Here is a 57,671-nt window from a genome sequence, read left to right on the forward strand (position 1 = left end):
TAAAAAAATGCGAGCGTCACTAAAATAGTGACGCTCGCATTTTTATAGTATTATTTTTCAACAATGATTAATTGTTGCTTGCCTGATTGACTGGCATTTTCTAACCCAACTTCTTCAATTATTTCAATTAACTGTTTATCGTTGCGTGGAATAACTAAAAACTTCGTAAAACCTAGTCTATCTGGTGTCTCGGTTTCATAATACTCTGTTTCAATTTGTGCATCATCCCCCACAATAATCCAAACATCCTTAGCTATGTGACGTCTTTTTCCCATCACATGCAAAACACCTTCACGAATATGGAGTTCGCTACCATCAACTGTTTCAATATATTTCATAATGGGCACCCTGTTTTCCAAAAAATATTCTGAGTAGACAATACACTACTTAAATACCTGCTTATTAACGACTCGCAAATGATCATCCAACGTATAAATAATAGGTTTAGCATTTGGTACATCAATTTGATCCAATTGATCATCAGCAACCTGATCCAAGTATTTAATTAAGACACGTAGGCTGCTACCATGGGCAACAATCATTTCATTTCTACCTGCTTGCAAACGTGGCACAATGTTCAAATCCCAATAATTTTTAACTCTTACAAAGGTCATTTTTAAGCTTTCAGACAACGGTACATCTATACCAATGCGATCATAAATCGGTTGATGATCTCTAACCGACAATTGTGGTGGTATATCTTGATAACCGCGGCGCCACTGCTCAACCTGTTGTTTGCCAAACCGACGACGCGCTTCATCTTTATCAATACCTGCTAAAGCACCATAATGACGTTCATTCAATTGCCACGCTTTAAAAATTGGCATCCAGTTGATTGCTAACACATCACAAACTATGTATGCAGTGGTAATCGTTCGCTTTAACAATGATGTGTGCACATCATCGATCTGAATATGCTCTTTATTTAATATTTCACCAGCTTCTTTCGCTTGTGCACGTCCTTTATCTGTAAGTGCTGCGTCGGTCCAGCCAGTAAAAGTATTGTCTTTATTCGCAGTACTCTCACCGTGACGCATCAGGATTAATTTAACCATGTTCAGTCTCCTTAATTTATTGTGCAATTTATAAAAAAGCTTCGATTATTTCGATGGTAAAACATTACCATAATGACTCCATTATAAACGCAACTTACCATTTGTTAAATATGTAACATGCTTTTTAAATTTGTTTTTTGCTACCAAAGTTGTAAGATGAATGCGTGTTGATATTTTATTTATACAACAATGTTTTTGAAAGGAAGTTGGATTTTCATGGAAAGCCAAGTTGTTAGTAAACAAACAAAATATGCCATTAGTGCCGTTGCCTTATTGTCGTTTCTGGGTATTTTAATAGAGACCTCATTAAATGTTGCCTTACCATCTCTTACTCGTGAATTTTCAATATCATTAGGAACAATGCAATGGGTTACCTCAGGCTACCTTTTAATGGTAACCATTATTATGAGTACGACTGGTTTCTTGACTAAGAAGTTTTCTGCCCGCACCTTATTTACAGTTGCCATTATTTTTAATCTAATTGGAACCATTTTTTGCCTACTTGCCAGTGCTTTTCCGGTACTGCTGTTAGGTCGCTTATTACAAGCTATCTCAACTGGAATCTCTACACCACTCATGTATCATCTGGTGTTAACATTAATTCCGCAAAGCAAGCGTGGCGTATATATTGGCTTTGCAGCTATGATTATTTCCTTGGCACCAGCACTTGGCCCTACCTATGGTGGTACATTGACAGCATTTTGGTCTTGGCGAGGTATTTTTATTATTGCGCTATTTTTACTAATAGTTACTGCTTTACTCGGTGAAACCTATATTCGCTTACCGGCCAAAAATACCAACCAAAAATTCGATTGGTTGGGCGTTATCTTGCTAACCATTATGTTTGTTAGTCTGAGTCTAGCATTTGCGGACGCTGCTAATGCTGGGTTCCAAAGTTTGAAATTTGTTTCACTCTTGCTCGCTTTTATTATTTTTGCAAGTTTACTACTTCTTCATCTAAAAAAATCTGAAAATAAAATTTTAAATTTCAGCATTTTGCGTCAGCCAGTAATTAGACTACGCTTAATCAATTTTTTTGTACTGCAATTTATTAACATTGGTATTTCAATCGTTATTCCAATATTCACTGAAGAAAATCTACACTTAAGTGCTTTTTCAGCTGGATTGATTTTATTACCCGGTTCATTATTAGGGGCCGCTGTCTCACCCTATGCTGGTAAACTTTTTGATAGACATGGTAGTTATGTCCCACTGATTAGCTCAAGCATCCTGCTTCTGATTGGTACCAGTCTGTTCTTTGTGACGACCTCAGTTGCAACTGCATTCAGTATCACCACTATCTACATTCTATTACGGGTTGGCTTCAACTTAGGATTCAGCACTTCAATGTCCGATGCTAGTATGCATATCGAATCGGAACTAAATGCCGATTTAAATTCACTATTCAATACCTTTCAACAATTTGCCGGTTCTTTTGGAACAAATGTCTTGGCTGCCGTCATTTCTGTTAAACAACTCGAACATGGTTCAAAGGCGCTGTTAACTGTTCAAGGTACAAAAATAGATTATGCCCTGCTAGTGATTCTAGCTTTGATCAGTTTGGGTACCGTCTTGCTTAGTCGAAAATACAAGACACGGTAACCCGATCAAAATGATAAGTTTGTAAACCCAATGTAAATTTTAACTAAAAGCACGACAACTACTTTGCTTCTCACAAGGAAATTGCCGTGCTTTTAGAATTATTTCTTAAATACTTGTTCACCATCACTTAAAACATACCAAGATTTATATTCAACATCATCTGTTGCAAAAGATTTATGTTCCAAATAATCTTTCGCTTTCAGTACTAGTGGGGATGCATTTTGTTCATTTAAATCGTTTAGGCTGACCAACACAGCACCTAAAGAATCTTGCCCATCAAATTGTGCGACTGTCTCTAATATCTCACCCTCATACTCGCTAACTTTATAAAAGACCGTAATGTGCTGATTCATTTCATAATCTAAATAATGCCATGGGTATCTAAAACTCGTGGTCCCTAACTGATTGACTTTCCTAACCTTCAGACCAGTCTCCTCTTTGATCTCACGGATGATTGCATCCTTTAAAAATTCACCATCTTCCAAACTACCCCCAGGTAAATCAAACCGATTGATATACGGTCCACCATTTTTCTTAATGACAACTAACGCATTGTCAATCGTGATAATACCATACACACCAAAAGCTCGATGAAATTTATCTCTACTCATATATCTCTCCCCACTTTTCTTAAAAATAATATACTTTTGATAGTCTTTAGTACTACTATAAAGCTTATTTAATGTTTTTTTTGGAAAAATACGTTATTTTAAGTTTAAGACAAAAATTTATCACTATAGGAGATGAATAGCTAACTTTTTATGACTACAGACACAATAGATACAAACAAACCAAAACTGAATAAACGAATTTTGTGGGCTGATTATGCCAAATGCTTTGGAATTATCGCTGTTGTGACAGGACATGCAATTAATGATGTTGCTGGTAAAGGACTAGATGTTACTTATAATGCCATTTACTGGTGGCATATGCCTTTATTTTTTATGATTGGTGGCTTCTTCCTTAAAAAAATTAGTCATGATTTCAAAGGTTGGTCTTATTTGCTGGGTCATCGTATTAAACCTTTAGTAATTGCCTATTTTTTAAATGGGGCAATTTTAATTATTCTAAGTCATTTTTTTAGACAGCAATCCTGGGCGTATACATTTTCATACTTTGGGCGCCTAATCTATGGTGGCAGTACCCTAGATGATTATCTGAGTGTATTTTGGTACATGACTACTTATATGCTTGCCATTTTTATGACGACCCTATTGATATCCTTTATTAAAAAAATTTGGTTACAATTTGCCATTGCTATTGGTTCATTTGCACTAGGGGTTGCTCTACAAAACGTCACGTTCTTTGGCAGCACTGATTTTCCTTGGGATGCACAGATTTCTTTACTAGCCGTTTTTTGGATGCTACTTGGCTACTATACATTTAAAATATTTCCAAAAATCAATTGGCGTGCCAAACAAGTTTTTGCTGGTATTGGCGTATTATTCTTTGTTAGCCTACTATACTTGTATGCAACTGGTAACCTTGACTTTGTTCTTTGGCTAAAATCTTCTAATATTCATAATGGACTACAAGCCTTTATTATTCCACCAATTCTATGTTTAGTTGTATTTATCATTTGTGAAGGTCTTGAACGACTCGGTAATTTTGCACCACTAACTTTTATTGGTAAAAATACAGACATCATTATGTTTTATCATCGGGCAGCTTTTGATTTAACCACTTTGTCCGTCTTTACAAATAACTGGTATTTTAGAATTATTATTGGACTGACGGCACCAATTTTACTAGCTTGGTTACTTCGCAAGTTTAAGGACACTGAATTTTATTTTAAGTGGCAACAACGTGCTGAAGAAAAGAAAGCTGACCGTGTCAAAATCGGTTTACCTGTCACGATTGGCTTATCTGCTCTGGGCGTCGTGTGGGCATTTTCTTCTTATCAACAACAATCACAAACTTCTAAGAACTATATCATGTCAACTACGCCGACCATTTTTATGCACGGTTGGTCAAGTAGTTTGCGTGCTGAACAATCTTTCATCAAGATTGGTACAGAACAAAATATTGTGACTGAAGAAATGGTCATTCATGTTACCCGCGATAATAAGCTACAAGTACAAGGTCGATTAACTGGTAATAACGACAATCCAGTTATTCTGGTACAGTTTGATAATAATCGCGTTGGTGAAGTACGTTATGCACAGGGACTTCATCGCATCGTTGCTTACCTAAAGAATAGGTACAACATCAAAAACTTCAATGTTGTTGGTCATTCAATGGGTGCCTATGCATGGGTATATTACAGTATGTATTGGGGTGCTGATCCAAACCTACCAAGACTTAATAAAATGGTTGTTTTAGCAGGTCCTTATAATGGTATTTTAGACAAGGGTCATGCAAATCAACCAACAAGTGGTAATTTAGCTAATCTTTGGGATGATGCACCTCATGAAAATTCACTAAATAAGGCTGGTCGCCCCAAGATTATTCATGAAGAATATCAAACATTACTTGCACGCAAACCTAATTTTCCGACAAACACCCGTGTTCTAAATATCTATGGTGATTTGAAGGATGGTACTGCTTCTGACGGATTGGTAACCATTCAATCAGTTAAATCATTACGATACCTAGTCTCTGATAGAGCGCGTTCATATCAGGAGTTCGAAGTTAAAGGCGAAGGTGGTCAACACAGTCGATTACATATTAATAATCCTGTCGTCAACGACAAATTAACCGATTATTTATGGGGTAAGTAATCCTTGCCTATTTATGGATAAAAAAAGATGATGAACTGGTTATTCTACTAGCTCATCATCTTTTTTAATTTCTCAAATGTTTGGCAGACTTAATCACCCCGCATGACGCCAATCTCGATCCATTAACATACGTGCGACAATTAGTCCTAATGGCAGACATAGCACAATCATCATTGCTGAAACAAACCACTGTGCACCATTTGAAATATTACCAACACCAATGTAATACATTGCGCGATACATATATAAACCAGGCACCATAATAACAATTGCGGGCACCGTTAGTGAAATACGTGGGTATGCCATTCGTTTATGAAATAATGACGCTAATATACCGGCTGTTAACGCGCCAATAAAGGCTGCTGCAGCTGCTGGCAATGGTGTCAAGTCAACTAATTCCAAACGAAGTGTATTGGCGACTGCGCCAATCAACCCAGCCGTTGCTGCCATTTTAACTGGACTATTAAACATTACGGAGAAGCCAAAGACACCACAAAAACTTGCTGGAATTCTAAATAAACATATCAACCAAGGTCCCAGTCCTAACGGCAAAAAGCTATCTGGTTTTAAATCACTAGCCAATGCAACTAACCAACCAACTAGGGTTGCAATGACTATGATTGATATAGCATGTATCAAACGCTCAATGCCAGACCGCATATCTGATTTCGCTAAGTCTAAACCACTTGTAATAAATGGAAAACCTGGAATAGCAAATAGCATCGCCCCAATATAACCAGCCTCATGCGCAACATTGATATGGAAAAGTAATTCTAATCCTCTTGAAAAAATTAGATAGGTCAAGCAAGCTACAGCCACCCCAGCAGCTAAACCAGCAAACATGGTCAAATGTTTGCCATTCATTTTAGCACGGGTATAATTACCCAGACCTGCACCAAAAAAAGTACACAACATCTCTACTGGACCACCACCCAATAAAAACACGAAGGAACAACAAGCCAATGCAGCAGCTAATCCCAGTAAGATGGGCGTGTAATTCCCTTTTTTGGCATCAATTCGATCTAATAACCGATGAACATCTTTTAACTTTAAAAAGGCTCCTTCATTTTGAAACATGGTGACAAATTGCTGCATATTTGTCAGTTTATCAGTATTCACACCACTTGATTTTAATGATAACGACTCTGTATAGCTATTCACATCATCGAAACAAGTATACGAAATTGAAATTAATCCAATATCTGCTGAACAATACACTTTTAAAATACGTGCCATTGTATTCATTGCTTCACGTACTCGCCAGGCACCAGTACCGCAAGACAACATAATCAAACCTACCCGGCCAACAATAATTGTTTTTTCCTTTAAAGAGGCATTAACTACTAAATTATTAGCCTCTTTATCGGCAAGTTCTCTCCAAGGAATTTGCATATGATTTGCTACAAGCCCATCATTTGTTTCTACCATTTTTTAAAACCTTCTTTGCTGTACATCACTTTTTCAATACTTTTCATTGTAACATAGCTCCTTTACATCAACTGTATTTCTTAATCGTTTCATACTGAATGTAATTATTTGCAATAAAAAAAATGAACATCTACAATATAGGTGGAGATAGTGATGTAATTATCAATCTCACAATGACACAGTTTAGGAGGAAGTTATTATGGCAAACGAGTTATCAAACCGATTTAATGGTATGTTTCATGATTGGGATCACTTCTTTAATGATTTTAATCATCTAATGCCAGCATTTAGTGCTGAAAATCAGCAGTTGAAGAGTGATGTTGTAGACCTAGATGATCATTACGAAGTATCAATTGATGTTCCTGGAATTAATAAACAAGACATTAATTTGAATTACCAGAATGATACGCTAACAGTTACTGCTACAAGACACACTTCTAACACTGAAAAGGATGACAAGGGTAATGTGATCACTCGTGAACGTACGGCAGGACGTTTACAACGTAGTTACTATTTACCAGCTGTTGAGCTCGATAAAATAAAGGCACAAGTCAATGATGGTGTCTTAAAGATAACACTACCAAAGTCAGAAACTAGTCATAACCAACGAATTACGATTGACTAGTACTACACTATTAAATTAAAGAAGCTGATGCATATAATACATGCACCAGCTTCTTTAATTTTATCTACCAATCAATTTTTCCAGTGAGGCAAGATAGCCATATTGTTCATTAATCTTAGCCAATAATTCATCATCATGCGTATGGGCTACACCATCAAACAGGATTTCTTGGTACAAGTTTAAGTATGGTAAAGCGGCTTCTTTTGCAATGACTAATTCTTTTTCTAAATCATAGGCCACTTTTCGGAAAGTGACTTCAGCCAAACCAGTATCATCAATTGTCAGAATCGCGTATTGTGCTCGTCGATCAGCATTCAAACGACCATGCTTAAAAAATGGTTGACCAACCGATCCTGGATTGATCACCAATTGATCTTGACTACTGTAACGTAACATTTGATGATGAACATGACCATACACTGCAATATCAATAGTGTTGTCTGAAAACAATTCATCAAAATGAGTTGTATCTGCGTCTGCTAGTAGCGCTGGTCCAGAATTGAGTGTATTTAGATTATGTGACAAATTAATTGTTAGTCCATTAACCTTTTTAATTGCATGAATTGGCAATGACGCTAACTTTTGCTGATAATTGCTTTTTATGTGATCAGCAACATATTGTCCAAGTACACCAATATAAACATCAGATGGATCATCGAGATGATTGCCAACGATGTTCCGCTGCACATTTAAAAAGCAATCATCCCAGTTCCCTCTAATATAGACTGATGTATCGATAGATTCTAATAACTCAAATAGTTCATTGGTCGCAGGTCCTGGCATAACAAGGTCACCCAAAAACCAGCAATCATCAACTGCTTGCTTAGATAAATCAGCTACCACTGCTTTGAGTGCCGTCACATTACCATGAATATCTGACAATATTGCAATTCTCTTCTTCATCTCTCATTACCCTTTTCCAACTTTATTTCTTTAACGGTCCTTTGGCTGCCTGTTTCAGACCTTGATTGATTGTTTCAGCGTAAATAACATCTCCTGAGTGTCGGCCTGCGAAATGAACACCATCAGTACCATCAAAAACTTCTGGATGTTGTTGCGCCATCTTTTGCCAATCGGCAATGGTTATGTAATTATACTTTTGCGGTAAAGTTCGTTCAAAGTCTGCTAATTTTGATGAGTTCCACGTGGCGTCTGCTCGACGATCGTAAGGTGTCACTAAAATTAACCGATGTCCAGGTGCTAAATCAGTAATTAATTTTTCTAACTGTTCCTGACTACCAGGTAGCGCATTAGTTCCAATACAGATAACTACATTCTGTCGCAAAATTTTATTTGATTGCGCCCGCATCATAACTTGGTATGCTAGATCCATTGTCCGATCACCAGCAGCATCAACTGTACTATCCGCAACATTCTTTTGCAAATAATCACGTGTGCCTAATGTAACACTGTCCCCAATTATAGAAACACCTTTCGGAATTGTCGCAATCTTTTTATCTTCTGCTTTCTGTGCCTTTGCTTGTTTTTGTTGTTTAATGGATGCTGCAACAATATCTCGCGTCGTATTTAAGTTATCGCGAGCTTGGTAAAGACTCCCCACCCATAACCGTTGTTCCAAACTTGTTAAATTTGGTGCCGAGTGAATTGTATATCCTGTAACGCCTAACAAAACGATGGCTATTAGTACTAACGCCGACTTTAGTTTAGGAATTACTGTCGTTCGTTTAATGGCATGCGGTTGTTTGCCCGCTAATATTGGTTCAATAATATAGTAAGAAATCGCTGAACATGGTACCCCAATACCAATGGTTAAAATAACTGCCCAAAATACACTCGTTATTTGTGAAAAAATAACAAATAATGGCCAATGGTACAAATACATACTATAACTAATATCTGCAATAAAGGTTGCCCACTTAGGTTCACTAATGCTTGATGTCAACTGATGTAATGTGCGTGCTTTGACAATAGTAAAAGCTGCAACAATACTTGCAAATAAAATTCCCCCTAAATAAGTCAGTTGGCTATCAAATTTTAGTAAATAGCCAAGAATACCTAGAACAATAAATGCACCGAATAATGTACTTATCGTTGGTAGCAATGTTGCCTGTTGTAGCTTCTTATTAAATCGTCTAGGAACTGACTGAATACCAGTAAATGTCGCTGTTAATGATCCGACGAAAAACGGAAAACAGTGTGTCAAACTTGAAAAATAAATGGCAGAATAATCAGTTAAATTAAAACTACGTATGCCCATCATCACAACACTGATAATAATCACTAGCAATGATAATACTGAAAGTCTAAATCGAAAGGATTTCAAAGCTTCGCCTTGACTTAAGGAAGAACGTTGTAGTTTTCTCGCAATTAGCGCAACTACTAACCCCCATAAAATATAAAAATGCATTTCAACTGCTAACGACCAGGTATGAACAAATAAATGAGGAATAAATTTACTTTCGTAACTACCACCAGTCGCAATTTCAAAATAATTTGTCGTAAACCCAATCGCTGCCGCAACCTGTTTCCCCAATCCCGTAATGTAATCCGAACTTACAAAATATGTAAATGGTATTACTACCAAAACCGAGAGTATTAATGGTGGCACAATGCGGTTAAAACGACGTTGATAAAACTTTATCAATTTAAATTGACGTGACTTTGAAAATTCATCGATCATCAACGCCGTAATCAAAAATCCTGAGAAAGTAAAAAATATATCGACACCAATGAAGCCACCCGTGTAGGCATTGGAAAAGAAATGATAGGACAATACCGCTAATAAACCAGCGATTCTTATGAAGCTAAACCACTTAATGCGCATTGATCAATTCCCCCTTTTTAAAGGTTGCTTGATAACTTTGTTTGTTCACTTTTAAAATACCGTGCCCATCAGGTAAATTTTTGTTAAACTTGCCATCAAATTCCCAATGATCGTGTGAAATGAATTTCCCATTGCCACTAAATTCCCCATTAACAAAATGCCCAACATAACGATCATGATTTTTAAAGTTTACTGTTCCTGACCCATTAAATTTATGTTTAAACAAGCCGCCCTGATAAACAATCCCCCCGTTGTCTAATGTCAATTGCTGATGACGCTGTTGCTTGTCAGGGGTCAAACTATATACTGCTGCAATTAACAAAATAACAACAACTATGACTTGTATGATGTTTCTTGTTTTCATAAATACTCCTTAAGCGCACCGTCACTTTATGTTAATAATAAGACACATCATGTAGCTTGCATAGTCATTTTGAATTTTACCTAAGAATTATTTAAAAAATATTCATTCAATAACACATTTTATTGCTACTAAATTAATTAAAGAATGCCTAAAAAAAGCAATAATTATTATCTCTGAAAAGACAACAATTATTGCTTTCTATTTATTAAGATGTTTGACTAATCAAACAGTCTATTAGTAGATTTCCCACCACTTCTTCTTAGAAGACTTTCCAATTCCAGGGTTGAAACTGTTTGTTGGGTCGTTCTTCTTGTAGTGTTCAATCAATGCAGGAGCTGCTTCATACAAGTGACCAACGTTGTGCTCAGCTGGATAAATGGCACCACGCTTGTCAAGCAACTTCAACATTTCCTTCTTTAATTCGTGACCATCCACACCTGGCTTCAAAATGTAGTCTTGGTGCATAACGTGATCAAGGAAGTGACCGTAGTACAACTTGTACTCAATCTTATCTTCAATTTCCTTTGGTAGGTGCTCGAACCAGTCATCATCATTACGACGTAGCGCAATATCAAGTGGCAAGATATCAATTGAATCTTGCTTCAATTCTTGGTAACGAATTGCAACAGAAGCCGTTACGTAACGGTGCAATGATGCCTTATTCGTTTCATCAGCGTTAGCCTCGAAGAAGTCACCCTCTTCTTCTTTGAAGAATTCAGTCAAGTATGCACGTGCTTCATCAATACCTGCACCTGACATCTTCAATTGCACATAGTGCTCAAAGCGGTTAGCATAATCTTCGATACGCTTTGGCAATTGGTTAGGGAACAAGTGCCCTGCCTTTTGCAAGAAACGATCTGGGAAGTATGGCTTAAAGAATGGCACATGCCCTAGAATACGTTCTGCAGATGCTTTCATACCGAACATTGTTGGCAACATGCTTGTTCCCAACTTATCGATGACCATCAATGAATCCTTACCGTACAATTTTGCCAAATCATAAGCTTCCTTATGCATGTACTCACCTGATACAGGCAAGTTCTTAAATTCAGACAAAATGTGACGACGCATCTTTTCCAAGACGGCTGGTGAATTTGTTCCAATGTAGAATACTTGTGATTCACCTTCTGATGGATAAGTATCCAAACGAACAGCAAATGTGGCAACCTTTCCAGCAGCACCTGATGCTTCATATAATCCCTTAGGATCAGCATTGTAACGTGTGGGTAAGTCTGAATCTACATCACGAACACGCTTCTCGTAATCACGGTTGTGTCCAACACGCTCATCAGAATTTGGTACATTATTCAAATCGAAACGACGATTTGCAAGGTTATCCAAAATTTCTTCTGGTGTTTCACCAAGGTCAATACCCAAGTGATTTACCAAATGTAGTTCATCATTTTCATCAATACGTGCATACAATGCCAATTCAGTATAAGCTGGTCCACGTTGAATCAACGCACCACCTGAATTGTTGTTAATCCCACCAATAACTGATGCACCCAATGTTGATGAACCGATAACTGAATGTGGCTCACGATTTAATGGTTGTAATGACTTTTCCAAATTAAACAAGGTTGTTCCTGGGAAGGCAATGACTTGCTTTCCTTGGTTAATTAGTTGTAGATCTTTAATACGGCTACCCTTCACAATAACTGCATCACGATCATAACCTTCTGTTGGCGTTGATCCCTCAGTCAAACTAGTATTTGAAGCTTGCATGATGATAATAATATTATCTCTATGCAAAACCTTCAAAACTTTCCACATTTCAACAAGGGTTCCAGGCATAACAACCGCTAGTGCCTCTCCGTAACCTGAACGATATCCTTTACGATAACGTAATGACTTAGCCGCGTTAGTCACAACATGGTGACTACCAACAATGGCCTTTAAATCCTCCACTGTAGACATAAAACTAACCTACCTCCTAAAGTTGTACAATCTATACTCTAATATACCACTTTTCTGCGCTTTTAAAACGATAAAATTATGAAATTCAGCAACCCATAATTGTACTATTTTTCACAATCAAAGGTCAATACCTTCTGACGTTTATTTTTGAGATTGTCATTTAAAATAACAAAGTCCACTTTAACATATATTGTAAACGCTTCCAATAGTTTTTTGTATAAAAAAGTGTGACATGCTTTGACATGCCACACAATCTATTTTTTAACTATTCACAACATTTTGTGGATCATTCTTTAAATAACCCTGAATATTTGCCACGACAATGTCCAATAGTCGTTGTCTAGTTTCTAACGGTGCCCACGCAATATGTGGTGTTAAGTAACAGTGCTTTGCTGTTAACAAAGGACTATTATCACCAATTGGCTCTTGTGTTGCAACATCCAAAGCTGCATAAGCAATCTGACCACTATTTAAAGCAGCAGCTAAATCGGCATCATTAATCAACTTACCACGCGCAGTATTGATTAAAATCGCAGTGTCTTTCATCTGTCCAAGTGTGTCAGCATTAATAAACTCCGACATCTCTGGTGTAAATGGCACGTGCAAACTGATAATGTCTGACTCTGCGTATAAAGTTTTCAAATCAACTTGCTTGATTGCTTCATCAAAGACTTCTTTTGGTTGATGATTGTAAAAAATAACCTGCATATTAAAGGCCAACGCAATCTTAGCGACTGCTTGTGCAATCTTGCCAAAGCCAACTAACCCTAACGTTTTACCTTTTAATTCCATCAATGGCGCGTCCCAAAATGAGAACCGACCAGCTTTTGCCCATTCGCCTTCATGCACCAGATCATCATGTTGCTTAACTCGACTAGTAACAGCTAACAACAACGCAAACGTAAATTGTGCAACGGCATCCGTACCATAAGTCGGCACATTCATCACAGCAATATGCTTAGTTTTCGCATAATCAACATCAATATTGTCATAACCTGTAGCCGTTTCAGCAATTGCTTTTAGATCAGGAGAAGCATCAATAATATCTGATGTAATTGGAACCTTGTTAACCAAGGCAACGTCTGCACCTGCTAAACGCTTGATAATTTCGTCTTTATCATCATATGGTGTCGCATCATAGACAACAACCTCACCAAATTGATCTAAAATATGCCAATCCAAATCCCCAGGGTTCAAGCCTAACCCATCTAAAACTACAATTTTCATAATTACCCCCAAATAGTAATATTTTTGTATGAATATTATATCATACAAGATGCGTTAATTTGCTGGCAACGTGCTGATGTTCGTCAAAATTGGAATTAAACTTGTAAAAACAAAAACACCCAAAGTCATTTATACCTTGAGTGTCCCCGTGTATTATTTATACCGCAATGCATAATATTAATATCACATTACTCATCTAAAAGAAAATACCATTACCAACTATAAAACTAATAATTGAAACGCATAAAATCAATGACAAGCAGATGGCATGAAATACCTTGTGGTTTGCTAGTAGCGCAATATATTCTCTAATGAAGGCATTAGGAATAAAGAATCGACTAGTTTTTGCTCCTAGTCCATCAATTTGTAAACCAACTAATCGTGCATACCCTGCTGCTCTGAAAGTATGATAATCGCTGGTTGCAAATAGTCCATTTGCCAGGTTCAAATCTCGCGCTTGCAAAATTTTCTTTGAAAATAGCATATTTTCATAGGTCGTTTTCGATTGATCTTCAATTAACACATGAGATGATTGCGCACCATGCTGTTTTGCATATTCAGCCATTGCTACTCCTTCAGGCAATTTTTCGTCGCCTCCTTGCCCACCTGAAAAAATTAGCCATGGATAATAGCCAGTTTTTTCAAACTGTTTATTGGCAAAGTCCAATGCAATTTGAATACGGGAAGCAAGTAATGGTGAAACATCCTTACCATTTAGTAACCCTGCACCCAAGACAATAATATAATCTTGGTTGTACTTTGGTCGATATAATCTCGTCAAAATAAATGACGTAATAAATGCCAAGAACCAAAAAACTAAATATAGGATAACTGGTTCAACTAACGTAATATACAAGCCAACCGCTTGATCACTCAGTAGCTTACTATCAATCGCACGCATGATTGGCAAAACAATAATGATCAAAATACCCAAAAGTAACGTTAGCATATTACCCAGCGTATGGCTTTCTCGACGCCATACGGTTAGTGCATTCCACAATAACAAAATACCCAACAATGAATACAAAACTGCCAGTGGAATCAAAATAATCACAAAAATTGCATAAAAAATGACCCTTAACCACTGAATGTTTAGCAATTCAATCAGAAACATTAACGTCATACCAGTTAAAACCACTGAAAAGTTTGCTAAGACACCGTTTAGTAACCGAAATTTATTTTGCCGCATACTGAGTATCAACAATGTGATACAGATTACAGTTAATAGCAACAAAAATAGTAAAGGAAAACTAGCTGTATCTTTTACAATAGACATTCCTGAAACACCTCCTATAATTTTATGCTTGATGCATACCAAGATTATACAAAAAGAGTTTGATGTTGACTACTAAATTATGTGACAAATAACTTGTATGCGTTACATGGTAACGTTTTTATGATATTCTTAATTAAGATTATTTCGAATAAAGAAAGATATAGACTTATGAAAAAGAAAATTATTACCGTCATCGCAGGCATTATTGCCATTATCCTAATCGTGGTTGTTTCAGATCATTATCAAGGTACAACTGGCAGCAGTGATAACACCGCTAGTTCTCATAAATGGACCAAAAAATCATTTGACCAATTAAAAGTTGGTGACTTTAATGAAACTGGTAAAGGCGGTTCAAGCTACGAATCTATTGTGGCAAAATATGGCCGCCCAGATAAAAAATCTAAGACAAAAGCTGACAACCATATCTTGACGGTTGTTTCTTGGAAAAATATCGCTGGTGACTATACTGGTGTCACACTAACATTTATGAGTCAAAAAGATAGCTCGAAAACGGCCAAGTTGACTTCTAAAACTCTGTTAGACTCAAAAACAATCAACCTAGCGAAAAAATGGACGATGACTACTTATAATGCAGTTGAACTTGAAGACAAGAATGACCAAGAACATGCAGGTGATTCATTATCTAGTTTAACTAGTAAATATGGTAAACCTGCTGTCCTCACCATCGCCCGAATTAATGGTAAAGTACAGACTAACGCCGTCTGGCATAACACTAATGGTGGTGCCAACGGTACTGTGTCTATCGATTTTTCATCTCATAATACTGCTGTTGATAAATCACAAGAAAAGTTACGCTAGTCAATAAAAAATAGGTTTGAAACTCATTTTAAGTGAATTTCAAACCTATTTTTATTTAATCAAAGAAATTACCATCCGCAATATCAGCAAGTGTATCTCTTGATGGAATAAAGAATAATTGACCGCTTAGCAGTGTTGAAAACGTTAGTAGAAAATCCGACTTCTCTAACATTTGGACCAACATCTGCTTTGTAACCTGCCAATGTCTAGCATAACCGATGAAATAAGTTCCCGTATAATCTAAGGCTGGATCAGAAAATGGTACATTCATGCGAATAATTTTCTGCTCTTCACCATCAATTTCTAGTTTAGAAGCTACATTATGCGCATTCTCAAGTTTGTCCTCATCATCTAATTCCATATCATCAAATTTATGACGGCCAACTGCCTTTTCTTGGTGTTCCACAGACAGTTTTTCCCAGAATGCCATGTCATGTTGCCATTTTTGAGCAAATGCATAAGAACCATTTTCAAAATCTGGGTCTTCATCCCCAATAATTGCATAATCGGCAGCATCCTCAATTGCTGGTGCTTCTGTCCCATCAATAAAGCCAATAATTGCACGCCCCTCTAAGTAACGGAACCCTTTTGTTTCATCAAGCACCGTTGTCACTGGTGATAACAATTTCATAAATTGACGAACAATTTCGTAGACAACAGCCTCTTCACTCGCCCGAATATGCAAGAAAATGTCACCATCACTGGCTGGCATACTATATTCGGCACCAGTTAATGTTTGATAAGTCTCTAATTCTTTCGGTTTTTTAGCATTAGGAAATAGGTAATCCCACGCCTTATTACTAAATCCAATGGCAACTTGTAATCCAGACTCAGGGTTACGAATACGCATTGATCGAATAATCGACTGAGACATATCAGCAAAGGTTGCAATATGTTCCTGCTCATCAGCTAAATCTTGATGGTTTAATGCCAAAACAATAAATGAAACATTTTTGCCTGGATCTTTCCAAACATCTTGTGCTAAATTTGCATTAAACATTTTATTCCTCCAAAAAATATTATTTGATACACCTTAATCATACACCAGCTGTATCCCTTTTAAAATAATTATACGAATTTAATCCTCTAAGAAATAAGTCCGAACTTGAGCAGTAAAATCACCGGCTTGGGTTGGGTCGTCATAACGTCCAATGTTCATTAACTCGTCACCAGAGAACTTTTCACCAGTTTCCTGATCAACGTAAATGCCCTCGGGGATTAAACCAACTAGTTTGGTAATCGTAAAATTCTGTTGTGATGAGGCAAGTAGTCTAAAATGATAAACCAAAACATCATTACCATTTGGACTAACAAATTCCCACGCAGCCTCATTACTCAAGAATGGATCCTTTAGACGATAAAAATCACCATATTGAATGAGATGACGGTGCTCTTTATAGAAAGCAACTTGCTGTTTAACCAGCTCTTTCTCTTCTGCCGACATTTGTTGGACATCTAGTTCATAACCAAAGACACCTGAGCTAGCAACATCACCTCTCGTTTCTAATGACGTTATTCGTTGTGTTTGAGGATTTGGGACTGCCGCCACATGAGCAGTCATGCTAGATACCGGATAGCCAAATGTCGTCCCATACTGAATTCTAATTCGTTCGGCAGCATCGGTACTATCTGAGGTCCATGTTTGTGGGAAGTAATAAAGCATCCCCGCATCAAAACGACCACCACCACTTGAACAACCTTCAAATAAAATATCAGGATAACGTTTGGCCAACCGATCCACCAAATCATAGACACCAAGAATATAACGATGAGCCACCTCACCTTGTTGCTCACTATTTAGAACAGTAGAGTAAACTTCTGTCATATGACGATTCATATCCCACTTAATATAATCAATTGGCACCCGATCAAGAATGGCAGTCATTTGTTCATAAATATTTTCGACAACTTCTGGTCGAGAAAAATCCAAAACGTATTGATCTCTTGAAAGTGACATTGGTCGATTCGGAATATGAATTGCATAGTCTGGATGTTGACGATACAAATCAGAATTTTCTGAAATCATCTCAGGCTCAAACCATAAACCAAAGGCCATATTCTTAGCATGTACTTTTTCAGCTAAACCACGTAAGCCACCACCACTAGCTAGCTTACTTGTGTATTCATACCAATCTCCTAATGACCGACGATCATCATCACGTTGACCAAACCAACCATCGTCTAACACAAACATTTCAATTCCCAATGGGGCGGCTTCATCTAAAATTGCCTCAATTTTCTTTGCACTGAAATCAAAATAGGTTGCTTCCCAATTATTAATGACAATGGGGCGATCTTGATATTGATGATTACCACGAGCAACACGCTCACGTAACAAGTGATGATATGTTTGTGACATCCCATTTAGCCCTTTATCTGAATAAACCAATATGGCTTCAGGAGACTGGAAACTCTTTTCTGGTGCTAATTGCCAACTAAAACCATCTTCATTGATTCCTGTGACCAAACGAACTTGGTCGATATAATCCTTTTCAAAAGTAAATTGATGATTACCTGAATAGACGAGCTGCACACCAATAGCTTCCCCGGTTTGCTCAGTTGTATTTGGATCAACCGCTACTACAAATGGGTTCATATGATGTGAACTGGCACCACGGCGACTACTGAATTCTGTAATGCCCTGACGCAATGGTGCACGCTCTACTTGACGTTCATGAAATTGTGAACCAGGAAATGAAATGACCTCCATTGCTTGCTTGGGCATATCAAGTTGTAATGATGCAACCTTCTCAATAGAGAATGAATATTCACTTTCATTGAAGACACGAGTTGATCGTGTGATCACTGATCGATCTGCATAAATTGTGTAGTAGAGCACGACCGATGCCTTTAATGTTTTGTCTTTTAGCTTAATTGCTAATGTTTGTGCTTCATCATCTTGTTTTACGTATGTTTGTGGCAAACCTTCTAATTCTGGTTTACCGGAAAAAATCTCATATGAATCATAACGGAAATCAGTTGCCAAAGCCCCATCTGCTGATTTAATAATGATTGCAGGACTCCGAAAATCACCGGTCTGATTACCTGCAAATTCTTGTGGTAAAACATCCTTTGAATAAAAGCGATCTACTTCCCCTGGCCGACCAGCTAAATTAGGCGATAGCCCACGTTCATACCTCGGATAATGACGAGACCCATGATATCCTGTCACCCTTTTCCCAAAATATAGATGACTTAAAATTTCTCCTTCTTCGATTGACATTAAATATGAAATTGTTTCGTTTCTCAGATGGAATGTGCGTTGTGTGTTATCAAATGTGATGACTGCCTTTTCCATATACCCCTCCATAGATGCGATTAATCATCCTTAATCTAGCGAAATAAAAATAGTTTCTCTATTGATATTGTAACCGCTTGCCGATTAAGTGACAAACATTAAAAAATACTTGCTTTGTTCTATGAAAGCGCTTACAATTAAACAGTTGACAATTTAATAAATTTTAAGGAGAATTTGCGTCATGAAGACTGAAAATAGCAAACAGTCAGCTTTATCACGTTGGTCATATTCCTTTGGAGCATTTGGTAATGATGTGTTTTTCGCAACATTATCAACCTACTTCATCATGTTCGTCACCACTCACTTATTTAGTGGTGGCAATTCAGCAACTAATAATAAAATGATTAGTGCCATTACATTAATTATCTTCTTATTACGTTTCGTAGAGTTAGCAATTGATCCATTTATTGGTAATGCAATTGATAATACCAGAACTCGTTGGGGTAAATTTAAACCTTGGGTGGTTATTGGTGGAACAATTGGTTCGATTGCGCTAATCATTTTATTTACAAGCATGGGTGGTTTGAACAAATCAAATCCAATGGCTTATCTAATTTTATTCGCCATTATCTATATTACGATGGATATCTTCTATTCATTTAAGGACATTGGTTTTTGGTCAATGATCCCTGCTTTAACATTCGATTCACGTGAACGTGAAAAGACGGCTACTTTTGCACGAATTGGTTCAACCCTTGGTGCCAATTTAGTTGGTGTCGTAGTTATGCCTCTGGTTCTATTTTTCTCAGTTAAAAGTAATGGTGGTACCGGAGATACTCGTGGTTGGTTATGGTTCGCCATTATTATTTCTGTTGTTGCCTGGATCAGCGCGATTGCAGTTGGTGTTGGTACAAAAGAAGTTGATTCAGAGCTACGCCAAAACAAAGAAAAAACCACAGTTAAGCAAGTTATTAAGATTTTGGTCAAAAATGACCAATTGATGTGGACGGCTGTTGCGTATGGCCTTTACACAACTGGTATGACGTTGGTCAACTCACTTGAGCTTTACTACTTCACTTTCATTCTAGGTGATGCAAAGTCATTCTCAATCCTAGCAAGCTTGAACGTGGTAACTGGTTTGATTTCTGTTTCATTATTCCCTAAGTTAGCTGATAAGCTAAATCGCCGTAAGCTATTCTTCTGGAGTGTTGGTGTCATGCTGTTGGGCTTGGTTGTATTTATCTTTGCTGGTAAATCACTACCCGTTATTCTAGTTGCTGCTGAATTATTCGCCATTCCACAACCACTTGTGTTCTTAGTTGTTCTAATGACTATTTCTGACTCAGTTGAATATGGTCAACTAAAGTTGGGACACCGTGACGAATCATTAACTTTGTCAATCCGTCCCCTACTTGATAAATTAGCTGGTGCCATTTCAAATGGGGTCGTTGGACTAACTGCCGTTGTTGCTGGTATGACTAGTGGTGCAACTGCTGCATCGATTACCCATGCAAATTCATTGACTTTTAAGGCAATTATGTTTGGTATTCCAATTATCATTATTGTTGCGGGTGTCTTTGTTTTCTTCAAGAAGGTCACCTTAACGGAAGCAAAGCATGCTGAAATTGTTGATGAACTTGAGCGTACTTGGGGTAAGCAGTTTAACGATACTAACGAAACAGTGACTGAGGTACTACCAGAACTTTCTGCAGGCGAGTCAATCTACTACACGCCGGTCACAGGTACCCTACTGCCATTAAGTCGTGTTAATGATAAAGCGTTTGCTTCTGGCGATTTAGGTAAGGGATTTGCAATAAAGCCAGCAGACGGTCGTGTTTATGCACCATTTGATGGTACCATACGCATTGCCTTCTCAACTCGTCATGCTGTCGGTATCGTATCTGACACTGGTATCGTTACATTGATCCACATTGGTTTAGATACTGTTAAGCTACAAGGAACGGGCTTCGTATCCTACTTTGAACGTGGTCAACACGTTAATAAAGGTGATTTATTAATTGAATTCTGGGACAAATCAATCACAGATGCTGGTTTAGATGACACAGTCATTGTAACCATTACCAATTCTGATGATTTGACAACTTTCGAATTACTTGAAGAACCAAATACTTTGATAGAACAGTCAACACCTATCTTGAAGCTTGGTCGCTATTAATTTAACTAACAAAAAAGACCCACAACTTTTCTTTAATTTGAAAAGTTGTGGGTCTTAAAATGTCATCAAAAATAAAATTTTTAATAGACAATCTTAATCATCCATATTCTTTTAACGAGCCCTTGCAGAGCGCAACCGACTATTTGTCATGATCTCAATTTGTCGTAGTGTTGCAGCATCTACATGTAAACCACTTGCTATTTGACCAAACGTCCATGTTGGGTGGCGTTCACAAAGATCATGAAAATGTGCAATTAACTTATCATTTACTTCGGGTTGTGTAATTGTTTGTGGACCCCCAGTCATAAAGTTAGCAACATCTGTCTTCTCAAAACTATAATGTAAACTACTTGGACCCATTGCACCAGTTGCGTAATCCATTGTACTTTTCCTCCCAATTATCAGGCTAAAAATATCAACAACAACTCCTATGCAAACTATACTAACACTTTTATCAAATAAAATAAAGCTAACTTTACTAGATATAACCTTAAATTTAATTCGTCTTTTATTGTCTTTCGGTTAATAACGACCATTAAATTAAAATAATGTTCGTATATACGTGATATTACGAAATGCAAAACCGTAATTTTTGATGAAAATGGTATAATATGAGCACTATATATTTTTTAAGGAGCTAAAATGTCTACACGTCAAGAATTTATTCGTAATTTTGCCATCATTGCCCATATTGATCATGGTAAGTCGACACTTGCTGATCGAATCATGGAAATGACAAATACCATCTCAGAACGAGAAGCTGAAGATCAACTACTTGATGATTTAAGTGTTGAAAAAGCACATGGTGTCACGGTTAAATCACGAACTGTCCGAAACTACTTCATCGATGAACGCGGTGATGAATACCAATACAACCTTATTGACACTCCGGGACATGTTGATTTCAACTATGAGGTATCCCGCAGTTTATCAGCTACTGACGGTGTGTTGCTACTTGTCGATGCAACTAAAGGTGTTCAAGCACAAACTGTTGCTAACTATCGTCTTGCAAAAGAAGCTAACTTAGTTATTATTCCAATTGTTAATAAAATTGACACAGCTGCTGCTGAAGTTGATGCAACTATCGCGCAACTTGAAGACTTAGATGATGCATTTACACCAGATAACATCATTAAAATCTCTGCTAAAAGTGGTTTACACGTAGATACTGTCCTAACTGCTATTCGTGACCGTATTCCTGCTCCAAAAGGTGATGAACACGCTGATTTACAAGCTCTCGTGTTTGATTCAAAATTTGATCCATATAAAGGTATTATTGTACAGGCGCGAATCGTACAAGGTACTTTAAATAGTAATGATCAGGTATTATTTATGGCTAATCAAATTAAATCAGGCATTAAAGAAATGGGTGTCTTCGCCCCTTTAATGACGCCAATAAAGCAATTAAAAGCTGGTGATGTTGGTTTTATTGTGACAGGTATTAAAGACCCTGAAGCAGTTAAAGTTGGTGATACGATTACACTTGCAAAACAACCTGTTGCATCGGCCCTACCTGGTTATCAAGATGTTGAGCCAATGGTTTACGCCGGACTTTATCCTCGTGGTAGTGAATTTAAAGATTTAAAAATTGGTATTGAAAAATTAGCCCTGAATGATGCTGCCTTTCAATACGAACCTGAACAGTCAGAAGCATTGGGAATGGGGTTCCGTGGTGGCTTTTTAGGTATCTTCCATTTACAAATTATTCGTGAACGATTAAAAGAGGAGTTCGGCCTGGATGTCTTGACCACAATGCCAAATTCAACCTATCGTGTGACCGTTAAAAATGAAGACGAACCGATCTATGTTGAAAACCCAACCCAATTTCCAGATTATGGTCAAATTATGTTGGTTGAAGAACCATATATGTTAGCCAAAATGACGATGCCAAATGAAATGTTGAATGATGTCATGCGCTTAGCCGAAGGTCGTCGGGGTGAATTAGTAGATTTAGAAACTATTGGTGCCATGCTATTAGTTACTTATCGAATGCCAATTTCTGAAATTGCATATGATTTCTTTAATGAATTAAAGTCGGTTTCACATGGCTTTGCGACCCTTTCAACAACGTTTGATCAATATCAACCCTCAGATTTAGTCAGAATTGACATTGCAATCGACTATGCAAAGATTGATGCCTTAACATTCGTTGTACATCGCCTGAAAGCTAACCGAATGGGCATTGAGATTGTTGATAAACTTAAAAACCTAATTCCACGTAAATTGCAAGCGATGCCTGTACAAGCAATTGTTGAAGGACGCGCTATTGCTCGTGCAGATGTTCCACCTTTGCGAAAAGCTCAAGCTTCAGGTACTAAGGTATCAAAAAAGCAGCAGCAAATGCGACGTCAAGGTGTTAAAAAAAGTGATATCGAACTACCACAAGCTGTTTTTGATGCGATTTTGGAAATGAATAGTAATTAAATAAGTAAAACCCGCTCATTTTCGTGAGCGGGTTTTACTTATTTAAGATTATTTTTCTAAATTAATTGTCCGACTAATGATGTACACAATGATTGCGCCGATAACTAAAGCAACAAATTCACCTAATGCCGTCCAAGCATAAGTTGCCCAGAATGGTGTTTTTGCAACATAGTATAACTCAGCAGCAATAACCCACATCATTAAGGTATCGACGATGGTACTGATTGCCAAGCGGGTCACAATATTCTTAACATGCTTTGCTAAGTAATAAGAGATTGATAACATCAATAATGTCTGCAAAGTCCCCACAATCATGTCAATAATGCCATATGGTGACCAAATATTAGCAATAAATACGCCCAGTGTTATGGCAACAATATAACGTTTATTAAATACTGCTAAATGATTAAAGGCCTCAGAAAATCGTAATTGTACTGGTCCATATGATGCAAACGGGATGGCAACGGTTGCCACCACATAAAGTGCGGCAATGACCGCTGTCACTGCAATATTTCTTGCTGAACTAACTTGATGTGTTTTTTGTTCCATAGTTTCTACTACTCCTAGTTTTTTTGAGTGGGATGGTTACGAACCACTGATATCACTGCTATTAAAAATAGCACTATCAAATAAGAATTGCAACTAAGCAACAAAATTAAAAAGATACTGCAACAGGCTGATCCCGAAATGATTCAATTAAAACAGACTGGCAAGTTAATTGAATAATTACATGATTAGAAAAATCTTCACCTAATGCTTTAATCTCAGGGTGTTCTTGTAACATTGTTGCTACTTGATCATCCGCAACAACAGCTGCTGAGACATTCTTTGAACTCAATCTAGCCCCAGTTTGCTTATCATACCATGTTGTTAGAGCAGCCACCCCATTTTGAGCAATGTTTGCTGTCCGCTCTGAATTCGAGCTAGTGACAATATAGAAAACATTCTCATTAACGGTTGATTGTTTGAAAGTTACAATGCTAGCTGTCAATTTCCCATCTGATGCTTTTGTTGCCAGAACAAAAACATTTTCTAGTTTTGATAACGTCTTATTAAAAATATCATCTCGATTATTATTGGTTTGTCCGCTAAACTTTTTTCGTTGTTTTAAAATAGTCAACGCTGTTAACGGAATAATTAAAATAATATAGCCAACAATAGTTACCAGTATGCCTTGTAACCAAAATTCTCTCACATGAAATAAGTCAACAATTGCTAGTGATATAAAAATAGTGACAAAAAATATAATGAATAATTGTATAAATCTCTTTGGATACATAATTGTTCTCTCCTTCACAAATTAATCTTATCACAAAATGCCCGTTCTACTAAACACACATTATTGTTACACTATACATAGTCAGGTAATTAAAAATACCCATTAGCATAAATGTGAGGTCAAAATGATTAAAAAACATGCCAAAAACATTCTGATAATTGCTGTATTTGCCTTAATTGTTATTTCTCCGCAAATATACTCCCATAGTTTGATTTTAGGTTCTGATTCACTGTTCCACTTCAATCGTTTCTACGACATGGCTTCACAAATCAATGATCATAATTGGCAGTATTTCGTTTCCATGTATGGTTTTACCCAATCTGGTCGCATTGTCAATGCAATATACGGCCCACTACTTGCTTACCTGCATGGTTTTATTTTGTGGATCACCCGGTCATGGTTTCTTTACCAAATTATTTCTGATTTTATGGTGATGTTTATTGCCGGTTGCATGATGTACTATTTACTTATCCAAAATAAAGTATCTCAACGCTACCTGATGCCATTATCCACACTATATATGCTTAGTTATGTCATTTTTACTTGGACAATATCACAACAATTTTTAAGTTGGGGAGCCGCAATTCTACCACTTGGTGTGTCTGTTGCCACACGCTTAATTCGCGAGAAAGATAATCCCGTAAATATCCTGGAAATGACATTGGCTGTTACTTTGATGTTGCAAACACATGTCTTATCGTCATTGTTATTGATTGTACTTTTAACTATTTTCTTTAGTATCGCTATTTTACAATCGACAAATAAAAAAAGGCTTCTTTTACGTACACTCATCGCTGCACTATGTACAATATTTTTAACGGCAAATATTTGGGGGAGTTTTCTTGAAGTATATATGGGAAACCAGCTAATCCCGCCATTTAAAAACAAGACACCGCAGTCACGTGGCAGTGTTGCCTTTCCGATTGATAATCTAAAATTATTTTTCCCATATGTCTTATTATTTGGTTATCAAATTTTTATGACATTAATGCATTGGCGCCATACTACTCTAGTCATCCGGACTGTCACAATAATTGGTACCATTTGCTTAGTGCTATCCTCGTCAATTATCCCTTGGAATACACTCTTTAAAATTCACTTTATTAGTCTGTTCCAGTTTCCGTATCGCTTACTACCAACAGCCATTGTTTTACTTTTATTAGGTTTAGGTCTTACCTTAACCACAAGTGATTATTTGCTATTTAATAAAAAGCAGTTATCTTTAATTTTAATAACTGCAATGATTTGTATTTTGGCAAATAATATTGGGATTGTCCATAAAAAAGCTGCTATCTGGCACACACCAAAAGTTCTTGCAGATAAAAATAAAATCCATCAAGATGCCACAAAAACAACCATCCGACAAAGTTTCTACGCCAACAAAAGATTGCATGTCCTACTAGATAGTGTTTGGAAACCAACGCCTGATTATCTACCGGTTAATGGTGCGAAAAAGGTGAAAGAGCCCTACAAAAAATACAATGAACAAATTGCCCGACAACAATATACATTTGTAAAGTACGTTGAGAATAAAAAATTGTATATCCTTTGGTATGCAACGAAGCCTAACTATAAAACAATTAATGTCATTAAATACGCCCATACACGATTGAAATTGAACGGCAAACCTTTATCTGCATACGACTATCAATTAACCAAAATTGGTGCCGTCAAAGTGCGTGGTAAAGTTGGTGAAAATGTTATGCAATTATCTTATCAACCAGCAAAATGGTTTATGAATTTAATGACTGTTAATAAACTAGCTTGGTTTATCTTAGCTTGCTACACAATTTATGTTACTTACCAACGAATAAAAAAGTAGTGCGAGACAAAAGTCATTTTGGAGCCCGTGTGTAACGTGATTTGCGCTATCAAAATTATAGACTAATAATTAATACATTTTTAGCATAAAAAAGAAGTTGGAACAAAAGGAAATGTTCCAACTTCTTTTTACTTTGGCTATTTGTTCAAATAATTTTGATACGAAACGTAAACCAATTACTTCTTATATGCCCACTTCCAATCGAATGGTGCACCAACTGTGTTTGATACAACACCCTTAACCTTAGTATTCAATAGTGATGGCTTTGATTGGTAATACAATGGTGCGATTCCCGCATCATCTTGAATAATCTTTTCAGCCTTAGCGTAATCTTGGAAACGCTTTGCCTTATCACTGACATCAGTTGTCTCAGCAGCATTAACTGCATTGTCATAATCTGTATTCTTCCAGCTACCATTGTTAAAGTCTGAATCAGACTTATACAAGTCTAAGAAAGTTGATGGATCAGCATAATCAGCCCCCCAAAGTGAATTAACAATATCAAACTTTTTAGTCTCTGATAGTGACAGACGTTGCTTAAATGGCACTGTCTTAATCGTCACCTTCAATCCAGGTAGCTTTTCCATTTGCGCTTGGACAAATTCAGCTGAACGCTTTGCTCCATCAGTATCATCAGTCAAATATTGCAAGGTAACTTTCTTCTTACCAATTTCCTTTAGACCTTGCTTCCACAACTTTTTAGCTTCCTTTAGATCATAACCCGTTGCACTCTTATCAGATGCAACCTTTGCAAAGTCCTTACCTGTTGTTGGATCCTTTGCTAAGTTAGCAGCTGTAAATGAATAGGCTGGTTCACCACTACCAACTAAAATCTTTGATGACATCGTCTCACGGTCAATTGACTTTGACAATGCCTTACGGATGTTCACGTTATTCAAAGGCTTACGCTTCTCATTAAATTCGAGATAATCAGTTGTTGCCTGTGAAATAACTGTGTAAGCCTTATTTTTCTTGGAAGTCTTAACTTGATCACTTGAAAGTGTTGTGTAATCAACCTTCTTCGACTTGAACAAATTATAACCTGTATTTTGATCCTTAATCGTTTGTACGGTAATCTTTGGGGTCTTTACAGCACTGGCATCCCAGTAACCGGGATTTCTAACCAAAGAAATCTTGTTATTTGATCCATTCCAGTTCTTCAAGATATATGGTCCAGTTGACAACGTGTACTTAGCTGCTGTTCCATACTTCTTACCCACCTTTTGGACAAACTTTTCATTTTGTGGATAGAAACCAGCCATTGTCAAAACTGACTCCAATTGTGGCATTTGACGCTCAAGCGTTACTTGCAGGGTCTTATCATCGATGGCCTTAACTCCCAAATCGCTTACAGGCCTCTTTCCCTTTTGAATAGCGTCAGCGTTCTTAATACCTGAGAATAAGTAAGCATATTGAGAAGCTGTTTTTGGATCATTAGTACGTTGCCAACCGTAAACAAAGTCTTTAGCAGTCACTGGATCACCATTAGACCACTTCATGTCACGTAAGTGGTAAGTTAAGGTCAATCCGTCAGATGACTTATCTACAGAGGTTGCCGCTGCTAGTTCTGGTGTGCCAGTTTTACTAGGACGGTATAAACCTTCACCAGTGGCTTGTAAGTAATTAAAATCAATGGCAGCTGTTGTCTTAGAAGGATCCATCGTTCCAATATCAGCACTTTCAGTCCAGTTAATAGTCTTATACTTTGCTGCACTGGCTGTTACTGGTACAAAAGTAGATCCTAAAATTACCGCACCAGATAATAAGGCACTCACCTTTAATGCTTTGTTCATAATCATTCCCCGATTCCTAATCAAATTAATTATGTGTAATAAATTTTTCATAATCATATAATAAACTTAAATCATAGTCAACAGAATTTTTAAATTCATTTTAATGTAAAAATATTATCAAACGATAAATCACAATATAAACGTTGATATATCAACATTTATCTATAAAAATAGCATTCATTTTTATTTTGTATTTTTATTTCACAAACTCATTATTTTCTCATTTTTTATTTACTAACAAACCCAATGAATCATTGATAAATAACTTTTTACGCAAAAAAAGCAACCAAACCCACAAGGAATTCAGCTGCTTAATATTTAAACTATTTAATTGATATTATTGATTGAACTTATTTTTACAATTGACCCCATGCTTGTGAAGCAATTGATGGGAACAAGTAAACCATGCGCTCTAGTTCAGCAGGACCAAACTTAAACTCAATAGCTGGTAACAATGCATTGATGACATCTTCTGCTTTATTCGATACCTCAGTTGCCCCCACTAATTTGTGGTCAGCATCAAAAATAAGCGTATTGTGACCAATTTGCTCTTTTTCAACTTGACGATACCAATCGCCAGCCAAGTCATTTTCAACAATTGTGTATTTATCTGGATTTGCTTGTGCCTCAGCAACAGTCACTCCAGCCTTGGCAATACGAGGTGAAGTAAAGACAACTGATGGAATTACAGGATATTGAATGGCTTCAGTAGTCTCACCGGCAAAAATGTGCATCAAATAAGTTGACTCAAAGATTGCTGTCGGCGTTAACTTGGGTTGTACCTTATCAATGACATCACCAGAAGCATAGATATTTGAAACTGAAGTACGAAGATGATCATCCACTTCAATACCCTTTTCGTTAAACTTAACGCCAACTTCTTCAAGACCTAGATCTTCAACATTTGGAATTCGTCCAGTTGCATCTAGCACCCAATCAGTATCAATGTTTAACTCACTACCACGAACAACCAAACCATTCGCACCGCCGACAATTGCTTCCACTTCGACTTCACGAATGAATTTTACACCCTTTGATGTCAAGTCTTTGATAACTAATTCTACATAAGGTTGGTTGTAAGCACGAAGCGCCTTATCACCATGTAAAATAACGGTTACTTCTGACCCAGCTGCTTGTGCCATTGTTGCAAATTCCATTGCAATATAACCAGCACCAATAATTGTGACACGCTTAGGCATTTCACTTAGGTTCATAAATTCTTCTGAGTCGTGAGCTAAATCGTCACCTGGGATATTCAAACGATTTGGACGAAGACCCGTTGACAAAACAATGTTTTCGGCCGTTTTTTCTTCGCCATTTACTTTTACTGTATGGTTATCAACTAAGGTGCCTCGACCAAATAGGATATCAACGTTTGAAGAATCCAATAATCCTTGAATAAAATCTGGCAACCCAGCAATCACTTCATGCTTATGTGCCTGATTTTCTGACCAATTAATTGCAACGTCACCAGTTACAATACCGTGAACTTCTTCTAAATGACGCTTTAAAGCAACTGGAGAATCCAAAACGATTTTGGCGTTACATCCACGATTTGGGCATGTTCCCCCAATTAAGTCTTGTTCAACTACAGCTACCTTCTTACCTTTAGCCGCTAGTGGAATTGCCCCGTCAAACGTTCCATGACCACTACCGATATACAATACATCATAATCATATGCTGTCATTCTGTTTCTTCCTCCCGTGGAATTTTACTAAAAATCCTCAATCAGCTGATATCTCTTAAATCAACCGTTACATCTAGTATATAAGAAAAGTATCAGACGTGCATTTATTTTAGCTTAATTTTTTAGGACTTACTTAAAAATTGCCCTTGTTGCCATTGTAATAAACTCTTCAATTTCTGCATCCGAAACTGTTAAACCATTTTGTATGCGTGATTGTAATAGCCATTGCATTGGCTGAATGGTCTGTGCCACAATCAGGTCGACACTACCCGTCACCAATAGCTTTTGACGGTATGCCTGTGTAATAACTGTTAATAGTTCATTATTTAATAATGAACCACTGTTCTGTAAATCTGATGGTAAAAATTGTGGATTTGCTAACATTGCTGCTAGAAATTCAACCTCCTTCACATTATTCCTAAAGCGTGCGGCATATTGTCTTAAAATTAGCGCAAATTGCTCTTTTATGGGCAAATCAACTGCAGGCATTGTCATATTATTAATTAGCAGATTTTGAACCTGTTGAAATAACTTTCCTAATAAGTCTGCTTTGTTGTCATAATAAACATATGCCGTAGCAACCGATACTCCCGCCCGCTTGGCCATTTTATTAATACTTAAATTGATGATTCCTTGTTCCGCAACTAAATCAATAGCTGCCTTTGATAAAGCTGATATTTTGTTCTCATCTCGTTGTCTCATATCTCTATTTTAGCCTGTTTAATCTAAAAAAATAAGAGTGAACATGTAAATTTCTGTTCACTCTTATCATTTTGTTTTAAAATCAGCTGATTTATTCAGCACTTGCGAGATATTTAATGAAACGGTCTAATCCAGCTTGACCGTTAGCATCATCCTTATAGACACCCGCATCCTCAAGCACACGAACAAACACTTTACCAACTTCTTCTTGTACAATTTCTGTAACTGTCGTTGGACTTGCTTGGCGATCTTGCTTAATTTGTTGTGCCCAAGCACGGTGACCTTCAGCAACTTCATCAAGTGATGCGCGGTCAATTAAGAAATCTTCAACTTTCTGAAGTTCCTTTAAGAGACGTGCAGGCAAAATAGCCAATCCCATCACTTCAATCAAACCAATATTTTCTTGCTTAATGTGTTGTACATCTGCATGGGGATGGAAAATTCCCATAGGATAATCTTCAGATGTCCCATTATCACGAAGAACCAAGTACAACTCGTACTTGCCATCCTTAAACTGAGCAATTGGCGTAACCGTATGTTGACGATCACCCTCAGCACTAGTTGCATGAATCATTAGCTTTTCATCAGAGTACTTTTCCCAAGCACGACGAATAAACTCACTCGCAGCAACAACATCTGCCGCATCAGTCGAAGAAACTCGGAACGCAGTCATCGGCCAGTTCAATACAGCAACTTCAACATTTTCATATTCTGATAAGGCAACCTTTTGCTTCACATCTGCCTTCATCATTGGAAATGCATGACGTCCCGCTTGATAGTGTTCTTGTGACAAAATTGATCCACCAACGATTGGTAAGTCAGCATTTGAACCAACCATATACATTGGATAACGTGTCACAATTTGCATCAAACGCGTAAATGTTCGCAGACCCATTTGCATTGGCTGACGTTTGAAGTTCACGAAAATAGCATGTTCTTCAAAATATGCATATGGTGAATAATGCCATCCCCAGGTTTCATTACTGAAATTTTCACGAATAAAACGATGTGTTAAACGTGGTGCCGCAGTTACTGTACCAAGATACCCTTCGTTAGTATAATCTAACGCAGTTGGTGGATAAGTTGATTTTGGTGCACTAGCGGCTGCTTTAATCTCAGCAGTTGTCTTTTCAGGCTTTGAAAGATTGATCGTAATTTCAATATCACCATACTTTGAATTATGGGTAAAAGCAATATTACGAGCAATATCATTCACTTTAACGTTTTCGACTGATTCACTAATAAAGTAGTAATACTTCACTGCTTGTTCAGGATCAACCTTATACAAACGCTCAAACTCAGCTGCCAATACATCTGGTGTTGGTGTCACAATATTTAGCAATTCCGTACGATCAATGGCTGCTTGCCATCCCATCTCAAAATCAGTATCTTGGACTGCAATCAATTGATCAGCTAAATCACTTAAATTAGTGTCTGTATGCCCTGTCAAACCTTGAACCAGGCTAGTAGCACCCAGCTTGGCTAACACAAGATTCGTCCGATAAACCGTTTCAGCTTCTGAATAAGCATGCATGGCTACTCCCCACGCAACGAAATCCATTACAGCTTGACTTTGTTCTTCATTCAATGACTTCATTTTAAAACTTCGGCCTCCTACAAGGCATGGGTACCATCAACAATATCAGCGACAAAGAATGATGCTTGATAACCAATCTTTTCATCGTATACTTTACCAACAGCTGCAGCAAAGTTGTCAGCTTCAGATTTAGCAACTAGCGCAATTGCACTACCACCAAATCCAGCACCAGTCATACGAGCACCTAGGACACCTGGTTGTGCCATCGCAGCTGAAACTAAGGTATCTAACTCAATACCTGTCACTTCGTAATCGTCACGTAATGAATTATGTGACTCTGTCAATAATTCACCAAAGCGCTTCATATCATGTTCTGATAAGGCTTTCTTTGCCAATACAGTACGTTCATTTTCAGCAACTGCATGACGAGCACGACGTTGGTTAACTGGGCTGCTGATATGATCAACAATCTTTTCAAATTCTTCAGTCGTCAAATCACCTAGTGAATTAATATCAGCGACAGCTTGTAATTCTTCAAGTGCCTTTTGTGTTTCAGCACGGCGCTCATTATACTTTGAATCTACCAATTCACGCTTTTTGTTGGTGGTCATAATAACTAGCTCATAGTCACCAAAATCAGCTGGCACCATTTCGTAGTCCATTGTATTTGTATCCAAGAAAATTGCTTGTTTCTCTTGACCAAAGGCAACGGCAAATTGATCCATGATTCCAGTTTGAAGACCAAGATAGTCATTTTCTACTGCTTGACCAAGCTTTACCAATGACAAGGTATCCATACCAAAATCAAACAAATCATTCAACATAACACCAATTAACAACTCTAATGATGCTGATGATGACAAACCAGAAGCAGTTGGCATATCACCAACAATGGCTAGATTAAATCCACGTGGTACTTCATGACCCAGTTTACTTAATTCACTGATCACACCGCGTACATACTTTACCCAACTATCATATTGACGAATTTTCAAATCATCCTTTGCAAAAGAAACCATGCCAGCATCCTTGAAGTTTGCTGAAAATGCATGAATTTCATTATCATCACGAAGTGAAACTGCTGCGTATGTTCCAACACTAATAGCAGCTGGGAACACATGACCACCATTGTAATCAGTATGCTCACCAATTAAGTTAACACGACCTGGTGAGAAGAAAAAGTGTTCTGCTGGATGACCAAAACGACGCTCGAATGATTCACCTAATTCTTTTGTAAGAGTCATAATTAAATACCTTTAAAATTCCTTTTTTAAATTAATTCTTTTCTGCTTCTTCTTTACGTAAACGTTCCTCAAGTTGACGAACGATCTCAGCGTGCTTCTTTTCAGTCAACTTAACCTTGAACCAGTAAATAAGTACTGAGATGATAATCAAAGCGATTGGAATATAGAACATAAACAAGTTAAATGATTGCATACCAGCGGCAGTGATATCTTCAGGCTTTGCTGAACCAGTCATACCTGCAGCAACAGCGGCAATACCAACGATACCATTTGCAAAGGCACCAGCTAACTTGTCAATCATTGGACGTAGTGACAATGTCACTGATTCATTACGAACACCTAACTTCAATTGTCCATACTCAACAGAGTCAGTAATCGTCATCAAAACAACCAAGAACAAGATTGGATATGGTGAGAAGAACAACGTAATAGCTAGCAATACCAATGGCAAGCTATTTGATGAGAATAGGAATAGTGCATAACCAACAAGCATGATGATTGCACCTGTCGTAAAGATCGTACGACGTGAGAAAAACTTTGATAATGTTGGGAAGATCGCAACGGCAATAATTCCTTCAATAGCTGTAAAGATTCCAACTAAATAGAACTTGTCCCCTGCACCCATGACATACTTGAAGTAGTACAACAACATTGAATTAGTTGAAACGTAAGCTAGGGCGAACAAGAAGTATGACAATGCTTGCCACATCAATTGATCGTTCTTGGCTACGGCAGTAAAGATAGCCTTAATACCTGATTTTTCAGTGTTCTTACGGATGATGTTATCTTCTTCTTTAGTTCCCCAAACCGTTAGCATAACACCAAGATAAGCAACAACAGCGATAACAATTGCGAACCAGAACCATCCAGTCTTAGTTTCAGCATGTGAACCAACAAATGCTAGTGAGAACATTGTTACCAAAGGAATAACAACAATTTGTACACCTTGTTGACCTAAGGTTGATCCGAAACGAGCAATTGTTCCAAACTTTTCACGCTTCTTACTATCCAATGACAAGGCTGGTAACATTGACCAGAAAGCCACGTCCTTGAATGAATAGAAAGCATCCAAAGTAATGAATACAATTCCAAACAAGACAATGTATAGTACCGGGTGGCTAACGTTTAATCCACCAAAGTCGGTAAAGATAACAACCAATAGAATTGAACTGATTAATCCAGCAACAACCAACCATGGCTTAAACTTTCCCCAACGTGTACGTGTGTTATCAACAACACCACCAATAACTGGGTCGAAAATAATTTCTACAATACGAAGTGCAACAATCAAACCAGTGACCCAACCGATCATCCTGTCGTTAAACCCTGCATCCGAAGTGTTAAACAACTGACTTGTCACGAACATCATAAAGTATGTACTTAATGTTGCATAAAATGCATCGTGACCAAAAGCTCCTGCCGCGTAGGACAAGTACTGTTTTACCTGTTTCATAATATAATTCCTCCAAAGCACATCTGTGCATATCTACATTATTAATGATAAAGCGCTTTCAAAATTATATTTGCTTAATTTGAACCAAAAAAAAGGACAAATTGAAATTATGCTCACTTTGTTTCAAATTGATTTTTTGTCATTATGTTTGCCATTTTCTAAAATTAAGTGGTGTTACGCCAGTTTCTCGCTTAAAAATTCGACTGAAATATGCGGCATCACGAAAGCCACTTTCGTTGGCAACAGCGACAACGCGCAGATGTTTTTGAGAAACTAATAATTTCTTAGCATGGCTAATCCTAATTTGAAGTAAGTACTCTTGTGGGCTCAGATGCATAATTTTTTGAAACACCCGATCTAAATATTGTGGTGTCACATTTAAATGTTTTGCGACTGATGTAATCGTCAATTGTGTCGCAAAATTTTCAGACATATAGGTCATAGCTGGTTTAACATAGCAAATAAAATCAGGATGATTAACATTGACATGATATGATTCTTCACGTCCCAATGATAACAGTAGATAATACGATAAAGCTGATACCCATTCATTATCGACTGGATTTGAGTCTAATGTTGCAATAATCTTTTCCACTTGCTGGACAAACTCAACCCCTCTTTCAGGAGGGATATAGACATAATCGTGATTCATCATTTGTTGATTAAAATCATCCGCAAATTTTCCTTGGAAAGTCACAAAAATCACTTCCCACGGCTCATTGATATTAGCTGATTCATAGCGATGGGCAACGCCAGGAGATACTAATACACCTGCTTTTTCTGGTAAAACCAAGTGTGTATCACCAATCCAAAAGTCACCAACCCCTTTCTCGGTTTGCAACCAATGAAAGTGTGGAAATCCCTGATATCTAATAATTTGATCCTGTGGCCATTCGGCACCGATATGTTCAACTGTGACCGGAAAATCATTAGCATCTAAATTAAAATAGGCACGCATATATTTTCCTCACTTTGTTCTTAGTAATGTCACTATTCATGATATCTCCACTATCGAATTTGATACTTATATAATTAGACATCTACTCATTATTTTAGCTTATTACTGATATTTTTCATAATTTTGATTTGTGCAATTTGCTTTTTTTAATTTTTACTTACAAAATGTAATTAAATAGTATTATTAATTGGGAGGTTTTTTATGACTAAAGTTGGTATTATTGGTGCTACTGGTATGGCGGGTTCAGCAACATTTAAAGCTGCTCAAAACGCTGGTCTTGATGTCACAGCTATTGTCCGCAATGCCGATAAGGCAAAACAAAATTTAGGTTCCGATATTCAAATTCTCGAAACCGATGCTTTTAATTTAACAAAATCTGATTTAGAGCAATTTGATGTCGTTGTAGATGCTTTTGCAACCGCACCAGAACAGGCCTATCTGCATACAGATTTAGCGGCACATTTAGTTGCTGTACTTCGTGAAACAGATTCACCACGGTTAATCTTTATTTTGGGTGCCGGTAGCTCATTTGTTGGCAATGTTGAGCAACGCCACTATGCCTATGATGATATCAAAGCTGATCCAAACAATGCTGCTTGGCAAAGCATTCCAGAAAACCAACTATATGAGTTGAATTTCTTAAAGGACGTTAAAAATGTTAACTGGACTGGTATTTCTCCAGGACAACTATTTGTCCCAGGAGAGTTAGCAACAAAAATACTTTATGGTAAAGATGACATGCTATTTGATGAACAGGGACGTTCACAAACAACTAGTGAGACAATGGCCAAGGCCATTATTGACGAAATCATTACCCCCGCTCATAAGCAAGAGCGTTTTATCGTAACAAACGGTTAAAATTTAATTATCTTTCGGGATACAATAAAGGTTGGAACAAAAGTAAATGTTCCAACCTTTTTTAGTTAAAAATGTCTTAATTATAAGCGTACAAATTTTATAGCATAAATAGCTTTTGTCACACTCTATCCAATGGCTAGTATTAAAAATCCCAATAAGATAAAAATAATTAGCAATAATAAATTAATAGTCATTAACCTAAGCGAGAAATTGTCATTTTTCTCCCCAACTTGTCGCCGATATTGACGCCATGCCAACAAATTAGCCAATGAGGCAATAAGTGTGCCTAGCCCACCAATTGAAACACCTAGATACACTGCATATACGCGATTAGTAAATGCACTCAATAAAACAGCTGCTGGTACATTACTAATAAATTGACTAAGTATCACCCCTGAAATAAATGATCCGTTAACCGTTTGCGTAAGTCCTTTAAATAACGAGACAATCATTGGTATGCGACTTAGTACACCCACAATTAAAAATAATTCAATAAATAAAATAATAATGCCATAGTCTACGTGCAAAAAACTTTTTCTATTAATGATTAGAGTTAAGACAATACTGACTAATAATGAAACCATAATGGGTACCAAGTGTAACAAACCCGCTAAAACAACTAGACTACCAACAACTAACAAAATCGTTTGTTTGGTCCTAATAACTGGTAAATCAAGGGTTAATTGTTCTAGACTTTCTGAGCGAAAAAACAAACTACTTAGCAGCACAAGCATCAAACTAATTAATCCCAGTGGTAGTGACATCTGAAAAAAGGAACCGATTTGTAAATGATAATGACTACTTAGGTAGATATTCTGCGGATTACCAAAAGGTGTCACGGAGCTACCTAAATTAGCAAACACTGTTAATAAAATGATTGGTAGGACCGCTTTAACATGAATTTTTTGTGCAATAACTACAAAGATAGGAATAAATGTGATGATGGCCACATCATTTGTTAAAAACATCGCACTAAAGAAAACTAATAGAAATACAGTTAGTTGCACTTGCCGTGTGGTTTGGCACTTTCTAATAATTGAAATTGCGATATATTTCAACAGCCCCTCTTCTTCATATAGGTTGATGACAATCATTAATGACAGCAATGCAAGTATCGTTTGCATGTCAATGTCTTGTAACTGAATGTTGCCAAAAAACAAACTGATGATGAACAACGCTGTCGTTACCCACAATGTACGATCGTTGAGAATTTTATAAATGAGTGTCTGCATACGCTATTTTCCTTATTATTTTTAGCATAAAAAGGTTGGAACAGCTGCTTTTGTTCCAACCTTTATAAATCATTTTATTCTATCATACATGCAAGATTTAATCTCTGGCTGTCATGAAGGCACGATTCATTGGCAATCCTTGACCTGAAGCACCCTTTGTCATTAAGAATTGCATGACATCAATGTTACCGGCTTCAAATGAAGCTGCACAAGCCTGCAAATACAGATCCCACATACGAGCAAATTCTTCACCATATTCACTAATCGTTTCATCATAAACTTTATGATAATTCTCAGTCCAGTGTTCTAGCGTTTTTTGATAGTGTCGCCGCAATGGTTCAATATCGTCCAATTGCAAGCCAGCGTCTAAGACGTGTGTCACATTCTCAGCTATATTTGGAATATAACCACCTGGGAAAATGTACTTTTCAATAAATGGATCCACACCTGCCCCATAATGTTGCCCTGTAATACCATGAATTAATGCCCGACCATTTGGTACCAAATATTTCGCAACATCTTTAAAGTACTCACCCAAGTTTTCCTTACCAACATGCTCAAACATACCCACAGACGTGACATAGTCAAACTGTTGGTCAATGTCACGGTAATCCTTTAGCATAACATGTACTTTATCTTCCAAGCCTAATTCCTTTACTTGTTGCAAGGTATAGGCATATTGCTCCTCAGAAAGTGTCACACCGTAACTTTCTAACCCATACTCTTGGGCAGCAGTAATAATAAGCGTTCCCCAACCTGAACCAATATCAAGCAATGTCTTGCCTGGTTCACTATTTAACTTATCCAAAATGTGATGTACTTTGGCAATTTGTGCCTCTTCAAGCGTCATATCATCACGCGCCCAGTAGGCACATGAATAAGTCATCGTATCATCTAACCATTTTCTATAAAAATCATTACCAATATCATAATGACTTTGAATATCTTCTTTAGATGTTTCTTTATCATGCGAAGAAGTAAACTTGCTGATCAATGATCCTGTGAACCCACTTTGATCGGTTAAGAAGCTATCTGCTTGTCGATACGCTGCGGTGACAAGATCTTGAATGCTACCATCAATTTCAATATCACGTTTCATATATGCTTCAGCTAGCTCTAATGTTGGCACCTTCGCCATCCGTTTTAAATCAAGTTTCTTATTGAATGTAATATGAATTTGTGGCAGCCCATCACCATAATTTTCAGTCTTGCCATCCCAGTATGTCACCATGATTGGCATATCAAACGCACTTGCAAGAAGCTTATTTAAAACCTTTTTTTGTAACATCTCTTTTCACACCTCGCAATAAAAATATACTTCTATTGTATACCCTGGTGTCAAGTTTTGCTGATTAACTGCTTTAAAAAACATTTTTATGCAAAAAAAGAGTATCCACAATAAAGCGGATACTCTTTTTGCTTTATGGTAAAAATTTTACCATGAAGCCTTCTTAACACCAGGAATTTGACCCTTGTGTGCCAAGTCACGGAAGTTCAAACGTGACATACCAAACTCACGCATGTATGCACGTGGACGACCATCAATCTTGTCACGACGGTGGATACGAACAGGTGAAGCGTTGCGAGGCAACTTTGACAACCCAACGTAATCACCAGCAGCCTTTAGTTCAGCACGCTTTGCAGCGTACTTCTCTACAGTTGCTTCGATCTTCTTTTCCTTAGCGATCTTTGACTTTTTAGCCATGATTACTTTACCTCCTTGAACACAGTAACGCGACGCAACTTTGGAGAATACTTCTTTAACTCCAAACGGTCTGGCGTGTTACGACGGTTCTTAGAAGTCAAGTAGATACGCTCACCAGTTTCGGCGGCTTCTAATAAAATGTTAATGCGCATTAACATAACTCCTTGAATTTATTTGTAGGGTGCCCCCTACCACTAATTTGAACGACAGGATTAGCTGCATTGGGCTAATCCCCAAGCTTGCGCCGTTACAATATAGCTAGTAAATTACAAATAATTATATTACACACATTTTCAATAAATAGCAAGCATTTTGAACCAAAAAAATTAAATTTTTCTTTTGATCATTAAGATTCCGCTAGTCGCATAAAATACCAACTCAAGAATCCCATTGCCACTGCCAATATATCATTGGCCATCACATCTAAAAAGCCATGAATTGGCCATCCCAACAACGTCACGACATAAGATAGGAAATTAAATAAAACATACAGAATACCTAGTAATGTCAATGCATTGCGGAGCGATTCGAAACGATTCTTTCTTGCTGATTTTCCTAATTGAATCATTGCAAATGCCATAATAATTATTAGCAAACCAAATACAATATCACGTATCGACACGGGTGTTGTCGTAATCACAACGTCAATTGAAATGGGCCATACAAATTGCAACAATAGCCAAACTAACCAAGAAAGAGTTAACACCCTTAAATCTCGATCAAATGTCGCTTTTTTGGTTGCTAAGGCGTATCTAATGAGTGCAATGAGCGTAACTAATACCAAGCCACCAGCAACTAATTGTAATGTTTTAAAGACATATTCATAAGGCGTTCCCTTGGCTGTTAACATCGCCAGAGGAAATTGACTAATTTTATACGTTGGCCAAACAATTGTTCCTAAAACACTTTGTAAGATTAATAGGAGACTACCAACCATCCCCGCTCCCACAGTAATTTTTTTCTGCCACCACGGCTGCATGATGATCTCCTTATCTTGATAAATTTTTATAAATAAAAAGAGCAAAGAGCTCTTACACCAATATAACGAATTTTTTTCTAGGCAGCAAGCCTGTTTCGTTAGTCATTTAGTAGAATGCCCTTTACTCTTTTTTGTTGTTTAATGCTAGGCTGGCTCAATCTCCAAAAGTAAGTCACCACCGTCTACCATATCTTCTGCAGATACATAAACTTGTTTGATGGTTCCATTAAATGGTGCTTGAACAGTCGTTTCCATCTTCATTGCTTCAGTAACAAGCAACGTGTCACCTTGCTTGACACTTTGACCATTTTCAACATTGACTGACAAGACACTTCCTGCCATAGTTGCACCAATTTCATGTTCATTTGATGGTTCAGCTTTTCGACGAACAACAGTCGTTGTTTGAATACTTGCATCCTGAACATCAACTTCAAGTGGCGTACCATTCACATCAAAGTACAATGTGCGGATACCATCAACATTTGGCTCACCAATTTCTTCAAGCTGGAAGATAACCGTTTGGCCTTCACCCATTTTAACATCAATACGCTCGCCTAAGCGCATACCTTGGAAGAAGGTTGGCGTATCTAGTACAGTCATTGGACCAAATTTATCATTATTAGTCATATAATCCAAAAAGACCTTTGGATAGAGAATATATGAAATGACTTCCTCAGCGGTTGGTTGTCGGTGTATTTTTTCTTTCAAAGCTGCTTCTTCAGTTGCAAAATCAGCCGGTGCCGTTAATTCACCCGGACGTACTGTAATCGGCTTTTGTCCCTTCAAAACAACCTTTTGCAAATCCTTTGGGAAACCTCCAACCGGCTGACCCAAATCGCCAGCAAAGAAATCAATAACCGATTGTGGGAAATCAATTGATTGTCCATTAGCTAACACCTTTTCTGGCGTTAAATCATTTTGCACCATGAACAATGCCATGTCACCAACAACCTTAGATGAAGGGGTTACCTTGATAATGTCACCAAACATCTGATTAACTGTCACATACATCTTCTTAACATCGTTCCAACGATCTCCCAGACGCAATGCCTGCGCTTGTTGTTGCAAATTAGAGTATTGACCACCCGGCATTTCGACCTCAAAGATATCCGTCTGCGTACCAGCTGTTTCGCTCATAAAGTCCCGATAATATGGTCTTACCCCAGTCCAGTAATCATTGATTCGATTGGCTGCATGAATGTCTAACTCTGGCTGACGATCATGTCCTGTCAAAGAGTAGTAGACTGCACCCATTGATGGTTGTGATGTTGCACCTGAGAATGCTGACATCGCAACATCAATGACATCAACCCCTGCATCAACGGCTCGTGCATAAGTGTATACACCGTTTCCAGTTGTATCGTGGGTGTGTAAATGAATTGGTACATCAACCTTATCCTTCAACGCACTTACCAATTGATAAGCAGCTTCTGGCTTTAATAGTGCAGCCATGTCTTTAATGGCAATGATGTGTGCACCCGCATCAACTAATTCTTGTGCAAAGTCCGTATAATACTTTAAATTATATTTCGTCCTTGATGGATCTAAAATATCACCCGTGTAAGCCATTGCGACTTCTGCTAACTTATTATTATCGCGGACATACTGGATAGACTTTTCCATCTGTGGCAACCAGTTTAAACTATCGAAAATACGGAAGACATCCATACCATTAGTAGCTGACAATCTAATAAATTCTTCTAGAACATTATCTGGATAGTTTTGATAGCCAACCGCATTTGAACCACGGAACAACATTTGCGTTAGTGTTCGTGGCATTTTCTTTCTCAAAATACGTAAACGCTCCCAAGGATCCTCACCTAAGAAACGATAAGCTGTATCAAAAGTTGCTCCACCCCACATCTCACTTGAAAACAAGTTTGGCAAGGCAAGTTGTGAATCAGCTGCGATTGCTGCCATATCCTTGGTACGTAATCGTGTCGCAAATAATGATTGATGAGCATCACGCATCGTTGTATCCGTCAGCAATACTTTATCCTGTTGCTTTAACCAATCAACGACACCATCTGGTCCCTTAGCATCTAAAACGTCCTTAGCCGTTACTAACTTCTCAGGTAGTGTTGTTTGCTGCGTTGACTCATAGTGTGTTGTGGTATATATCTTTGGTCGATCACGATCTAAACCAGGGAAGCCATTAACAGTCGTTTCAGCGACATACCGCAATACTTTACGCTCTGGATCTTTGTCTGGCAAGATTTCGAATAGTTCTGGATGGTTATCGACAAATGTTGTTGGTGCATCTGCTGCTCTAAATGTTGGGTGAGCATAAACGTTTTTCAAAAATGGAATATTTGTTTTGACACCACGGATAACAAATTCATTTAATGCACGTTGCATTTTATCAACTGCAGCAGCAAAATCAGATCCATGTGTTATCAGTTTAACAAGTAGCGAGTCAAAATAAGGTGTCACCGTGGCACCTGCATAAACATTTCCCGCATCCAAGCGAACACCTGTACCACCTGGCGAACGATACCAGTCAATTTTACCCGTATCAGGCATGAAGTTATTTGCTGGATCTTCTGTTGTAATACGTGATTGAATGGCCACACCAACTGCGTGTAATTGATCTTGTTCAGGAATACTTAATGGTGCCTCATGCAAGCCATATCCTTGGGCAATCAATAATTGTGATTTTACAATATCAATACCCGTCACTTCTTCTGTCACGGTATGTTCAACTTGCACACGTGGGTTAACTTCAATGAAATAAAAATTATCACCTTCAACTAAGAACTCAACTGTTCCAGCACTTTGATAGTGAACACTACGCATCAACCGTAATGCAGCATCTTGAATACGTTGGCGCATAGCCACAGAAACTGAAACCGCTGGTGCAAATTCAATAATCTTTTGGTGACGACGTTGAATTGATGAGTCGCGTTCGAACAGATGCATCACTTCACCTTGTTCATCCGCCAAAATTTGAATCTCAACGTGCTTTGGATCACGCAAATACTTTTCCAAGTATATATCTGGCTTACCAAAACTTTGCTTAGCTTCAGATGCGGCACGTTCAAAAGCTTCTTTTAGCTCCTCTTCGTGTTCTACCACACGCATACCACGACCACCACCACCAGCTGCTGACTTAACAAACAATGGATAACCATGAGTCTCACCAAATGCTAAAGCTTCAGCAACATCAGCAACGGGATGGTCTGTACCTGGAACTGTTGGCACATCAGCCTTAATTGCAATTTGTTTGGCGATGATCTTATCACCAAATATTTTTAAGTGTTCGACCTTAGGCCCAACAAATTTAATACCAGCAGCTTCAACAGCAGCAGCAAATTCATCATTTTCAGATAGAAAACCATATCCTGGATGGATTGCATCCACACCTGCTTGCTTTGCAATACGGATAATATCTGCAATATCTAAGTATGCAGCAATCGGCGCTTTTCCTTCGCCGACTTGATATGCTTCATCAGCCTTAAAACGATGAACCGCAAATTCATCTTCTTTTGCAAAGATAGCAACCGTCTTAATACCGAGTTCTTTTGCTGCACGTATTAACCGCACCGCAATTTCACCTCGGTTTGCAATCAACAACTTTTCCATTTGATTGAACTCCCCTTATCACCCAAATTTATGATAAACATCTCATTAAAATAACGATGTTTTCATTCAGTTTATCAGAAAAAAGCGCCACATACCACAAAATATAGTATATGACGCTTAATTTATTTTTAACAATTATTGACGATGGTTTGATTTGATTTCTTCAAATTCACCATCAAAGACATTCTCATGATGTGTTGTTTGCTGCTTAGTTTGAAAAGATGATTGATCTTGTACTCTAGCTACGACCTGCTTAATGCGCCGTGAACTCTTCCACCACCAGAGACCAATGATCAACATAATAATTAGAAAAAACATTTAATTCCCCCAATCTGATTATTAAGTACGATATCACTAATGTCTTAAATTATACTTAGCTTATTTTTCAGCATTTAAAGTCGCAATTTTAATAATTGTATCGGTTGCTTGAGCCATTACCTTCGTTGAAACATACTCATAACGTCCGTGCATGTTTTCACCCCCGGCAAATAGGTTAGGCGTTGGCAACCCCAAGAAGGTGATTTTCGAGCCATCCGTACCACCACGCACAGGTTCAATAATTGGCGCAATATCCAATTCACGCATTGCTTCAGCTGCCAAATCAACTGGTGTCATATCGTCCTTAAGAATTTCACCCATGTTGTAGTATTGATCCTTTAAAGTGAGTGTAATACGATCTGTACCTAATTCACTATTCAAGCGATCAACAATTTGCCCCATCAGTGCTTTACGGGTTTCAAATTCTTGTCGATCATGGTCACGAATAATATAGTCCATTCGTGCTTCTTCAGGAGTACCTGATAAGCTCAATAGATGGAAGAATCCCTCACGACCTTCTGTTAATTCTGGACGATCGCCAGCTGGTAGCGCATTGTGCACATCAATAGCAACCTGCAAAGCGTTTACCATTGTATCTTTAGCCGTTCCAGGATGCACATTACGTCCTTGAATTTCAACAACTGCCGAAGCAGCTGAGAAAGTTTCCCACTCTAGTTCACCAAGTGGTCCACCATCAACCGTATAAGCAAAATCTGCCCCAAATTCTGCAACATGGAAATTATCTGCCCCAATACCGATTTCCTCATCAGGACCGAATGCAAATACAAGCTTGCCGTGCTTCAACTCTGGATGAGCAATGAAATATTCTGCAGCCGATACAATTTCTGCAACACCAGCCTTGTCATCTGCACCCAATAATGTTGTTCCATCAGTTGTAATTAATGTATGACCCGCATATTTCTTTAATGATGGAAAATCTTCAATTGTTAGCGAGTAATCTTCGTTTAATTTGATTTCTGATTGGCCATCATAATCTGTCACAAATTGTGGTTGCACATTTTCTGAATTAAAATCAGCTGTATCTACGTGCGAAATAAACCCAATCGTTGGCACTTGCTTATCGATATTTGCTGACAATTCAGCAAATACATAACCATCGGACATTGTCCGCACATTTTCCAAACCAATCGTCTTTAATTCATTGGCCAAGTCTTTTAGGAATGCGACTTCTTTAGGATCAGATGGAATTGTCGTTGAATTTTCATTTGATTGCGTATTAATTTTAACGTAATCAATAAAACGATCAACTAAATTAGGGTAAAGTTCTTCTGTCATGTTGCACCTCTTTTTTTTATTAAATATAAGTATATGGGTCAGTGTTAATTGTTGATGCAAATACATCATCTATGACCCAATTATTCTCTTGCTGCCAATCAGTAATCAAATTTACCATATGCTTTTTAGCAATCGCCTCCATATGATGATCTGGATCAATAACTACAAAATCATCAGCCAAAACATCATGTGCTGTATGATAATAAAAATCCGCTGTGACATAGGCATCAGCGCCAGCAGCGATTGCCGTTGGATAGTCATCCCCACCGTCACCACCTAAAACAGCAATACGTTGAATTGGTCGTTGCAAATCATTTGCAATAACCCGCACAGCTTTAACCTGAAATAAATCACGCACAAAAGTTGCAAATTCTTTAACTGTTTGGGGCTTGGTTAACTGTCCAATTCTGCCAAGTCCAGTTTGACCATCAGCATTTGGTATTAATGGTTGCACATTATTAAGTTGTAATGCTGCAGCTAACCAATCATTCATACCATTAGCAGCTGCATCCATATTAGTATGCGCTGCATAAACGACAATGTCATGCTTAATCAACTTGGCATACATGGCATTTTGTGGCACTGACAGGTCCAAATTTTTGGCGGGATGAAACATCATTGGATGATGTGCAAAAATAAAATCAACATGTCTGTCAACAGCTTCATCCACGACTTCTGGTCGAACATCTAAAGTCGTCATGATCCGACGAACTTCTTTTTGGGGATCACCCAGTTGCAAGCCAATTGGATCTTTCTCCCAGGCTAAAGACTTCGGCGCATACGTCTCAATTTGTGCCATTAATTCACATGCTAGCATACGCAATCGCCTCCATAATCGTCTGTACTTCTTTGCCATATTCTTGATAAGCTTCACTTTCTGTTTGACCAGCAGATTCAAGTTTATTCATAATATGACGAATACGTACGACCTCTCGTTGCCATTTTTCTAACCATGCTGGTGAAGGCTCCGTTAAATTGTAGGGACCAAATTTTAACTCTTGCAAAGAATAAGTAACATTTCCTGGCTCGGCAACTAATATTTCATAGTAATGACCATCATCTGCAACGACAGCTTCATCAACCAAATGATAACTATTTTCAGCTAACCACGCTCTGACCAAATCTGTATCTATATTTGGTTGTAAAACAAGCCGATGATATCGAAATTTGTCCAATTCGCCATCCGTTAAAATTTGACAAATTAAGCGACCACCCATACCGGCAATAACGACGGTATCAATTAAGTCACTTGTTTTAATTGCTGCCAATCCATTTGCTAAACGTGGCATTAGCACATCACTAAGGCGATGACGCTGTATTTCCGTTTCAACATTAGCAAGTGGACCCGGTGCAACTTCTCCAGCAATGGCAAATGAAATATGTTTATTTAATAATAAATTGGCTGGCAAATACGCATGATCTGATCCAATATCTGCCATCCGAGCACCATCGGGAACAAAGTCAGCCACTGCAGCTAAACGTTTTGACAAATGCCAAGCGTCCATTGTCCATCCTCATTTCTATATCTTATTAATTTCTAATAATCATATTATACATTTTTAAACACACCGTGACAAACAGCATAAAACACATAAAAATAGCATACATTTCCAACGATGATAACCATCGTTAAAAAAGTATGCTATATCTGTATTTTTAAAATTCGTCTTGTAAAGTTGCTACCATATCATAATCTTCAGGGACTAATTTGACATATTGTTGCAAGGCTTGCAGTGCAAGTTCACGTTCACCTTCATCTCTGAAATAATAATAGGCTGGTTTCAAGAAGTCAGGCTTATCCATAAAGAATGGCAATGCTGCATGCCAATACTTGGTTGCCATTTCAAAGTCTTCTAATGCTGTATAACTCTGTGCCAAATTCCAATAAAGCTGTGGATTTACATCAGTATCGTCATCATCAAAGAAATCATTTAGCAGATTAATATTATCAATATCATTTCCCGTTTGTACCAAGAAATTAGAATAACTTGTCACAAGAACTGAATCGTCAGGGTTATTAGCTAATCCCTCTTTATAAAGCGCATTCGCTTGTTCATTCTCATCCAATTCAGCTGCAATTTTAGCACCTTCTTGGTAGAACTTGATATTAAAAGGATCAACAGCAATCCCTTCTTGGTAAGTAAGTAATGCCTTTTTAGGCTCATGTGTTTTTATATAGAGTTGAGCTAATGGATCGTATACACCAACGTAAGATGCATCAATATCACGCAATTCAGTAAAAGTTTTAATTGCCTTTTGTTGATTCTCCGGATTCGTGGCATAGGTCAAACCTAGCTGGAAACGCACATCTGGCGTCATATCAGCATCGTTAATTTGCTCCAAATAACCGAGCGCATTATCAAAATTACCAACTAACGCATACGCAACACCGATTCGCGATACAATATCCAAGCCTGAGAAGTAACGCTCACCATTTTTAATAAGTTGGCGATAATACGGAATTGCCGTCTGATACTTTGCTGTCGCAAAATAAAATTCAGCAAGCGCAAATTGAATAATTGGTTCTTCTGAATCTTGTTGATATGCCGTCAGCAACTTATCTTCTGCAGCCTCTGTCAATCCCTCTGATTGATACAAATCTGCCGCAACCAATAAGGATTCAATATAAGCTGTTGAATCCTTTGAAATTTCTGACAAATACATCAATGCTTGATCTGTATTATCTTCATCAATCGCAATATCAGCCAATGATGTCCGTAATTGATCCTCATCTGGATATTTATCTAGTAATTTCTTATAGGCACGCTTAGCTTGGTTAGAAAATCCTAACCCATAGAGTTCTTCAGCCAACGAATAAATTGTGTCATCATCATCATATCTTAAAGATGATGCAAAAGATTTCTTTGCTGCATCTAACTGTCCACTTGATAATTCATCAAGCATACGTTCTGCAAAACTTGCCATAACGCCATCCTTTCTCAGCACTTAATGTTTATTTTTTGTGCTTTTTGTTTTGCTTGTGCAAGCAAAGCTTGTCGTGCTGATTTTTTTTGATCAGCAGTTACCTGCCCCTTTTTTGCTGCACCACGAGCAAAATCATTTGATTTAATTGTGCCTTTTCCCATAAAATTCTTCCTACTTCAATGATTCATTTGTTATTGAAACAACATTAGCGACCGCAGCTCCCTTAATAGACTTAACCTTCAGATCAACTTGATCACCTACCTGCATTAACAGAGCAGTTTGACTTTGTGAAGGATCCAAAGTGTACAGCGTTTGATCATCGGTCAGCTTAAAGACAACAACTTGTTTACTATTTAACGTCGCATTAGTATTAACGCGAGAGACTTTACCGCTAACCTTTTTGATTTTAACCTTTTGATCACTTGCGGCTGCTGATTGCACGCTACCGGCAAGGACATTACGGTAAGATGACAGTGCGTCTGATGCATTGGCACCCTCACCAATAACATTCTGGTCAGCACCTTTAATATAGGCATACTCACGGAAACGTTCATTATTATCCATCATCGAAACAACCCAAGTTGGAGTTCCGTCAATATTCATAATAACTGGATTCGAGCCATGCCATTTATTTTGTGGATGTAACTGCTTAGCAACTTTCATCGCACCTTCAGAATCCATGATACCAACATTTTTACCGGTATAGAACCGTAATTGACCAGTTCGTGTGTCAACTAGTGAATAGCCCTTATCCGAATCCGCATTTGAACGTACCGTTGTAAAATCATCAAAATATGCCAATGACCCATTAACATTAAACATAGGGGTCACACCACTTTCAGAACCATTCTCAGTTGGTTTGATTTGATTCTTGTGTCGGAAATTAAATGCATATGGATTACCATATGTTCGATTCATTAAGGTTGCTGCCTCAGGTGAAACACCAACATCGACCCATTTAGGTAATTCATTTGTTTTATAAACTTTTGTTTGCCCACTGTCCGCGCTAGTAATTGCAACATGAATATTATCAAACAATAATTGACCAGCCCATCGAACACGTAATAGGGTTTGTACCCAATAGGTTTTGCCATGATTATCAACTTCTAAAATTGGCTCACCAACTTGTTGATATCGTGGATTAGCCATATAAATTTTACGAGCAATGCTATGCGAGAACCAACTCGTTTCAGAATAAGCCATATCATTTTTCACGAAGTGTGCTGTGTCATTAATATCAGTTGCTGAAATGATAAAATAACCTGGTAATTCACGATTCATAAACCATGATACAAAACCATTAAACTCTACTGGTGCCACATAGTATGACTTCCCTTTAATATATTGTGCCGATAAATCACCTAATTCATACATTGACGAATCTGGCACTTGTGAGAAAGCCTTTTTCATCATATTTTTTGCTGCTTGTGCTGACAAAGCAATTGGCTGATCGTCCTTAGTCAACGGTGCTTCTTTATGGTGTTCTGCTTGGACAGAATGATACATTGGTCGCACAGTTAGTGCCTTTGATACGCCTGCAGATACTGATATACCAATAGCTACAAACGGAATAATAAATGGCCAAAAAGTAATGCCCTGTACACTAAATGAACGTTTACCATTCGTCACTCGCTCAACTAGGAAAGACGATGCACCAGTAATCACCGACCAAATACTGATTAGCGTGGTTTCAATTGCCACTGGTATTACTAATTGTGATAGTGTCGGCACTGGCATCCACCAATACACAAAAATAGCATTCATGACAGTAACAGTACCAACTGCCAACCAATCTAATTTGCTAAGCCTTAATTTTTTTGCCCATAGAAACGTCACAATAGCCGTAATTTCCAGAACTAAAAATGATGTAATCATGCATTTCTCCTCATATAAAATAGATACCATAATTGTACCATAATATCAGCCTTTTTTAAGTTTCCCACCGGTATGCTATGATGAACTTAGACACTAACTTAGGAGGCTGCCATTAATGGTTATGGAACAATACTTTAAGAATTTACGTAAAAAAATTGGCCATGAAGAAATTATTATGCCAGGTGTTGCTGGTATTTTGTTTGATGAGACGCATCAAAAAGTTCTCATGGAGCAACGTGGTGACGGCGAAATCGGCTGGAGTCTTGTTGGTGGTATGCAGAATTTAGGTGAATCTGCCCCAACATCAGTCATTCGTGAATATAAAGAAGAAACCGGTATTGATGTTAAAATTAAGGCATTAATTGGTGTTGATACCAATTTTCATCATACGTTCCCTTCAGGTGACAAAGCACAAATTCCAATGTTTCTTTTTGAAGTTGAAAGAGTTGGTGGTACACTTATTGCCGACGGTGACGAGACATTGTCACTAAAATTTGTTCCACTATCTGAGCAACCCAAGATGTACAACAAACAGCATCAATTAGCTATCGATCAAATTAGCAATCAAGTGCCCTATGGCTGGTACTTTTAAACGTAAATAGCGTAAGGAGAGCGAGACAAAAGTCGTTTTGAAGCCGGTGTGTACCGTAGTTTTCGTAATTTTTGGTCGAAGCAAAGCGACGGACAGAAATGTCGTAAATTGCGTTACATTGAGGCTTCAGACTTTTGGAACGCGTTTATGCTGTCAAACTAACATGCGTTTAATTAATATCTTTTAGCACAAAGAGGTTGGGACATTTTCTTTTGTCCCAACCTCTTTGTGCTAAAAATGTATTAATTATAGACTTTTATCTCTCTCTAAAGCATATGCATAGTCAATTTACTGCGTCCATTACCTAATTTTTTAACTGCTAACTGTTGCGGGATTTGTTGTTTCATTGACGTGACGTGCGAAATAATACCCACTAATCGGCCACTCTGCTCAACCATACTCAAAGCTTCCATAGCTTGTGAAAGCGTTTGTTCATCAAGTGAGCCAAAGCCCTCATCAATAAAGAGCGCGTCAATTTTTGCACCACCTGCTCGATGCTGGACAATCTCAGCCATTGAAAGAGCAATCGAAAGTGCTGCAATGAATGACTCCCCACCAGACAGTGTACTCGTCGCTCTGATCTTACCACCATCTTGATCATAGATGTCAATATCTAAGCCATTTTGATTTGCTCGACCTGCTTGTCGATCTGACAAAATAAATTGGTATCGGCCAGCGGATAGCACACCAATATAATGACGATTAGCATACTCTAACACATCGTATAAGAAGCGCCGTAAAATGAATGATTCGAGCCGTAATCGCTTGTCGTTGTTACCATCAACTGCTTGCACCAATGCAAATAGATCTTTACCAGCAGCTTGTTGCGCCAACCATTCATCTTGTAATTTCTGTACTGACAGCTCAATCTTTATTTGTTGATCTAATTGTGCTTTCTTAGCCGTATAATCAGCAACCTGTTTCTCAACAAAAGTTTGTTGTTCATTAACAAGTCCTTGCAATTTTTCTAAGTCAGGATGATTTTCATTACCAATTTGGTGTTGTAAATCTGCTACTTCTGAAGACAAGTTTTTAATGCTTGTCTGGTAAGCCATAATCTCATCATGCAATTGATTGATTTCGTCTGGATTTTGTTGTAAATGTGTCATCAAGTCTGAAAATGCTGTCCAATCTTTAACCGGGCCTTCATCAATTGACTCATTTAAAATCTTCTGTTCATTGACTAAATCTTCTTGAATTTGCTGTAATTTTTGCTGGACGTCTGTCAATTGTTGTTGCTTTTCCTGTTGACTATTTTCGTTAGTTAACAATTGTTCTCTTAACTTTGTCCCTAAACCCTCATATTGTTTGATTTCAGTTTGAAGTCGCTCAATTTTTTGTTCATAGGCCATCTCCGATAGTAATCCTTCAGATGTACCAGTGAGTTGCTCAATTTCCTCAGTCAAATCCTGCTTGGTATTTTTCTGTAAGACTAGAGTCTGATTATTTTCAACTATTTTATCCTTAATTTGTTGCACTTGCTGCTGTTTCGTGACAATATCCTGTGATAACACATCAATCTGCGCCTTAGTATCACGCATAAAGTCTAATGCCAATTGCCCAGTCTCTTTGAGTAAATTATTGTCAAAGGCAGTTGGTAATTGACTGAAAGATTGATCTAAAGTCCCCATGATCTGCTGCCAGTCGGTTTTTAATTGCTCATAAAGATGTGCTATTTCATTTTTTCGTGACGTCAACCAGACTTGTTCACTATCAATTTTAGTTAAACTAGTCTGGTGATCCGTTTTAACTTTGGCTAACTGTGCAGTCGCTTTTCTAACTGCTAGCTCCGTCTCTTCAACAGCTTGAATGGCATTTTTTAAATCTATATATGAAATTGAACTATCCATTTCATGTTCATGCTGTTGCCCTTGGTAAATCTGGCCACAAATGATACAAGGCTCACCAACCTGTAATTCTTGCTTTAGTTGCTGAATTAAGATATCCCGACGTAAAGATTGCTGTTCCTTTAATTTTTGAAGTTGCAAAGCTTGGTTATTTTCTGCCGTAGCCACTTGTCCTGCTAATTCGGTTGCTTGTGCTTTTATTTCTTTTAAAGTTATCTGGCGGGAGTCATACTCACTACTTTTTTCATTTAGAGACGCTATCTGTGAAATCAACCTTGTTAAATTAATTTCATTTACGGCAATTTTCTGTTTATCAGATAAATGTTTTTGTTGTGTAGCTAAGTCGCTTTGAGCAGTTTGGCATTGTCCTGTTAAGACTTGTTGTGTTTGTTCTCCTGACTTTATTGCTGCAATCGCTTGTTGCAATTTTTCTTGAGCTTTCGTCAGTTGACGCGATTTAGGAAGTAAATCACTTTGAATTTGTTGTAGCGTCACCCGTTTCTCAGCAATGTTTTCCTGTTGTTCATTATGCTTTGCTTGCGCGTCCTTTAAACTCGATTGTTGTTGTTTTAGGACACTTATTGCTTTATCAATTTGTTGCTTATTTTCTGACGTTTCATTAAGTTGCGCATTCAATTGATCTTGCTTATCAACTATTGAACGTTGTGCTGCACCCCAACGTAATGTGCGCAACCAAACTGTTTTCTGGTCAATTTCTGGTTTAAACGTCTTTTTTTCTTGTAAATCTTGTTGTCGTTTTGCTAATTGTGTATATAAATCAGCAATTCGTCGTCCATCTTGATATTCTTGCTGCACAGATTGCAATTTTTTTCGAGCAACTGCTAGCTGATTACCTTGCTCAGTTATCGTCACCCGCATATCTTTATTCATCTGAATCAAGACTGCCAATTTTTCTTCTGCAGTTGGCGCGCTTGTTTCAATATCATCTTGTGGCCAACTAATTTGATTTAGTCGTTCATTTCGTTGAAAAACAATTTTTTCCAAATTACTGTCAGATATTTTTTGTTGTTGCTTTAACTCATTAGTAAATTGATCAAAAATTGCTGTACCAAATAATTGGCGTAAAATTACCTTTTTTTCATCACTTTGAGCACTTAAAAATTCACGAAATTTATCTTGCGGTAACAAAATGATTTTGCGAAATTGTTCAGCATTCAAATGCAATAATTCTTTAATTTGGTCATTAACAACAGTCGCCTTATCTCCTAGTGCAGCAACAGGCGTTTTGAGTGTGTTGTCGACTTCTAAAAGAGAAACCGTGGCTTTATGAGCGGTTAAATCCAAATCTGATTTTGCTCCCCGCTTTTTTTTCAGCATCTGCGTTGGTGTTCGTTTAATTTCATAGAAATGACCATTATGTTCGAACCAAAAAATGACTTTTGTTTCAGAAACTGTATCCGCAAATTCACTGCGCATATCTTCCGGTTGGCGTTCACCAGTGCCTTCACCAAATAACGCATAGGTCATACCATCAAATATAGTTGTCTTACCAGCACCTGTATCACCTGTGATTAAGAATAATTTAGATTCTGTAAAATTCGAAAAATCAATCACTGCATGATCGTACGGTCCAAAATTGTTCAACTGTAATTTTATAGGACGCATATTAGTTTTCTTCCTCCTGTTGATGTAGCTGGCTCAAAGTATCATCAATAAGTTTTTTTTGATTGTTATTTAACTGTTTACCAGTTACAAATTGATAAAAATTAGCAATCATGACATCATCGTTACCATCATCAGCTTTAATTTCCGGTATATCCTGTCGATTCTGAACTAATTTTGGCAAATCATATTTAACTTCTACAACATCCCCATAAATTTCAGCTAACATCGCCCGTGCATTCGTTGCCGTGACATGTCCCTGAATTTTAATACTAAAATAATTTTTATGACCTCGTTCGTATTGCTGATAAAAATCGGCATCAATTAATTGTTCAAACGTACCAGTTAACAGAATCAAATCCTTTTTAGGTAACAAAGGGTGCCAACTTGTTCTCACTTGATGATTTTTGATTTCAACAATATAGACCCCTTTTTCAGACTGGGCTTCTTTGGTATTAAATTTAATTGGTGAACCTGAATATTGCACAACATCACTCGGACTAGCTTGTCGTAGATGTAAATGTCCGAGCGCAACATAATCAAAATCCTGAAATAGTTGGTCATCCAAGCCTCGCAATCCACCAACTTGTGAGTTTGTTTCACTAGTAAACTCATAATCTTGATTTTTACTACCAACAACGTAGTAGTGGGTCACTAATACATGGTTCATTTCTGGTTTAAACTGGGCAACCATCTCTGACACGATACGAGGCATAACCTGATTAATTGTTTGATACTGAGATGCTTCGTCCTCTGTTATACCGTAATAAACACGGGCCATTGAAGGTTCAATGAAAGGCAATAAAAATATTTGTGTATCCTGTGTCTCAACTGGTTTAAAGGCATCTGCAAGGGTTGTATTTAAATATAATTGATTTTTTTCACGCCACTCACGCCCTGCGCCCAACCTGGTTGCACCATCATGATTTCCTGAAACAGCGTAAATGGGCATTTTAAACGTTATATTTAGATCTTTTAACATACCTTCTAAACTGTTGACTGCTGAAATAGGTGCAATACCCCGATCATACAAATCACCAGCGATAATTACACCATCTACTTCTTCGTTAACTGCTAAATCCCTAATTTGTTGATAAGCTGTTTGCTGCTCTGCCAGTAGTGAGTAGCCCCCTAACTCCTTACCAATGTGCCAGTCAGCTGTATGTAAAAACTTCATAATCAAACTTCCTCTAATTTTCATTGATTATTTAACTATTAATTGTCATTCTGAAGGTTATTTTTCAGTTAGAAAACAAAAAGAAGTTGGGACAAAGGAAAATGTGCCAACTTCTTTTTGCTAAAAATATCTTAATTAAAAGCACGGCAATTTAATTGTATAAACACGTTCCCAAAGTCTGAAGCCTCAATGTAACGCAATTTGTCTCGCTTTCTTCTAACTTGATACTTTTGTCATTAACGTATCCACTTACGCAATGGTACGCTCACAATCAATGCCAAAATAAAGCCAACTAAAACTTGGACAATATTAGCAGGCACATCCGTTAAACCAGCTAATGCTGCTGATTGCAAAGACATCTTTGAGCCACCTGTCACCCAAAGTAGGAAACTACCTGCTACCCAATAGCCAACTACCATCGTCAAGCCACCTAAGAAATTCCCTAATATACGGACACCGACTGTTTTTTCAACATTATAGTGCCCAATAATCCAGCCTTCTGTTCCGTGAATAATCAATGAAAAAAACATCCATTGTGGATAGCCCGCAAATAAGTCCAACAAAAAACCAGTCAAGCCACCAACTGCCAGACCCATTTTAGGTCCAAAATGCCAAGCACCGATAAAAATGCCGGTCTCAACCAAAGAGACAAATCCGGTGGGTGTCGGTAATTTAGCGACGTAACTTAATACAATATTGGTGGCGATTAAAACCGCCCCGATAGTGAGTTGTTTTGTTTTCATTTGTTTTACCCCTTACGCCGGCGAGCTGCCTGCCAAACATTACCAACCTTAAAATCATCATTTAAATTAACACCGTGCAAAATACCATGATGAACAAAATCTTTTGCATCATCAATGGCCATTAACACAGGAACATTTTGAGCGATTTGACTAGCAATCGCCGCAGAAAATGTACAACCTGCACCATTGTTAAATGGTCGCTCTATTTTGGATAATTTAATAACTTTTTTCGTATCCTCAGAAATCACGGCATCTGATGCCATATCACCGTCTAAACGAACGCCACCTTTAACAACAACCGTTTTGGGGCCAATTTTATGAAGCATTTCAGCAACCGTCAATAGGTCAGCCTCAGAATGAATAGCCTGTTGTGTTAGTAACTCGGCCTCGATCAGATTAGGTGTCACAACCGTTGCTAATGGTAATAACTTTTGCTTAATTGCAGTGGATAATTCTGAAGCATTGACTGAATCAGTTTCTTTAAATGCCATCACTGGATCAATCACTATTGGAACCCGTCCAACATATTGTTTTATAAACTGACTAACTAAATCAATATGTGCAACAGAAGGTAACAAACCGACTTTAATCCCCTTAATGTCTGACAACTCTCCCAGGGACGTCAATTGTTTCGCCAACACAGATATTGGTACCTCATGGATATCAAAATCGTATTGATTAACAGTCACAATGCTTGTAATTGCACTTAAACCAAACAAACCATATTCATTGAACGTTGCTAAATCAGCTTGAACTCCACCGCCAGATAAAGTATCAGAACCAGCGA

Annotated in this window: 48 protein-coding genes and 1 riboswitch (1 of these 49 only partly in view); of the genes, 9 read left to right on the top strand and 39 right to left on the bottom strand. The window is 37.7% G+C overall.

Annotated elements, in window-relative coordinates; translation table 11 throughout:
• Nucleotides 1–50: 50 nt before the first annotated feature.
• The gene (locus HMPREF0877_RS01205; protein ID WP_002827290.1) at nucleotides 51–338 is read right to left on the bottom strand and encodes a hypothetical protein; all 288 of its coding nucleotides are present in this window, start codon (nucleotides 336–338) and stop codon (nucleotides 51–53) included.
• Nucleotides 339–383: 45 nt separating this feature from the next.
• The gene (locus HMPREF0877_RS01210; protein WP_002827291.1) at nucleotides 384–1,055 is read right to left on the bottom strand and encodes a 2,3-bisphosphoglycerate-dependent phosphoglycerate mutase; all 672 of its coding nucleotides are present in this window, start codon (nucleotides 1,053–1,055) and stop codon (nucleotides 384–386) included.
• Nucleotides 1,056–1,271: 216 nt separating this feature from the next.
• Between HMPREF0877_RS01210 and HMPREF0877_RS01215 the strand changes: the two genes are divergently transcribed.
• On the top strand, nucleotides 1,272–2,657 hold the full coding sequence (locus tag HMPREF0877_RS01215; protein WP_040760192.1) for an MFS transporter: 1,386 nt from the start codon (nucleotides 1,272–1,274) through the stop codon (nucleotides 2,655–2,657).
• Nucleotides 2,658–2,755: 98 nt separating this feature from the next.
• On the opposite strand, the gene HMPREF0877_RS01220 is transcribed toward HMPREF0877_RS01215, so the two are convergent.
• Nucleotides 2,756–3,268 (bottom strand): NUDIX hydrolase, encoded by a 513-nt coding sequence (locus HMPREF0877_RS01220; RefSeq protein WP_002827293.1) that lies wholly within the window; start codon nucleotides 3,266–3,268, stop codon nucleotides 2,756–2,758.
• 150 nt (nucleotides 3,269–3,418) lie between these two features.
• Here HMPREF0877_RS01220 and HMPREF0877_RS09935 point away from each other — a divergent pair, with 150 nt between their 5' ends.
• A complete protein-coding gene (locus HMPREF0877_RS09935) occupies nucleotides 3,419–5,377 on the top strand; it encodes an alpha/beta hydrolase (protein WP_002827294.1) in 1,959 nt (652 codons plus the stop codon).
• Nucleotides 5,378–5,470: 93 nt separating this feature from the next.
• Here the strand turns inward: HMPREF0877_RS09935 and HMPREF0877_RS01230 are convergent, their stop codons facing one another.
• Complete coding sequence (locus HMPREF0877_RS01230) at nucleotides 5,471–6,805, bottom strand: threonine/serine exporter family protein (RefSeq protein ID WP_002827296.1); 1,335 nt, start codon at nucleotides 6,803–6,805, stop codon at nucleotides 5,471–5,473.
• 199 nt (nucleotides 6,806–7,004) lie between these two features.
• Between HMPREF0877_RS01230 and HMPREF0877_RS01235 the strand changes: the two genes are divergently transcribed.
• Nucleotides 7,005–7,430, top strand: a complete 426-nt coding sequence (locus tag HMPREF0877_RS01235) for an Hsp20/alpha crystallin family protein (RefSeq protein WP_002827298.1) — start codon at nucleotides 7,005–7,007, stop codon at nucleotides 7,428–7,430.
• A 60-nt stretch (nucleotides 7,431–7,490) separates the two neighbouring features.
• Here HMPREF0877_RS01235 and HMPREF0877_RS01240 read toward each other — a convergent pair whose 3' ends face one another.
• The 6 genes from HMPREF0877_RS01240 to HMPREF0877_RS01265 form a co-directional block, all read right to left on the bottom strand.
• Nucleotides 7,491–8,333, bottom strand: coding sequence for a metallophosphoesterase family protein (locus HMPREF0877_RS01240; RefSeq protein WP_002827299.1), 843 nt, complete (start codon nucleotides 8,331–8,333; stop codon nucleotides 7,491–7,493).
• Nucleotides 8,334–8,355: 22 nt separating this feature from the next.
• On the bottom strand, nucleotides 8,356–10,215 hold the full coding sequence (locus HMPREF0877_RS01245; RefSeq protein ID WP_002827301.1) for an acyltransferase family protein: 1,860 nt from the start codon (nucleotides 10,213–10,215) through the stop codon (nucleotides 8,356–8,358).
• Entirely contained in the window at nucleotides 10,205–10,579 is a 375-nt protein-coding gene (locus tag HMPREF0877_RS01250; protein WP_002827302.1) for an MORN repeat-containing protein, read from the bottom strand. Before HMPREF0877_RS01250 ends, HMPREF0877_RS01245 begins: the two co-directional genes overlap by 11 nt.
• Nucleotides 10,580–10,813: 234 nt before the next feature.
• A complete protein-coding gene (gene dld, locus HMPREF0877_RS01255) occupies nucleotides 10,814–12,496 on the bottom strand; it encodes a D-lactate dehydrogenase (protein WP_002827303.1) in 1,683 nt (560 codons plus the stop codon).
• 261 nt (nucleotides 12,497–12,757) lie between these two features.
• A complete protein-coding gene (locus HMPREF0877_RS01260) occupies nucleotides 12,758–13,723 on the bottom strand; it encodes a D-2-hydroxyacid dehydrogenase (RefSeq protein WP_002827304.1) in 966 nt (321 codons plus the stop codon).
• Between the two features lie 196 nt (nucleotides 13,724–13,919).
• Complete coding sequence (locus HMPREF0877_RS01265; protein ID WP_002827305.1) at nucleotides 13,920–14,999, bottom strand: YdcF family protein; 1,080 nt, start codon at nucleotides 14,997–14,999, stop codon at nucleotides 13,920–13,922.
• A gap of 168 nt (nucleotides 15,000–15,167) precedes the next feature.
• Between HMPREF0877_RS01265 and HMPREF0877_RS09775 the strand changes: the two genes are divergently transcribed.
• Nucleotides 15,168–15,818, top strand: a complete 651-nt coding sequence (locus HMPREF0877_RS09775) for a DUF3862 domain-containing protein (RefSeq protein WP_050755301.1) — start codon at nucleotides 15,168–15,170, stop codon at nucleotides 15,816–15,818.
• 55 nt (nucleotides 15,819–15,873) lie between these two features.
• Here HMPREF0877_RS09775 and HMPREF0877_RS01275 read toward each other — a convergent pair whose 3' ends face one another.
• On the bottom strand, nucleotides 15,874–16,818 hold the full coding sequence (locus HMPREF0877_RS01275) for a Dyp-type peroxidase (protein ID WP_002827307.1): 945 nt from the start codon (nucleotides 16,816–16,818) through the stop codon (nucleotides 15,874–15,876).
• 78 nt (nucleotides 16,819–16,896) lie between these two features.
• Nucleotides 16,897–19,116, bottom strand: a complete 2,220-nt coding sequence (locus HMPREF0877_RS01280; RefSeq protein WP_040760195.1) for an alpha-galactosidase — start codon at nucleotides 19,114–19,116, stop codon at nucleotides 16,897–16,899.
• A gap of 181 nt (nucleotides 19,117–19,297) precedes the next feature.
• On the opposite strand from HMPREF0877_RS01280, the gene HMPREF0877_RS01285 reads away from it, so the two are divergent.
• Nucleotides 19,298–21,232, top strand: a complete 1,935-nt coding sequence (locus tag HMPREF0877_RS01285) for a sugar MFS transporter (RefSeq protein WP_002827311.1) — start codon at nucleotides 19,298–19,300, stop codon at nucleotides 21,230–21,232.
• A 111-nt stretch (nucleotides 21,233–21,343) separates the two neighbouring features.
• On the opposite strand, the gene HMPREF0877_RS01290 is transcribed toward HMPREF0877_RS01285, so the two are convergent.
• Nucleotides 21,344–21,613: a hypothetical protein gene (locus HMPREF0877_RS01290; RefSeq protein WP_002827312.1), complete on the bottom strand. Its 270-nt coding sequence runs from the start codon at nucleotides 21,611–21,613 to the stop codon at nucleotides 21,344–21,346.
• Nucleotides 21,614–21,874: 261 nt separating this feature from the next.
• Here HMPREF0877_RS01290 and lepA point away from each other — a divergent pair, with 261 nt between their 5' ends.
• Nucleotides 21,875–23,656 carry a translation elongation factor 4 gene (lepA, locus tag HMPREF0877_RS01295; RefSeq protein WP_002827315.1) on the top strand — a complete coding sequence of 594 codons (1,782 nt, stop codon included), beginning with the start codon at nucleotides 21,875–21,877 and terminating at the stop codon, nucleotides 23,654–23,656.
• A 48-nt stretch (nucleotides 23,657–23,704) separates the two neighbouring features.
• On the opposite strand, the gene HMPREF0877_RS01300 is transcribed toward lepA, so the two are convergent.
• Both HMPREF0877_RS01300 and HMPREF0877_RS01305 read right to left on the bottom strand, forming a co-directional pair.
• Nucleotides 23,705–24,205 (bottom strand): QueT transporter family protein, encoded by a 501-nt coding sequence (locus HMPREF0877_RS01300; protein ID WP_002827317.1) that lies wholly within the window; start codon nucleotides 24,203–24,205, stop codon nucleotides 23,705–23,707.
• Between the two features lie 8 nt (nucleotides 24,206–24,213).
• Nucleotides 24,214–24,258: riboswitch (PreQ1 riboswitch) on the bottom strand.
• A gap of 53 nt (nucleotides 24,259–24,311) precedes the next feature.
• Nucleotides 24,312–24,935, bottom strand: a complete 624-nt coding sequence (locus HMPREF0877_RS01305) for a pyridoxamine 5'-phosphate oxidase family protein (RefSeq protein ID WP_002827319.1) — start codon at nucleotides 24,933–24,935, stop codon at nucleotides 24,312–24,314.
• A gap of 124 nt (nucleotides 24,936–25,059) precedes the next feature.
• On the opposite strand from HMPREF0877_RS01305, the gene HMPREF0877_RS01310 reads away from it, so the two are divergent.
• Nucleotides 25,060–26,757: a hypothetical protein gene (locus tag HMPREF0877_RS01310; protein WP_002827321.1), complete on the top strand. Its 1,698-nt coding sequence runs from the start codon at nucleotides 25,060–25,062 to the stop codon at nucleotides 26,755–26,757.
• Between the two features lie 176 nt (nucleotides 26,758–26,933).
• Here the strand turns inward: HMPREF0877_RS01310 and HMPREF0877_RS01315 are convergent, their stop codons facing one another.
• The 7 genes from HMPREF0877_RS01315 to HMPREF0877_RS01345 all read right to left on the bottom strand — a co-directional run bounded on the left by HMPREF0877_RS01315 (nucleotide 26,934) and on the right by HMPREF0877_RS01345 (nucleotide 36,132).
• Nucleotides 26,934–28,550, bottom strand: a complete 1,617-nt coding sequence (locus HMPREF0877_RS01315; RefSeq protein WP_040760407.1) for a peptide ABC transporter substrate-binding protein — start codon at nucleotides 28,548–28,550, stop codon at nucleotides 26,934–26,936.
• 356 nt (nucleotides 28,551–28,906) lie between these two features.
• Nucleotides 28,907–30,238 carry a dihydrolipoyl dehydrogenase family protein gene (locus tag HMPREF0877_RS01320; protein WP_002827323.1) on the bottom strand — a complete coding sequence of 444 codons (1,332 nt, stop codon included), beginning with the start codon at nucleotides 30,236–30,238 and terminating at the stop codon, nucleotides 28,907–28,909.
• 129 nt (nucleotides 30,239–30,367) lie between these two features.
• A complete protein-coding gene (locus HMPREF0877_RS01325; RefSeq protein ID WP_002827324.1) occupies nucleotides 30,368–30,940 on the bottom strand; it encodes a TetR/AcrR family transcriptional regulator in 573 nt (190 codons plus the stop codon).
• A 91-nt stretch (nucleotides 30,941–31,031) separates the two neighbouring features.
• A complete protein-coding gene (locus tag HMPREF0877_RS01330; RefSeq protein WP_002827326.1) occupies nucleotides 31,032–32,537 on the bottom strand; it encodes a UDP-glucose--hexose-1-phosphate uridylyltransferase in 1,506 nt (501 codons plus the stop codon).
• A gap of 17 nt (nucleotides 32,538–32,554) precedes the next feature.
• A complete protein-coding gene (locus HMPREF0877_RS01335) occupies nucleotides 32,555–33,721 on the bottom strand; it encodes a galactokinase (protein WP_002827327.1) in 1,167 nt (388 codons plus the stop codon).
• A gap of 31 nt (nucleotides 33,722–33,752) precedes the next feature.
• Entirely contained in the window at nucleotides 33,753–35,174 is a 1,422-nt protein-coding gene (locus tag HMPREF0877_RS01340) for a glycoside-pentoside-hexuronide (GPH):cation symporter (RefSeq protein WP_002827328.1), read from the bottom strand.
• Nucleotides 35,175–35,316: 142 nt separating this feature from the next.
• Nucleotides 35,317–36,132 (bottom strand): AraC family transcriptional regulator, encoded by an 816-nt coding sequence (locus tag HMPREF0877_RS01345; protein WP_002827329.1) that lies wholly within the window; start codon nucleotides 36,130–36,132, stop codon nucleotides 35,317–35,319.
• Nucleotides 36,133–36,333: 201 nt separating this feature from the next.
• Here HMPREF0877_RS01345 and HMPREF0877_RS01350 point away from each other — a divergent pair, with 201 nt between their 5' ends.
• Complete coding sequence (locus HMPREF0877_RS01350; protein ID WP_002827330.1) at nucleotides 36,334–36,990, top strand: NAD(P)H-binding protein; 657 nt, start codon at nucleotides 36,334–36,336, stop codon at nucleotides 36,988–36,990.
• Between the two features lie 125 nt (nucleotides 36,991–37,115).
• On the opposite strand, the gene HMPREF0877_RS01355 is transcribed toward HMPREF0877_RS01350, so the two are convergent.
• The 13 genes from HMPREF0877_RS01355 to HMPREF0877_RS01410 all read right to left on the bottom strand — a co-directional run bounded on the left by HMPREF0877_RS01355 (nucleotide 37,116) and on the right by HMPREF0877_RS01410 (nucleotide 50,902).
• Nucleotides 37,116–38,222 (bottom strand): SLC13 family permease, encoded by a 1,107-nt coding sequence (locus tag HMPREF0877_RS01355; protein WP_002827331.1) that lies wholly within the window; start codon nucleotides 38,220–38,222, stop codon nucleotides 37,116–37,118.
• 97 nt (nucleotides 38,223–38,319) lie between these two features.
• Nucleotides 38,320–39,510 carry an SAM-dependent methyltransferase gene (locus HMPREF0877_RS01360; protein WP_002827332.1) on the bottom strand — a complete coding sequence of 397 codons (1,191 nt, stop codon included), beginning with the start codon at nucleotides 39,508–39,510 and terminating at the stop codon, nucleotides 38,320–38,322.
• Nucleotides 39,511–39,657: 147 nt separating this feature from the next.
• Nucleotides 39,658–39,927: a 30S ribosomal protein S14 gene (rpsN, locus tag HMPREF0877_RS01365; RefSeq protein ID WP_002827333.1), complete on the bottom strand. Its 270-nt coding sequence runs from the start codon at nucleotides 39,925–39,927 to the stop codon at nucleotides 39,658–39,660.
• Nucleotides 39,928–39,929: 2 nt separating this feature from the next.
• The gene (rpmG, locus tag HMPREF0877_RS01370) at nucleotides 39,930–40,079 is read right to left on the bottom strand and encodes a 50S ribosomal protein L33 (protein ID WP_002827335.1); all 150 of its coding nucleotides are present in this window, start codon (nucleotides 40,077–40,079) and stop codon (nucleotides 39,930–39,932) included.
• Between the two features lie 194 nt (nucleotides 40,080–40,273).
• Nucleotides 40,274–40,906: a hypothetical protein gene (locus HMPREF0877_RS01375; RefSeq protein ID WP_131473634.1), complete on the bottom strand. Its 633-nt coding sequence runs from the start codon at nucleotides 40,904–40,906 to the stop codon at nucleotides 40,274–40,276.
• Nucleotides 40,907–41,050: 144 nt separating this feature from the next.
• Nucleotides 41,051–44,488 carry a pyruvate carboxylase gene (locus tag HMPREF0877_RS01380; RefSeq protein ID WP_002827337.1) on the bottom strand — a complete coding sequence of 1,146 codons (3,438 nt, stop codon included), beginning with the start codon at nucleotides 44,486–44,488 and terminating at the stop codon, nucleotides 41,051–41,053.
• Between the two features lie 135 nt (nucleotides 44,489–44,623).
• Nucleotides 44,624–44,806, bottom strand: a complete 183-nt coding sequence (locus HMPREF0877_RS01385; RefSeq protein ID WP_002827338.1) for a hypothetical protein — start codon at nucleotides 44,804–44,806, stop codon at nucleotides 44,624–44,626.
• Between the two features lie 60 nt (nucleotides 44,807–44,866).
• Nucleotides 44,867–46,102, bottom strand: coding sequence for a peptidase T (gene pepT / locus HMPREF0877_RS01390; RefSeq protein ID WP_040760202.1), 1,236 nt, complete (start codon nucleotides 46,100–46,102; stop codon nucleotides 44,867–44,869).
• 19 nt (nucleotides 46,103–46,121) lie between these two features.
• Nucleotides 46,122–46,919 (bottom strand): Nif3-like dinuclear metal center hexameric protein, encoded by a 798-nt coding sequence (locus HMPREF0877_RS01395; RefSeq protein WP_002827340.1) that lies wholly within the window; start codon nucleotides 46,917–46,919, stop codon nucleotides 46,122–46,124.
• Complete coding sequence (locus tag HMPREF0877_RS01400; protein ID WP_002827341.1) at nucleotides 46,906–47,607, bottom strand: tRNA (adenine(22)-N(1))-methyltransferase; 702 nt, start codon at nucleotides 47,605–47,607, stop codon at nucleotides 46,906–46,908. Before HMPREF0877_RS01400 ends, HMPREF0877_RS01395 begins: the two co-directional genes overlap by 14 nt.
• A gap of 151 nt (nucleotides 47,608–47,758) precedes the next feature.
• Nucleotides 47,759–49,027 (bottom strand): tetratricopeptide repeat protein, encoded by a 1,269-nt coding sequence (locus HMPREF0877_RS01405; protein WP_040760205.1) that lies wholly within the window; start codon nucleotides 49,025–49,027, stop codon nucleotides 47,759–47,761.
• Nucleotides 49,028–49,041: 14 nt separating this feature from the next.
• Entirely contained in the window at nucleotides 49,042–49,188 is a 147-nt protein-coding gene (locus tag HMPREF0877_RS10230) for a hypothetical protein (RefSeq protein ID WP_002827343.1), read from the bottom strand.
• Between the two features lie 10 nt (nucleotides 49,189–49,198).
• The gene (locus HMPREF0877_RS01410; protein ID WP_040760208.1) at nucleotides 49,199–50,902 is read right to left on the bottom strand and encodes a hypothetical protein; all 1,704 of its coding nucleotides are present in this window, start codon (nucleotides 50,900–50,902) and stop codon (nucleotides 49,199–49,201) included.
• Nucleotides 50,903–51,017: 115 nt separating this feature from the next.
• Here HMPREF0877_RS01410 and HMPREF0877_RS01415 point away from each other — a divergent pair, with 115 nt between their 5' ends.
• The gene (locus HMPREF0877_RS01415; protein ID WP_002827345.1) at nucleotides 51,018–51,494 is read left to right on the top strand and encodes an NUDIX hydrolase; all 477 of its coding nucleotides are present in this window, start codon (nucleotides 51,018–51,020) and stop codon (nucleotides 51,492–51,494) included.
• A 266-nt stretch (nucleotides 51,495–51,760) separates the two neighbouring features.
• On the opposite strand, the gene HMPREF0877_RS01420 is transcribed toward HMPREF0877_RS01415, so the two are convergent.
• The 4 genes from HMPREF0877_RS01420 to HMPREF0877_RS01435 form a co-directional block, all read right to left on the bottom strand.
• Complete coding sequence (locus HMPREF0877_RS01420; protein ID WP_002827346.1) at nucleotides 51,761–54,967, bottom strand: SbcC/MukB-like Walker B domain-containing protein; 3,207 nt, start codon at nucleotides 54,965–54,967, stop codon at nucleotides 51,761–51,763.
• 1 nt (nucleotide 54,968) lies between these two features.
• Nucleotides 54,969–56,141 carry an exonuclease SbcCD subunit D gene (locus HMPREF0877_RS01425; RefSeq protein WP_040760211.1) on the bottom strand — a complete coding sequence of 391 codons (1,173 nt, stop codon included), beginning with the start codon at nucleotides 56,139–56,141 and terminating at the stop codon, nucleotides 54,969–54,971.
• Between the two features lie 236 nt (nucleotides 56,142–56,377).
• A complete protein-coding gene (locus tag HMPREF0877_RS01430) occupies nucleotides 56,378–56,884 on the bottom strand; it encodes an ECF transporter S component (RefSeq protein WP_002827349.1) in 507 nt (168 codons plus the stop codon).
• A gap of 5 nt (nucleotides 56,885–56,889) precedes the next feature.
• A protein-coding gene (locus tag HMPREF0877_RS01435) for a bifunctional hydroxymethylpyrimidine kinase/phosphomethylpyrimidine kinase (protein WP_002827351.1) crosses the window boundary here: on the bottom strand, nucleotides 56,890–57,671 show its 3' portion. 25 nt of this gene lie beyond the right edge of the window; 782 of the gene's 807 nt are visible here — the last part of the coding sequence; the start codon falls outside the window, past its right edge; the stop codon is at nucleotides 56,890–56,892.

It is taken from the genome of Weissella paramesenteroides ATCC 33313 (genome assembly GCF_000160575.1).
GTDB lineage: Bacteria > Bacillota > Bacilli > Lactobacillales > Lactobacillaceae > Weissella > Weissella paramesenteroides.

What these genes read in the sequence shown, in the direction of transcription:
- HMPREF0877_RS01235 (WP_002827298.1), top strand. Translation starts at nt 7,005, where the DNA reads ATGGCAAACGAGTTATCAAACCGATTTAATGGTATGTTTCATGATTGG.
- HMPREF0877_RS01355 (WP_002827331.1), bottom strand. Translation starts at nt 38,222, where the DNA reads ATGCAGACACTCATTTATAAAATTCTCAACGATCGTACATTGTGGGTA.
- HMPREF0877_RS01305 (WP_002827319.1), bottom strand. Translation starts at nt 24,935, where the DNA reads ATGTATCCAAAGAGATTTATACAATTATTCATTATATTTTTTGTCACT.
- pepT (WP_040760202.1), bottom strand. Translation starts at nt 46,102, where the DNA reads ATGACAGAAGAACTTTACCCTAATTTAGTTGATCGTTTTATTGATTAC.
- HMPREF0877_RS01395 (WP_002827340.1), bottom strand. Translation starts at nt 46,919, where the DNA reads ATGCTAGCATGTGAATTAATGGCACAAATTGAGACGTATGCGCCGAAG.
- HMPREF0877_RS01375 (WP_131473634.1), bottom strand. Translation starts at nt 40,906, where the DNA reads ATGCAGCCGTGGTGGCAGAAAAAAATTACTGTGGGAGCGGGGATGGTT.
- HMPREF0877_RS01280 (WP_040760195.1), bottom strand. Translation starts at nt 19,116, where the DNA reads ATGGAAAAGGCAGTCATCACATTTGATAACACACAACGCACATTCCAT.
- HMPREF0877_RS01250 (WP_002827302.1), bottom strand. Translation starts at nt 10,579, where the DNA reads ATGAAAACAAGAAACATCATACAAGTCATAGTTGTTGTTATTTTGTTA.
- HMPREF0877_RS01340 (WP_002827328.1), bottom strand. Translation starts at nt 35,174, where the DNA reads ATGAAACAGGTAAAACAGTACTTGTCCTACGCGGCAGGAGCTTTTGGT.
- HMPREF0877_RS01380 (WP_002827337.1), bottom strand. Translation starts at nt 44,488, where the DNA reads ATGGAAAAGTTGTTGATTGCAAACCGAGGTGAAATTGCGGTGCGGTTA.
- HMPREF0877_RS01335 (WP_002827327.1), bottom strand. Translation starts at nt 33,721, where the DNA reads ATGACTCTTACAAAAGAATTAGGTGAATCATTCGAGCGTCGTTTTGGT.
- HMPREF0877_RS01415 (WP_002827345.1), top strand. Translation starts at nt 51,018, where the DNA reads ATGGTTATGGAACAATACTTTAAGAATTTACGTAAAAAAATTGGCCAT.
- HMPREF0877_RS01290 (WP_002827312.1), bottom strand. Translation starts at nt 21,613, where the DNA reads ATGGATTACGCAACTGGTGCAATGGGTCCAAGTAGTTTACATTATAGT.
- HMPREF0877_RS10230 (WP_002827343.1), bottom strand. Translation starts at nt 49,188, where the DNA reads ATGGGAAAAGGCACAATTAAATCAAATGATTTTGCTCGTGGTGCAGCA.
- rpsN (WP_002827333.1), bottom strand. Translation starts at nt 39,927, where the DNA reads ATGGCTAAAAAGTCAAAGATCGCTAAGGAAAAGAAGATCGAAGCAACT.
- HMPREF0877_RS01345 (WP_002827329.1), bottom strand. Translation starts at nt 36,132, where the DNA reads ATGCGTGCCTATTTTAATTTAGATGCTAATGATTTTCCGGTCACAGTT.
- HMPREF0877_RS01260 (WP_002827304.1), bottom strand. Translation starts at nt 13,723, where the DNA reads ATGAAAATTGTAGTTTTAGATGGGTTAGGCTTGAACCCTGGGGATTTG.
- HMPREF0877_RS01425 (WP_040760211.1), bottom strand. Translation starts at nt 56,141, where the DNA reads ATGAAGTTTTTACATACAGCTGACTGGCACATTGGTAAGGAGTTAGGG.
- HMPREF0877_RS01285 (WP_002827311.1), top strand. Translation starts at nt 19,298, where the DNA reads ATGAAGACTGAAAATAGCAAACAGTCAGCTTTATCACGTTGGTCATAT.
- HMPREF0877_RS01320 (WP_002827323.1), bottom strand. Translation starts at nt 30,238, where the DNA reads ATGACAGCATATGATTATGATGTATTGTATATCGGTAGTGGTCATGGA.
- HMPREF0877_RS01325 (WP_002827324.1), bottom strand. Translation starts at nt 30,940, where the DNA reads ATGAGACAACGAGATGAGAACAAAATATCAGCTTTATCAAAGGCAGCT.
- HMPREF0877_RS01420 (WP_002827346.1), bottom strand. Translation starts at nt 54,967, where the DNA reads ATGCGTCCTATAAAATTACAGTTGAACAATTTTGGACCGTACGATCAT.
- HMPREF0877_RS01410 (WP_040760208.1), bottom strand. Translation starts at nt 50,902, where the DNA reads ATGATTACATCATTTTTAGTTCTGGAAATTACGGCTATTGTGACGTTT.
- HMPREF0877_RS01405 (WP_040760205.1), bottom strand. Translation starts at nt 49,027, where the DNA reads ATGGCAAGTTTTGCAGAACGTATGCTTGATGAATTATCAAGTGGACAG.
- HMPREF0877_RS09935 (WP_002827294.1), top strand. Translation starts at nt 3,419, where the DNA reads ATGACTACAGACACAATAGATACAAACAAACCAAAACTGAATAAACGA.
- HMPREF0877_RS01315 (WP_040760407.1), bottom strand. Translation starts at nt 28,550, where the DNA reads ATGAACAAAGCATTAAAGGTGAGTGCCTTATTATCTGGTGCGGTAATT.
- HMPREF0877_RS01205 (WP_002827290.1), bottom strand. Translation starts at nt 338, where the DNA reads ATGAAATATATTGAAACAGTTGATGGTAGCGAACTCCATATTCGTGAA.
- HMPREF0877_RS01360 (WP_002827332.1), bottom strand. Translation starts at nt 39,510, where the DNA reads ATGTTACAAAAAAAGGTTTTAAATAAGCTTCTTGCAAGTGCGTTTGAT.
- rpmG (WP_002827335.1), bottom strand. Translation starts at nt 40,079, where the DNA reads ATGCGCATTAACATTTTATTAGAAGCCGCCGAAACTGGTGAGCGTATC.
- HMPREF0877_RS01245 (WP_002827301.1), bottom strand. Translation starts at nt 10,215, where the DNA reads ATGCGCATTAAGTGGTTTAGCTTCATAAGAATCGCTGGTTTATTAGCG.
- HMPREF0877_RS01210 (WP_002827291.1), bottom strand. Translation starts at nt 1,055, where the DNA reads ATGGTTAAATTAATCCTGATGCGTCACGGTGAGAGTACTGCGAATAAA.
- HMPREF0877_RS01275 (WP_002827307.1), bottom strand. Translation starts at nt 16,818, where the DNA reads ATGTTTAATGCAAATTTAGCACAAGATGTTTGGAAAGATCCAGGCAAA.
- HMPREF0877_RS01220 (WP_002827293.1), bottom strand. Translation starts at nt 3,268, where the DNA reads ATGAGTAGAGATAAATTTCATCGAGCTTTTGGTGTGTATGGTATTATC.
- HMPREF0877_RS01430 (WP_002827349.1), bottom strand. Translation starts at nt 56,884, where the DNA reads ATGAAAACAAAACAACTCACTATCGGGGCGGTTTTAATCGCCACCAAT.
- HMPREF0877_RS01310 (WP_002827321.1), top strand. Translation starts at nt 25,060, where the DNA reads ATGATTAAAAAACATGCCAAAAACATTCTGATAATTGCTGTATTTGCC.
- HMPREF0877_RS01300 (WP_002827317.1), bottom strand. Translation starts at nt 24,205, where the DNA reads ATGGAACAAAAAACACATCAAGTTAGTTCAGCAAGAAATATTGCAGTG.
- dld (WP_002827303.1), bottom strand. Translation starts at nt 12,496, where the DNA reads ATGTCTACAGTGGAGGATTTAAAGGCCATTGTTGGTAGTCACCATGTT.
- HMPREF0877_RS01215 (WP_040760192.1), top strand. Translation starts at nt 1,272, where the DNA reads ATGGAAAGCCAAGTTGTTAGTAAACAAACAAAATATGCCATTAGTGCC.
- HMPREF0877_RS01265 (WP_002827305.1), bottom strand. Translation starts at nt 14,999, where the DNA reads ATGTCTATTGTAAAAGATACAGCTAGTTTTCCTTTACTATTTTTGTTG.
- HMPREF0877_RS01230 (WP_002827296.1), bottom strand. Translation starts at nt 6,805, where the DNA reads ATGGTAGAAACAAATGATGGGCTTGTAGCAAATCATATGCAAATTCCT.
- HMPREF0877_RS01350 (WP_002827330.1), top strand. Translation starts at nt 36,334, where the DNA reads ATGACTAAAGTTGGTATTATTGGTGCTACTGGTATGGCGGGTTCAGCA.
- HMPREF0877_RS01240 (WP_002827299.1), bottom strand. Translation starts at nt 8,333, where the DNA reads ATGAAGAAGAGAATTGCAATATTGTCAGATATTCATGGTAATGTGACG.
- HMPREF0877_RS01385 (WP_002827338.1), bottom strand. Translation starts at nt 44,806, where the DNA reads ATGTTTTTTCTAATTATTATGTTGATCATTGGTCTCTGGTGGTGGAAG.
- HMPREF0877_RS01400 (WP_002827341.1), bottom strand. Translation starts at nt 47,607, where the DNA reads ATGGACGCTTGGCATTTGTCAAAACGTTTAGCTGCAGTGGCTGACTTT.
- HMPREF0877_RS09775 (WP_050755301.1), top strand. Translation starts at nt 15,168, where the DNA reads ATGAAAAAGAAAATTATTACCGTCATCGCAGGCATTATTGCCATTATC.
- HMPREF0877_RS01330 (WP_002827326.1), bottom strand. Translation starts at nt 32,537, where the DNA reads ATGAAGTCATTGAATGAAGAACAAAGTCAAGCTGTAATGGATTTCGTT.
- lepA (WP_002827315.1), top strand. Translation starts at nt 21,875, where the DNA reads ATGTCTACACGTCAAGAATTTATTCGTAATTTTGCCATCATTGCCCAT.